48 protein-coding genes, 2 tRNA genes and 3 rRNA genes (1 of these 53 only partly in view) are annotated in these 57,671 nt (G+C 35.5%); 11 read left to right on the top strand and 42 right to left on the bottom strand.

Features of this window, described 5'->3' with window-relative positions:
- A protein-coding gene (locus U9966_RS01895; RefSeq protein WP_306347230.1) for a sodium-dependent transporter crosses the window boundary here: on the top strand, positions 1–146 show its end. 1,216 nt of this gene lie to the left of the window's left edge; 146 of the gene's 1,362 nt are visible here — the last part of the coding sequence; its start codon lies beyond the left edge, outside the window; it ends in the stop codon at positions 144–146.
- Positions 147–239: 93 nt separating this feature from the next.
- Here U9966_RS01895 and U9966_RS01890 read toward each other — a convergent pair whose 3' ends face one another.
- Genes U9966_RS01890 through U9966_RS01880 form a run of 3 tightly spaced genes read right to left on the bottom strand, consistent with a single transcriptional unit; the run spans position 240 to position 2,173 of the window.
- Complete coding sequence (locus U9966_RS01890) at positions 240–644, bottom strand: phosphoribosyltransferase (RefSeq protein WP_211599145.1); 405 nt, start codon at positions 642–644, stop codon at positions 240–242.
- A gap of 22 nt (positions 645–666) precedes the next feature.
- The gene (gene pyrF / locus U9966_RS01885; protein ID WP_306347229.1) at positions 667–1,302 is read right to left on the bottom strand and encodes an orotidine-5'-phosphate decarboxylase; all 636 of its coding nucleotides are present in this window, start codon (positions 1,300–1,302) and stop codon (positions 667–669) included.
- Between the two features lies 1 nt (position 1,303).
- Positions 1,304–2,173: an amino acid--tRNA ligase-related protein gene (locus tag U9966_RS01880; protein ID WP_306347228.1), complete on the bottom strand. Its 870-nt coding sequence runs from the start codon at positions 2,171–2,173 to the stop codon at positions 1,304–1,306.
- A gap of 316 nt (positions 2,174–2,489) precedes the next feature.
- On the opposite strand from U9966_RS01880, the gene U9966_RS01875 reads away from it, so the two are divergent.
- A complete protein-coding gene (locus tag U9966_RS01875) occupies positions 2,490–3,530 on the top strand; it encodes a quinone-dependent dihydroorotate dehydrogenase (RefSeq protein ID WP_306347227.1) in 1,041 nt (346 codons plus the stop codon).
- Between the two features lie 51 nt (positions 3,531–3,581).
- On the opposite strand, the gene yidC is transcribed toward U9966_RS01875, so the two are convergent.
- From yidC to mnmG, 7 genes are all read right to left on the bottom strand, one after another.
- The gene (gene yidC, locus U9966_RS01870) at positions 3,582–5,210 is read right to left on the bottom strand and encodes a membrane protein insertase YidC (protein WP_306347226.1); all 1,629 of its coding nucleotides are present in this window, start codon (positions 5,208–5,210) and stop codon (positions 3,582–3,584) included.
- A gap of 151 nt (positions 5,211–5,361) precedes the next feature.
- Positions 5,362–5,640, bottom strand: coding sequence for a membrane protein insertion efficiency factor YidD (gene yidD / locus U9966_RS01865; protein ID WP_306347225.1), 279 nt, complete (start codon positions 5,638–5,640; stop codon positions 5,362–5,364).
- Positions 5,601–5,963 carry a ribonuclease P protein component gene (gene rnpA / locus U9966_RS01860; RefSeq protein ID WP_211599151.1) on the bottom strand — a complete coding sequence of 121 codons (363 nt, stop codon included), beginning with the start codon at positions 5,961–5,963 and terminating at the stop codon, positions 5,601–5,603. Before rnpA ends, yidD begins: the two co-directional genes overlap by 40 nt.
- Before the next feature lie 37 nt (positions 5,964–6,000).
- The gene (gene rpmH / locus U9966_RS01855; RefSeq protein WP_090923035.1) at positions 6,001–6,135 is read right to left on the bottom strand and encodes a 50S ribosomal protein L34; all 135 of its coding nucleotides are present in this window, start codon (positions 6,133–6,135) and stop codon (positions 6,001–6,003) included.
- A 131-nt stretch (positions 6,136–6,266) separates the two neighbouring features.
- Positions 6,267–7,466, bottom strand: coding sequence for a ribosomal protein uL16 3-hydroxylase (locus U9966_RS01850; protein WP_306347224.1), 1,200 nt, complete (start codon positions 7,464–7,466; stop codon positions 6,267–6,269).
- A 78-nt stretch (positions 7,467–7,544) separates the two neighbouring features.
- A complete protein-coding gene (rsmG, locus tag U9966_RS01845; protein ID WP_306347223.1) occupies positions 7,545–8,159 on the bottom strand; it encodes a 16S rRNA (guanine(527)-N(7))-methyltransferase RsmG in 615 nt (204 codons plus the stop codon).
- Positions 8,159–10,051, bottom strand: coding sequence for a tRNA uridine-5-carboxymethylaminomethyl(34) synthesis enzyme MnmG (mnmG, locus tag U9966_RS01840; protein WP_306347222.1), 1,893 nt, complete (start codon positions 10,049–10,051; stop codon positions 8,159–8,161). Before mnmG ends, rsmG begins: the two co-directional genes overlap by 1 nt.
- 679 nt (positions 10,052–10,730) lie before the next feature.
- Here mnmG and U9966_RS01835 point away from each other — a divergent pair.
- Positions 10,731–11,186 carry a hypothetical protein gene (locus U9966_RS01835; RefSeq protein WP_306347221.1) on the top strand — a complete coding sequence of 152 codons (456 nt, stop codon included), beginning with the start codon at positions 10,731–10,733 and terminating at the stop codon, positions 11,184–11,186.
- A 1-nt stretch (position 11,187) separates the two neighbouring features.
- On the opposite strand, the gene dxs is transcribed toward U9966_RS01835, so the two are convergent.
- Both dxs and suhB read right to left on the bottom strand, forming a co-directional pair.
- A complete protein-coding gene (dxs, locus tag U9966_RS01830; protein WP_306347220.1) occupies positions 11,188–13,035 on the bottom strand; it encodes a 1-deoxy-D-xylulose-5-phosphate synthase in 1,848 nt (615 codons plus the stop codon).
- A gap of 81 nt (positions 13,036–13,116) precedes the next feature.
- Positions 13,117–13,926, bottom strand: coding sequence for an inositol-1-monophosphatase (gene suhB, locus U9966_RS01825; RefSeq protein WP_306347219.1), 810 nt, complete (start codon positions 13,924–13,926; stop codon positions 13,117–13,119).
- Between the two features lie 209 nt (positions 13,927–14,135).
- On the opposite strand from suhB, the gene U9966_RS01820 reads away from it, so the two are divergent.
- Positions 14,136–16,043: an LTA synthase family protein gene (locus tag U9966_RS01820; protein ID WP_306347218.1), complete on the top strand. Its 1,908-nt coding sequence runs from the start codon at positions 14,136–14,138 to the stop codon at positions 16,041–16,043.
- Between the two features lie 59 nt (positions 16,044–16,102).
- Here U9966_RS01820 and U9966_RS01815 read toward each other — a convergent pair whose 3' ends face one another.
- The 10 genes from U9966_RS01815 to ilvC all read right to left on the bottom strand — a co-directional run bounded on the left by U9966_RS01815 (position 16,103) and on the right by ilvC (position 28,716).
- On the bottom strand, positions 16,103–17,134 hold the full coding sequence (locus U9966_RS01815) for a peptidoglycan-binding domain-containing protein (protein ID WP_306347217.1): 1,032 nt from the start codon (positions 17,132–17,134) through the stop codon (positions 16,103–16,105).
- 337 nt (positions 17,135–17,471) lie between these two features.
- A complete protein-coding gene (gene pepE, locus U9966_RS01810) occupies positions 17,472–18,203 on the bottom strand; it encodes a dipeptidase PepE (RefSeq protein ID WP_306347216.1) in 732 nt (243 codons plus the stop codon).
- A 10-nt stretch (positions 18,204–18,213) separates the two neighbouring features.
- Positions 18,214–19,593 (bottom strand): C4-dicarboxylate transporter DcuC, encoded by a 1,380-nt coding sequence (gene dcuC, locus U9966_RS01805; protein WP_306347215.1) that lies wholly within the window; start codon positions 19,591–19,593, stop codon positions 18,214–18,216.
- A gap of 185 nt (positions 19,594–19,778) precedes the next feature.
- A complete protein-coding gene (locus tag U9966_RS01800; protein ID WP_306347214.1) occupies positions 19,779–20,786 on the bottom strand; it encodes a nickel/cobalt transporter in 1,008 nt (335 codons plus the stop codon).
- On the bottom strand, positions 20,774–21,406 hold the full coding sequence (locus U9966_RS01795; RefSeq protein WP_306347213.1) for a DUF1007 family protein: 633 nt from the start codon (positions 21,404–21,406) through the stop codon (positions 20,774–20,776). Before U9966_RS01795 ends, U9966_RS01800 begins: the two co-directional genes overlap by 13 nt.
- Positions 21,407–21,535: 129 nt before the next feature.
- Positions 21,536–23,377 carry a dihydroxy-acid dehydratase gene (gene ilvD / locus U9966_RS01790; RefSeq protein WP_306347212.1) on the bottom strand — a complete coding sequence of 614 codons (1,842 nt, stop codon included), beginning with the start codon at positions 23,375–23,377 and terminating at the stop codon, positions 21,536–21,538.
- A gap of 107 nt (positions 23,378–23,484) precedes the next feature.
- Positions 23,485–23,703 carry an acetolactate synthase 2 small subunit gene (gene ilvM / locus U9966_RS01785; RefSeq protein WP_211599164.1) on the bottom strand — a complete coding sequence of 73 codons (219 nt, stop codon included), beginning with the start codon at positions 23,701–23,703 and terminating at the stop codon, positions 23,485–23,487.
- Between the two features lie 20 nt (positions 23,704–23,723).
- Positions 23,724–25,391, bottom strand: a complete 1,668-nt coding sequence (ilvG, locus tag U9966_RS01780) for an acetolactate synthase 2 catalytic subunit (RefSeq protein ID WP_306347211.1) — start codon at positions 25,389–25,391, stop codon at positions 23,724–23,726.
- 282 nt (positions 25,392–25,673) lie between these two features.
- A complete protein-coding gene (gene ilvA / locus U9966_RS01775; RefSeq protein ID WP_306347210.1) occupies positions 25,674–27,200 on the bottom strand; it encodes a threonine ammonia-lyase, biosynthetic in 1,527 nt (508 codons plus the stop codon).
- Positions 27,201–27,234: 34 nt separating this feature from the next.
- Complete coding sequence (ilvC, locus tag U9966_RS01770; RefSeq protein ID WP_306347209.1) at positions 27,235–28,716, bottom strand: ketol-acid reductoisomerase; 1,482 nt, start codon at positions 28,714–28,716, stop codon at positions 27,235–27,237.
- A 162-nt stretch (positions 28,717–28,878) separates the two neighbouring features.
- On the opposite strand from ilvC, the gene murI reads away from it, so the two are divergent.
- The 6 genes from murI to rrf all read left to right on the top strand — a co-directional run bounded on the left by murI (position 28,879) and on the right by rrf (position 35,277).
- Positions 28,879–29,664 (top strand): glutamate racemase, encoded by a 786-nt coding sequence (murI, locus tag U9966_RS01765; RefSeq protein WP_306347208.1) that lies wholly within the window; start codon positions 28,879–28,881, stop codon positions 29,662–29,664.
- Between the two features lie 314 nt (positions 29,665–29,978).
- Positions 29,979–31,519: ribosomal RNA gene (locus U9966_RS01760) — 16S ribosomal RNA — on the top strand.
- Between the two features lie 73 nt (positions 31,520–31,592).
- A tRNA-Ile gene (locus U9966_RS01755) sits at positions 31,593–31,669 on the top strand.
- Between the two features lie 36 nt (positions 31,670–31,705).
- Positions 31,706–31,781 (top strand) — tRNA-Ala (locus U9966_RS01750).
- Positions 31,782–32,102: 321 nt separating this feature from the next.
- Positions 32,103–35,011, top strand: a 23S ribosomal RNA gene (locus tag U9966_RS01745).
- Between the two features lie 150 nt (positions 35,012–35,161).
- A 5S ribosomal RNA gene (gene rrf, locus U9966_RS01740) occupies positions 35,162–35,277 on the top strand.
- The 16S, 23S and 5S rRNA genes sit together here with 2 tRNA genes alongside, the layout of an rRNA operon.
- A gap of 244 nt (positions 35,278–35,521) precedes the next feature.
- Here the strand turns inward: rrf and nagA are convergent.
- From nagA to U9966_RS01700, 8 genes are all read right to left on the bottom strand, one after another.
- Positions 35,522–36,637 carry an N-acetylglucosamine-6-phosphate deacetylase gene (gene nagA / locus U9966_RS01735; RefSeq protein ID WP_306347559.1) on the bottom strand — a complete coding sequence of 372 codons (1,116 nt, stop codon included), beginning with the start codon at positions 36,635–36,637 and terminating at the stop codon, positions 35,522–35,524.
- 18 nt (positions 36,638–36,655) lie between these two features.
- Positions 36,656–37,084: a PTS galactosamine/N-acetylgalactosamine transporter subunit IIA gene (gene agaF, locus U9966_RS01730; RefSeq protein ID WP_211599198.1), complete on the bottom strand. Its 429-nt coding sequence runs from the start codon at positions 37,082–37,084 to the stop codon at positions 36,656–36,658.
- 98 nt (positions 37,085–37,182) lie between these two features.
- A complete protein-coding gene (locus U9966_RS01725) occupies positions 37,183–38,097 on the bottom strand; it encodes a PTS system mannose/fructose/sorbose family transporter subunit IID (protein ID WP_306347558.1) in 915 nt (304 codons plus the stop codon).
- 1 nt (position 38,098) lies between these two features.
- A complete protein-coding gene (agaW, locus tag U9966_RS01720; protein ID WP_090921365.1) occupies positions 38,099–38,890 on the bottom strand; it encodes a PTS N-acetylgalactosamine transporter subunit IIC in 792 nt (263 codons plus the stop codon).
- A 37-nt stretch (positions 38,891–38,927) separates the two neighbouring features.
- Complete coding sequence (gene agaV, locus U9966_RS01715; protein ID WP_090921364.1) at positions 38,928–39,401, bottom strand: PTS N-acetylgalactosamine transporter subunit IIB; 474 nt, start codon at positions 39,399–39,401, stop codon at positions 38,928–38,930.
- A gap of 23 nt (positions 39,402–39,424) precedes the next feature.
- Positions 39,425–40,612, bottom strand: coding sequence for an SIS domain-containing protein (locus U9966_RS01710; RefSeq protein WP_306347557.1), 1,188 nt, complete (start codon positions 40,610–40,612; stop codon positions 39,425–39,427).
- Positions 40,613–40,626: 14 nt separating this feature from the next.
- A complete protein-coding gene (locus U9966_RS01705; RefSeq protein ID WP_306347556.1) occupies positions 40,627–41,907 on the bottom strand; it encodes a class II D-tagatose-bisphosphate aldolase, non-catalytic subunit in 1,281 nt (426 codons plus the stop codon).
- Positions 41,894–42,679 carry a DeoR/GlpR family DNA-binding transcription regulator gene (locus tag U9966_RS01700; RefSeq protein ID WP_306347555.1) on the bottom strand — a complete coding sequence of 262 codons (786 nt, stop codon included), beginning with the start codon at positions 42,677–42,679 and terminating at the stop codon, positions 41,894–41,896. Before U9966_RS01700 ends, U9966_RS01705 begins: the two co-directional genes overlap by 14 nt.
- A gap of 175 nt (positions 42,680–42,854) precedes the next feature.
- Between U9966_RS01700 and U9966_RS01695 the strand changes: the two genes are divergently transcribed.
- Positions 42,855–43,394: a D-glycero-alpha-D-manno-heptose-1,7-bisphosphate 7-phosphatase gene (locus tag U9966_RS01695; protein WP_306347554.1), complete on the top strand. Its 540-nt coding sequence runs from the start codon at positions 42,855–42,857 to the stop codon at positions 43,392–43,394.
- A 25-nt stretch (positions 43,395–43,419) separates the two neighbouring features.
- Here U9966_RS01695 and nrdG read toward each other — a convergent pair whose 3' ends face one another.
- From nrdG to map, 12 genes are all read right to left on the bottom strand, one after another.
- Positions 43,420–43,893, bottom strand: a complete 474-nt coding sequence (nrdG, locus tag U9966_RS01690; protein WP_306347553.1) for an anaerobic ribonucleoside-triphosphate reductase-activating protein — start codon at positions 43,891–43,893, stop codon at positions 43,420–43,422.
- A 50-nt stretch (positions 43,894–43,943) separates the two neighbouring features.
- Positions 43,944–46,070, bottom strand: coding sequence for an anaerobic ribonucleoside-triphosphate reductase (nrdD, locus tag U9966_RS01685; protein WP_306347552.1), 2,127 nt, complete (start codon positions 46,068–46,070; stop codon positions 43,944–43,946).
- A 304-nt stretch (positions 46,071–46,374) separates the two neighbouring features.
- Positions 46,375–47,526, bottom strand: coding sequence for a lactaldehyde reductase (gene fucO, locus U9966_RS01680; protein ID WP_211599190.1), 1,152 nt, complete (start codon positions 47,524–47,526; stop codon positions 46,375–46,377).
- 91 nt (positions 47,527–47,617) lie between these two features.
- Positions 47,618–48,667, bottom strand: a complete 1,050-nt coding sequence (locus U9966_RS01675; RefSeq protein ID WP_306347551.1) for an ABC transporter substrate-binding protein — start codon at positions 48,665–48,667, stop codon at positions 47,618–47,620.
- Between the two features lie 114 nt (positions 48,668–48,781).
- Positions 48,782–49,762, bottom strand: coding sequence for an ABC transporter permease (locus U9966_RS01670; RefSeq protein ID WP_090919942.1), 981 nt, complete (start codon positions 49,760–49,762; stop codon positions 48,782–48,784).
- 15 nt (positions 49,763–49,777) lie between these two features.
- Positions 49,778–51,277, bottom strand: a complete 1,500-nt coding sequence (locus tag U9966_RS01665; protein WP_306347550.1) for a sugar ABC transporter ATP-binding protein — start codon at positions 51,275–51,277, stop codon at positions 49,778–49,780.
- A gap of 17 nt (positions 51,278–51,294) precedes the next feature.
- Positions 51,295–51,942: an L-fuculose-phosphate aldolase gene (gene fucA, locus U9966_RS01660; RefSeq protein ID WP_090919937.1), complete on the bottom strand. Its 648-nt coding sequence runs from the start codon at positions 51,940–51,942 to the stop codon at positions 51,295–51,297.
- A 17-nt stretch (positions 51,943–51,959) separates the two neighbouring features.
- On the bottom strand, positions 51,960–52,394 hold the full coding sequence (gene fucU, locus U9966_RS01655) for an L-fucose mutarotase (protein ID WP_115316296.1): 435 nt from the start codon (positions 52,392–52,394) through the stop codon (positions 51,960–51,962).
- A gap of 62 nt (positions 52,395–52,456) precedes the next feature.
- Positions 52,457–53,917 carry an L-fuculokinase gene (gene fucK / locus U9966_RS01650; RefSeq protein ID WP_306347549.1) on the bottom strand — a complete coding sequence of 487 codons (1,461 nt, stop codon included), beginning with the start codon at positions 53,915–53,917 and terminating at the stop codon, positions 52,457–52,459.
- Between the two features lie 100 nt (positions 53,918–54,017).
- Entirely contained in the window at positions 54,018–55,784 is a 1,767-nt protein-coding gene (gene fucI / locus U9966_RS01645) for an L-fucose isomerase (RefSeq protein WP_306347548.1), read from the bottom strand.
- A 194-nt stretch (positions 55,785–55,978) separates the two neighbouring features.
- Positions 55,979–56,728 (bottom strand): DeoR/GlpR family DNA-binding transcription regulator, encoded by a 750-nt coding sequence (locus tag U9966_RS01640; RefSeq protein ID WP_306347547.1) that lies wholly within the window; start codon positions 56,726–56,728, stop codon positions 55,979–55,981.
- Between the two features lie 133 nt (positions 56,729–56,861).
- Positions 56,862–57,662 (bottom strand): type I methionyl aminopeptidase, encoded by an 801-nt coding sequence (gene map, locus U9966_RS01635; protein WP_306347546.1) that lies wholly within the window; start codon positions 57,660–57,662, stop codon positions 56,862–56,864.
- Between the last annotated feature and the right edge of the window lie 9 nt (positions 57,663–57,671).

The raw sequence follows: 57,671 nt of genomic DNA, 5'->3' as shown, positions 1-57,671 counted from the left end.
GTAGTGCAATATTCGTAGGTTATGTATTAAAAGATGATGCTAAAAAAGAGCTTAATGCAGGTGAAACCTTTACTAAACTTTGGTTTAATTATGTAAAATTCGTTATTCCTGTCATTATTTTAGTTATTTTCTTTAATTCATTATAATTAAGTAAAATAAACCATTAATTTTATAGCGGTAAGATGTTGATCAAAATTTGCAAAAAATAATCAACATCTTACCGCTTGTTTTAAATAAATTTAATCATTTTGCCAAAATAAAGGATCTAAATGTAATACTGATTGTATCCAATCTGGCATTTTTCCTCTAGCAAATAATACTACTCCCTGTAGTTTTTCAAAACCTTGTGCCGTAACATCTGCAAGTATTTTATCTTTGGCTTCAAACATTGAACCTCCTGTCGTAAATACATCATCGACCAATAAAAATGTTTTATTCTCTGGTGTAATATATTTTTCTAAGGCTTTTTGTAATGCTACCCCTCCACGAGGAATACCATACACTCCTCCAAAACTGAATTTACGTGAAATTAAAAAAGCAAGAGTATCTAAATCTGTTTCTCTGAGTGCATCACATTCTATTTTAAAATCTGAAAAACCACCTGAGTGCATTTGAAAACGTTGTTGAATAAAAAGATTGTTCATTTTTTCCTCTTTAAATAAGTTGTTACTTACAAAATTGATAAAATTTTTCAGTCTGTTGCATAATATTTTGTGCATTTATAATTGGACGACCAACCACTATATAATCACAGCCTTGTGCTAATGCTTGTTGTGGTGTAACACAATTTTGATGATCATCAGAATAATCAAAACGTACACCAGGTGTCACAAGGGTAATATCATTACCAAATTGTTGACGTAGTTCTGTTAACATAAAACTTGGCGTAATAAATCCGTGAATACCACAATTTAAATTTCTTTCTACTTTTTTTAAGAAAGTTTTTATATCTCCAATATCACTAGTAAGAGAGATAACAGAAAGAGGTTGGCACTGATTATCACAACTTTCTACCACTGCTTTTAATCCATCATTGCTTGATGTTCCCCATACTGTAATCATTTCAAGATTTGTAAAAATATTTATGTACCCCGTAATTGCACGAGCCATTGTGCTTGGAATATCATACAATTTAAAATCCAAAAATAATGGAATATCTTGAACAATGGTTTTAATCCTTTCTTGCCCCATAGTAAAAGGAATATGTCCGAGTTTTACGTGCGAAATCATCGCACTTGATTGCGATAACACCTGCGATGCCTTTATAGCATCACAAGTATCAAGAGAAAGTATCAATTTCATATTAGATAATGTTACAAGTTTTTAATGCGTGCATCATTCGTGTGACACCAATACCGCCACCGCAACGCTCAAAGAAATTTAAACTCAAGTAATCTTCTAATTCTGTAAGTACACGCTCTTTTCCAAATTTAGTGAAGAGTAAATTAGCGTATTCTCCATCAGAGATAGTATGGAAAGCATTTCTCATTTCATCAGCATTTATTGCACGTTCTGCTGAGCCTATGGTTTCTTGACCACAAATAATTGCATCAATTTTTCGTGCTTTACCTTTATCTTCATAATTTCTCATATTCCAGAACGGGCTTGTATAGTTAGGAAAGTCGCAAAGCAAAGTAACATTACCATATTCTTGATAAATTTTTGCTTCTTCTTCATTACCTATTTCTTTTACACCATATTTTGTTGCTGCCTCCACATAATCAATTTCTGAAACTTCATTAAAATTATCAACTAAACCTAGATGAGTAACTAATTCTTTTTCTAATTTTGCTAATGCTTCTAATCCACCGTGTGTTTCAAACTCAAACATTGGAAATATAGTACGGTGACGACCTAAAATTGGATTTTTCTCTGCACGATAAGACGTTGAAAGACAGAAATATCCTTCTACATCAGGCTTAGTTAATAATTCATATTCCAACCACATTTGTCCTGTTTGAGGTAATGGCCACACTTCACCTTCAAAAATATAGGTGCTAACTGTCGTTGGATCTTCACAAGCTGCTAAAATAGATAAACGAGATTGAGTCGGCACTTCAATAAATCCTTTTTTGACAAAGAAACTACGCATTAACTCTACCGTTTTACTATAATCTTCTGAATTGATTAAATCATTAGCATAAACACCTGTGGTAAAAGTTTTGTTGGTCATATTTTTACTCCTTAATATGATTGTGATTAAAATTTTGGCAAAAAAAAAACCACCTAAAAATAGGTGGTTTTAAAAGAAATAATACTGAATATTAAAAAAGGCTTTCCTAAGCTAATTTGCTTATTTTTTCGTTTTTTTATCAAAGATTTTAAAATCATTTTATTAATCTCTTTAGTTAATATTCAAAATTTAGCGATATAGTATAGATAAAATTCTCTATGTCAATTTATTTTTTATAAATAATTTAAAAAAATAAAACCTTGGCATAATTTTAAAAGTATGCTAATTTTTGCAATATAAAAACAAAGGTGTTTTTATGTATAAAAAAATTATCCGTCCTATTATCTTTCTCTTTGATCCTGAAACTGCCCATTTTATTATTTTTTCATTTCTTAAATTTATTTATAACATTCCTTTTTTCTCCTTTTTAATTCGAAAAATATCTATTTTAGAAAATCCTAAACTTGAGAAAAAAATATTAGGTTTAACTTTTAAAAATCCTGTGGGATTAGCCGCAGGATTAGATAAAAATGCAACTTTATATAACGAATTAGCAGACTTTGGATTTGGCTTTATAGAAATAGGTACAGTAACGCCAAAAGCACAATCAGGTAACCCTAAAAAACGTTTATTTAGACTACTTGATGATCAAGGAATTATAAACCGAATGGGGTTTAATAATGATGGGTTAGAGGCTGTAATAACTCAACTTAAAAAGAATAAACATAACGTTATTATTGGAGGTAATATTGGAAAAAACACAGCAACAGAACCTGAAAATTATACCCAAGATTATGTTGTTTGTTTCAAAAATCTGCATCCTTATGTTGATTATTTTACATTAAATATAAGTTGCCCTAATGTGTCTAGTCATAAAAAATTAGCAGATATTCATTATTTAAAAGAATTAATTTTGATTTTGCAAAAAATTAATTACCAATTTGAAATACAACGTCCTATTTTATTAAAAATATCTCCTGATTTAAGTAAACAGCAATTAGATGAAATAATTAAATTGATTTTAGAAACTAATATTGCTGGAGTTGTTGCAACCAATACTTCTATTAATAGAGATAATTTAAAAACCAAAATATCAGAATTAGAAAATATTGGTGATGGAGGGTTAAGTGGACAGCCTATTAAAGATCGTAGTACACAAATTATTCAATATTTAGCTAAAAAATCAAATAAAGGCTTTGTTATTATTGGTGTTGGGGGTATTCATAGTGAGCAAGACGCTTTGGAAAAATTACAAGCTGGAGCTGATCTTATCCAAATTTATACTGGTTTTATTTACGAAGGTATTGGATTAGTTAAACGTATTAACCAAGCTATTTTAAATAATAAAAAAGACTGATTTATATAAACCAGTCTTTTTATAGATACTTTTTTAAGCCATATTTAATTTCTATTTCTTACGAGAATGTAATCCTTTTTTCTCTAAATTACGATAAATTAACCATTGTTGGAAAATCGTAATTGAGTTTGATGTGATCCAGTAAAGAACCAATCCTGAAGGGAAGAATAAAAAGAACCCTGTAAATATAATTGGCATAAACATCATCACTTTTTGCTGCATTGGATCTGCAACTGGAGTTGGTGACATTTTTTGTAATAAGAACATTGATGCTCCCATTAACAACGGCATAATATAGTATGGGTCTTGTGCTGATAAATCTTGAATCCAACCAAAGAAGGGTGCATGACGTAATTCTACCGCTTCCATAAATGTCCAATATAATGCAATGAAAATAGGCATTTGAATTAGAATAGGTAAACAACCACCCATTGGGTTTACTTTTTCCTCTTTGTAGAGCTTCATTGTTTCTTGGCTCATTCTTTGACGATCATCACCAAAGCGTTCACGCATTTCTTGTAATCTTGGTTGTAGCATACGCATTTTCGCCATTGACGTATATTGTGCTTTAGTCAATGGATAAAGTATTGTTTTCACTACGATAGTTACACAGATAATGGCAATACCCCAGTTAATCACCAACTGTTGAATATGCGTTAATAACCAAAATAAAGGTTTTGCTATAAACCACGCCCAGCCATAATCTACGGTTAAATCAAAATGTTCCGCTGCTTGTGCCATCTCTTCTTGATTTTTAGGACCTGTCCATAAGTGGCTTTTAATCGTTTCTTTTGAATTTGGTGCAATAGCAGTGATTGGTCCTCTATAACCAATAGATGCTGTACCATCATTATTTACTCGAGAATAAATATTATTTTGAGCTTGTTGATTAGGGATCCACGCTGATACAAAATAGTGCTGTAACATTGCTGCCCAACCTGCTTTAGTATCTACAGAAAGATTTTTTTCTGCCATTTTATCAAAAGCATACTTTTCATAATTTACTTCAGAAGAAGAGTAGGCTCCTCCCATATAGGTTGGCATAGTTAAATTGCCAGAACTATCTTGTAAAGTATGTTTAATTTGTCCATAGGGTTGTACTTCTAATGCTTGTGCAGATTTATTATCTATTACAAAATCAACAGCTACATTATAGCTACCACGTTTTAAAATAAATTCTTTAGTATAAAGTACACCGTCTTTTTCAAAAGTTAAAGGAACAGTTAATGAATTTTGACCTTCTGCTAATACAAATTTATCCGCTGTTACTTGATATTGTGGACGACTAGAATTACTATCAATACCATTTTTTCCAACCAAACCACTTTGTGCAATATAAACAGTTTTGGCATTATTTTCTAATAATTTAAATGGTGCTTTACTATCTAATTGAGCATTATGTTTTAATAAATCAGACTCAACAACATCGCCCCCTAAAGTATCAATCACTAAACGTAATACATCACTTTCAACAACAATAGTTTTACCTGTTGTTTTTTGTTGATTAATCATTTCAGTTTCAGATGATACTGGCACATCTCCTGATTGCTGAGGAGCTGTTACTTTGGCTTGCTCTTTAGCTAATTGAGCTGCTGGATTATGATCTGTTTGCCATTGTGTAAAAATTAAAAATGACACCAGAAAAAAACCTATAACGAGTAAACTACGATTTGAATTCATTTTGGTTTCTCTGTAATTGTTTAAAAATAAGGGAAATACCCTCTACTAAAGGGAAGTATTTTATAATAGGTTGCCTTTTAATCCAACCATTTTTACTTATAAGCGGTCAGATATTCGTTAAAATTTGCAAATTTTACAAATAAGTAATCACTCACTTACTCTTTTTGTCTATTTTAGGAGGAACAGGATCATCCCCACCTTGATGTAATGGATGACATTTTGTAATACGTTTTAATGTTAACCAGCTACCTTTTATTGCTCCGTGAGTTTGAATAGCTTCTAATCCATATTGAGAACAAGTTGGATTAAAACGACAACGAGGTAGTAACATAGGACTTATAAAATAACGATAAAATTTTATAAGTAGGATAAAAATAGTAGCTAAAAAACTTACTTTTCTTTGTTTGCTAGATGAATGTGGCGTTTCCATAATTTATCCAAAGTAACAAAAAGAGTTTGGTTATCTAGTTTTCCTATGCCACCTTTGGCAATAAAAACAAAATCTGATAAAGGTAATTGATGTTGATTTAAACGAAAGCTCTCACGTACGATACGTTTTATTCTATTACGATCGTGAGCACGTTTTAAATGCTTTTTAGCAACAGTTAAACCTAAACGAGGAACATCAACAGAATTTTGACGTGCAAGAATGGTAATTTGAGGAGTAGAAGCTCGCTTAGGATCTTCAAATACTGCCTTAAACTGAACGGGAGCTAACAAACGTAGCTCCCGAGAAAATTTTAGCTTATTCACTATTTTAGTTTATTACTAAAAAGTATATCACTGCAAATTATGCAGATAAGCTTTTACGACCTTTAGCACGACGACGAGCTAAAACTTGGCGACCGTTTTTAGTAGCCATACGAGTACGGAAACCATGTGAACGAGCACGCTTTAATCGAGAAGGTTGAAAAGTACGTTTCATTATTGTCTACCTAGTTAAAATTATTAAACTATAAAAAAGAGTGGCGATCTTACCCATTTATTTTTAATAAATCAAGATCTATCTATAAAGTAATCGTTTAAATTTGCAAATATTTATAAATAAGTAACCGCTTACTCATTTTCTATCAATAAAACCCAGCCATTATCTAGCCAATCACACAAACTATCTAATAATAATTCTAATTCACTTTGATTTTGTGTTTTAGATGCAAGTTTATTCCAAGAAATACTATCTCCATTTGCTATTCTAATAAGTAAATCCATTTCAGCTTGATTTAATTCATCAATCCATTCGCCATTTATATAAATTTTTAATGGATTTTCTGTATAAATAATTTTTACATTTGCATCTTGTATTAGCCAACCACCATCTTCTAAAACAGTTTGAAGCTCATCTGGATAAAAATCTTCATTAACTTCAAATTTATCATAACGACGAGAACTTACTGCAGTGGCTACACTATCTAAAAATAACTGATCAAATTGAGTTGAATTTAATAATAAATTAACAAATTGTGATTTTAAATTTGCTACCATTTTCATATCTAATTTTGCATTAGGTTGATATTCTGCAGATAAACGAAATGGAATATTAAACTGTGAATAATCTGCTTCATTACATTTTAATGAATGGCTTATTTTATCTAATAAATCATTTGCACTAGGAAAACGTAAACCAAAAGAAAACGTTAAGCTCTCATCTTCTGCAACACCATAATGTGCCATACGAGAAGGAACATACAATACGTCACCAGCTTGCATTACTTCATCTAAGACCAATTCTCCCATATCATCAAAAATACGAATAGGTTGATTAGGATTAAATTCAGTACTTGGATCACACCATTTTCCTAATTGCCAGCGACGGGATCCATAACCTTGAACTAAAAATACATCATATTCATCATAATGTTTTCCTACAGATCCTCCTTTTGGTGCATAAGAAACCATAATATCATCACGCTGCCACTGAGGAATAAAACCGAAAGCTTGCCATAATACACCTAATTCAGGTGACCATTGTTCTAAATTTTGAACTAAAACAGACCACTGTTCAGGTAAATTTTCAAAATCAGTTTTAGTTAAAGGGCTAGTTTTTACTTGCCATTCTAGTTGTTCATTATTTTTATAAGTTTTTACTAAACGAGCAACTACATCCTCTTCTTGAGATAAATCTATAATATCATCAGGAGTAAATAATCCTATAATCTGAGGTAATCCATTACGTATGATAAGCGGTTTCTTTTGCCAATAATTTTGCAAAAAGATTTCAGGGGTAATTTCTTCTGGTAAGCAAAATGGAATGTTCATAATTTACTCCTTATGAAAAAAAGATAGTAAAAATTATAGACTTATTATTTCAATTTTGTAAGTTATTTTTGTATAGTTTTACTTAAATATCAATAAACAACGTTCAGCATTTAAACTTGGTACAGTTAAAGGAATAATTTCTATTTGTTTAATTTTATCTTCAATTTCAGTGACTTCTTCCTGCTTATAAATCCCTTTTAACGCATAAAATTGACCTGTTTCACTCGGTAAATGCTCACACCAATGCACCATATCACTTAAGGATGCAAAAGCACGGCTTAGCACGCCATCAAAGCCTTGCTCTGGTTGATATTCTTCCACACGAGATTGTATAGGGGTCACATTTTTAATGCCAAGCTGTAATAAAACTTGCTCAATAAAACGAATGCGTTTACCCAGCGAATCTAGTAATACAAATTCTTTATCCGGATTGATGATCGCAAGGGGAAGACCCGGTAATCCTGGTCCTGTACCCACATCAATAAAACGAGAGCCTTCAAGGTGTGGGCTAACCACTAAACTATCTAAAATATGCTTAATCCACATTTCATCAGGATCACGTACTGATGTTAAATTATAAGCCTTATTCCATTTATCTAATAAAGCCACAAATTTAAAAAGTTTTTCTTTTTGATCTGTTGAAATTTCAAAGTTAAGTTCATTCAACAAAGCTTCTGCTTTTTCAAAATTCATTACAAATCACCCCGCTTAAGCATTCCTTGTTTTTTTAATGATACCAATAAAATAGAAATAGCCGCAGGTGTTACCCCTGAAATACGAGACGCTTGTCCTATTGAAACAGGTTTATGTTCCACTAATTTGGTACGTACTTCATTCGATAAACTTTCTACTTTGCTATAATCAAAATCTGCTGGAATTTCTGTGTGTTCGTGGCGTTTTTGTTTCTCAATTTCTGCTAATTGATGCTCAATATAACCTTGATATTTAATCGAAATTTCCACTTGTTCCGCCGCTTGTTTATCTTCAATAGCAGGGGCAAAAGCATCTAATTGGGTTAAATTCTGATAGTTCACTTCTGGACGACGTAATAGATCTTCGCCACTGGCTTCTCGAGTTAAAGGTGTTTTAACCAATTCATTTACTGCTTGTAAATATTGTGATTTTGGGTGAATCCAAATCTGTTTTAAACGCTCACGCTCTTTTTCAATATTTTCCATTTTTTGATTAAATCTCGCCCAACGAACCTCATCAATCAAGCCAAATTTATGAGCAATCGGCGTCAAGCGGATATCGGCATTGTCTTCACGCAACAATAAACGGTATTCCGCACGAGAAGTAAATAAACGATACGGTTCTTTTGTCCCTAAGGTACATAAATCATCAACCAATACGCCCATATAAGCCTGATCACGGGTTGGATACCAGCTTTCCTTACCTTTCACCTGTAAAGAGGCGTTAATCCCTGCTAGCATTCCCTGAGCGGCTGCTTCTTCGTAACCTGTCGTACCGTTAATTTGCCCTGCAAAGAACAAACCTGCAATCGCTTTGGTCTCTAAGGTTGGTTTTAAATCACGAGGATCGAAATAATCATACTCAATCGCATAACCTGGTCGCATAATACGTGCATTTTCCAAGCCTTTCATTGAATTGACTAATTTTTGTTGTACATCGAAAGGCAAACTGGTTGAAATACCGTTAGGGTAAATTTCAGTTGTGGTCAAACCTTCTGGTTCTAAGTAGATCTGATGACTATCACGCTCCGCAAAACGCATCACTTTATCTTCAATAGACGGGCAGTAACGTGGTCCAACACCTTCAATCACGCCAGCATAAAGTGGACTACGATCTAAACCTGCACGAATAATGTCGTGGGTCTGTGCGTTAGTGTGCGTGATATAACAAGAAATTTGTTGTGGGTGTTGATCCACATTGCCCATAAAAGACATTACAGGTAAATTTTGATCGCCTTTTTGCTCGGCTAATACGGAAAAATCTATGGTTCTCGCATCAATTCTTGGTGGCGTACCCGTTTTTAAGCGATCAATTCTTAAATTCAGATCATGCAAACGATCCGATAAACTATTTGACGCAGGATCGCCCGCACGACCACCCGCATAATTTTCCATTCCAATGTGGATCTTACCTTTCAAAAACGTTCCTGCCGTTAATACAACGGAACGAGATTTAAAAGTTAAGCCCATTTTCGTTACCGCACCGACTGCACGATCATTTTCAACTAAAATATCTACCACTTCTTGCTGGAAAATATCTAAATTTTCTTGATTTTCAAGGGCTGTTCTTACAGCTTGGCGATAAAGAACACGATCCGCCTGAGCACGAGTCGCACGTACCGCAGGCCCTTTACTACTATTCAAAATACGAAATTGAATGCCAGCAAGATCCGTTGCTTTTGCCATTAAACCACCCATTGCATCAATTTCTTTTACAAGGTGACCTTTACCAATTCCACCAATAGCTGGGTTACAAGACATTTGCCCTAATGTATCAATATTGTGTGTTAATAATAAAGTTTTTAATCCCATACGAGCAGGGGTAAGTGCCGCTTCAGTACCTGCGTGTCCCCCACCAATCACAATGACATCGTATATTTTCTGATAAATCATATTTTATATTTAACCTTTAAATTTATTATTTTTTAAATTCTTAATTTAGGGGATCATTCTACCTGAATTTTTGAGATCTTAAAAAAGCTATTTTACAAAAAATTTTTAAGGAAAAAGTGGTAATCTAATTAATATAAGATCTTTATATATAGATCTTTATTATTATAGTAATTAGTAACGCCTTTTTTTGTTGATAACAGAAAATAGAATAGATAGATCATAAAGTTAAGGGATCCTAAGATCTGTTTAAAAATAAAAAATTTATAGGATCTTTCTTGTGTATAACCTATATAGTTATACACAGGTAAAATGAATTTAAAAGTTATTAAATAATAGATCTATCTTTAAACACAGTTTATATACGTAGTTATCCACAGTTTAAGTGCCTAAAAAAGCATCTTTTAAATAAAACTACAGGAGGATTTAATAAGCAAAATGGATGCTATATACTCTCTTAATACACTGAATTAAATTATCTATAAAAAAATAATATATTATGTAACATTGATTATAGAACAATGGGCGTATATATTATATACAAACGGAGGGTTGCTAGTGATATTTCTAGTATCAATATAGCGGCAAGATCTTTTTGATTTTTTGCAAATATAGATGATAAAATTCAATAAATAAATAAATAAATAAAAAAATAAAAAAATAAAAAAAAAAGGATAGATTGATGAAAAAAATATTTTATATCATAGTATTACAACTGCTCTATTCCACACTATTAGTGGCTACACCACTACAATATGATAATTTACAAAAACCTATTATTAAAAAGTTACCTTTATATTTAGTTGATAATAATGAAAAAAAATATATTAAAATTTTTTATAATCCAATGCTAGCTATCAATCAAGAGCATACAGAAGAGATGAGAGAATTTGCAGAATATTTAAAAAAGCATCCTATTCCTTTTTTCCAAAAAGAACCTAATATGCAAGAGTTAAATAATGAGTGGTCTGAACAATGTATTAATATGGCTGGTATGTATCAAATGAAGAGTACAAATTTCAATGAGCCTAATGAGAAAGTAGTTGCTCTTCTGAAAAAATTACGACCAATGAAAAAAGAAGAACGAGCAATGTATTGTACTCGTCTTCTAATAGAATGGATTAAAAATCAAAAATAGCTTATAGATAATTATTAATAGATCTTTCAATTCCTTCAGGATCAAGCCCTAAATCTGCATAGCTTTCATCTTGGGTAGCTTGTGGAATAAACTCATCAGGAAGACCTAATATAACAAGCGGTACGATCTTTTGTATTTTTTGCAAATATTCATTCACCGCACTACCAGCCCCACCTTGAATAGCATTTTCTTCTAGGGTCACTAACAGCTCGTGAGAATTAGCTAACTCACCAATCATTGTTTTATCTAATGGTTTCACAAAACGCATATCAACAAGGGTATAGTTATACTTTTCTGCGACTGTTTTAGCACTTTCTAAATGAGTTCCAAAATTTAAAATAGCGACTTTTTTACCTTGTTTAATTAGATTTGCTTTACCTATTTCTAAACTTGTTAATTTTTGTAGTTCAACATCCTTTACATTACCACGCGGATAACGAATAGCCATTGGGGAATTGGATTGATAAGCGGTATAAAGCATTTGTCGCATTTCATTTTCATCACTTGGGGTCATTATGGTTATATTTGGAATACAACGCATAAAACTTAAATCAAATGCTCCTTGATGGGTTTGTCCATCTGCGCCAACAATGCCTGCACGATCGATTGCAAAAATAACAGGTAGATTTTGAATAGCGACATCGTGAATAACTTGATCGTAAGCACGTTGTAAAAAAGTAGAATAAATAGCAACTACTGGTTTATAACCTGCAATGGCTAAACCCGCTGCAAAAGTCACGGCGTGTTGTTCGGCTATGGCAACATCAAAATATTGTTTTGGAAAACGTTTTGAAAATTCCACCATTCCAGAACCTTCACGCATTGCAGGGGTAATACCAATTAATTTAGGATCATTTTGAGCTATTTCACATAACCAATCCCCAAAAAGATCTGAATAAGTTTTGGTTGTTTTGGATTGAGGTAATTCACCGTTGTTTGGATCAAATTTTGGCACACCGTGAAAACTAATAGGATCTTTTTCAGCAGGTTTATACCCTTTCCCTTTTTTGGTCATAATATGTAGTAACTGAGGACCTTTTCGGTTACGCATATTTTTAAGGGTATTAATAAGTTCTTCAATATCGTGTCCATCAATTGGACCAATATAATTAAATCCTAGTGTTTCAAAAATCGTACCCACAGGGGAAATAAAGCCTTTCATATGCTCTTCGGTTTTACGCACAAATTCTTTGATCGGTGGCAAACCTGAGAGAATTTTTTTACTGCTTTCACGGAAGGTGGTGTAAAGCTCGCCTGATAGAATACGAGCGAGATGATTATTTAACGCCCCAACATTTTCAGAAATCGACATTTCATTATCGTTTAAGATAACTAACATATCATTATGCAATGCCCCTGCGTGATTAAGTGCTTCAAATGCCATCCCCGCAGTCATTGCACCATCACCAATAACACAAATAGTTTTACGTCCTGCATTCTCTTTTTCAGCGGCAATGGCTAAGCCTAAGCCTGCACTGATTGAGGTGGAAGAGTGTCCAACACTCAACACATCATAAGGGCTTTCTTCACGCCACGGAAAAGGGTGTAAACCATTTTTTTGACGAATAGTGTGCATTTGCTCACGGCGACCAGTAAGAATTTTATGGGGATAGGCTTGATGACCCACGTCCCAAATCAGTTGATCAAAAGGGGTATTAAAAATGTAGTGTAATGCAACAGTTAGCTCAACTACCCCTAAACCAGAGGCTAAATGTCCACTTGTTTGGCTAACAGATTCAAGAAGATAGCTTCGTAATTCAGTACAAAGCTCTGGAAGTTTATCTTTTGAAAGCAAACGTAATTCATCAGGCGAATCTATTTGGCTTAAAAGGGGATAATTATTTTGCATAATATTATTCTTTATATTAAGCGGTATGATCTTTTAATTTTTTTGCAAATTTTTTAAATAATGTTACCGCTTATTTAAGGTTTATTTTTTTAAATCGTCTGTTAAAACAGATTTAATACTATTTAGAGTTTCTTTTACAACTCGTGAATTGCCAGCAATAATATTACCAGAGGTTAAATAATCTGTGCCACCGACAAAGTTAGTCACCAAGGCACCAGCTTCACGTACGATTAAATCACCAGCCGCACAATCCCAAGGTTTTAAACCAATTTCAAAATAACCATCAACACGAGCTGCAGCAACATAACATAAATCTAAAGCAGCGGATCCTGTTCGACGCAAATCAGCAACACCATTGTTCATTAATGCTTCAATCATATTTAGATGAGCTGATTTATGTTTAGGTGTTTTAAAAGGAAAACCTGTTGCTAGAACTGTACCAGTTAAGTCACTGTTATTATTTACACGTAAACGAAATTCATTTAATTTTGCCCCTTCACCACGTACACCAGTGAAAAGCTCATTACGGATAGGATCGTATACTACACCGACGGTTGTAACACCATTTTCTCTAATTGCGATAGAGACGGCAAAGTGAGGAAAACGATTTACAAAATTGGTGGTTCCATCTAATGGATCAATAATCCACTGAACATTACTATCTTTACCAACGAGTAAACCTGATTCTTCACCAATAATAGAATGGTCAGGATAAGATTGATGTATAGTTTCAATAATAGCCTGTTCAGCTGCTTTATCAACGGCTGTTACATAGTCATTTGTACCTTTTTGAGCAACTTCAGTATCTTTAGGCGATTGCTCATAGCCTTTTATAATAATATTTCCTGCTTTTCGTGCTGCACGAATAGCAATGTTTAACATAGGATTCATAATTCCACCAGATAGATTTTAAAGAACATTGTGTGGGTGCATTATAGAGAAAGTTATCCAAGAAATAAACTGTAATATAACTTAGTGCATAGGAATAATGATTTAGTTATACTATTTCAAGTTATTTTTATGTAAATGAGGAACTATAAGACGTGTTACTTATATTTTTAATAATTATTGGCTTATTTTTATATTTTTATAGTATCTGTATGCTAACAAGAGAAACGATGATCGCTCATTTTTTACCACAAGAAATTAAGAATACTGAAAACAATAAAAAAGCAATTCAACGAATGCGAGTACTAGGAGCGAGATTTGATATAAAAGTGGTTGCTTTAACATTATTATTGCCTTATTTATATTTATTGATTGCATCCTTATTTCATTCGACACTCACTGCTAATATTTTTTCAAGCATTATTTTTATTGTCAGTTTTATTTTTACTGCGATTATTATTGGAAATTATTACTATTTTAAAACTTACAACAACTATTATGATGTATTTGTTTTTGGATTAGTTGAGGACGATACTAAGGCAGTATTACAAAATATGTATGATGATTATCCAATGATCAAAATCATTTTGGGAATTACGATATCAAGTTTTATCGCAAGTTACTTTTCTTATTTTATGATTAGCTATATTCAATCTAATATGGAAATATCATTTTTACATATTATGAGTATTATTTTATTTATCACTATTTGCGTATTTCTTATTCGAGGCACAATTCATTCTAAACCACTCGGACGCATACACGCCCAAGTTTCTTCATTAAGTATTATCAATAAATTAGTACCCAATGGCATTATTTGTTTAAATTGGGCAGTCGAAGATAGGAAAAGAGATATATCTTTTGAGGCAGTTGATGAAAGTGAAGGCAAAGCGTTAATAAAAAATGCCTTAGGAAAAGAAACCTTAATATCTAAAACAGCAAAAAATGATTATCTTGAAGAGCATAAACCGAATGTTGTCTTTGCTCTAATGGAAAGTTTTGGTTCAAATATTTTGCAATATGATAATCCCCAAACCAATGATTTATTAGGCAATTTACGTCCTTATTTTGAAAATGAGATTGTATTTAAACGCTTTTTAGCAACGGCAAATGGTACAGCACCAACTTTAGCTCATTTATATTTTAACAGTCCAATACAAAATATTAGTCAGTCTATTGTTCAAAATATAAAATTAAAAGAAACTCCATTTTTAACTTATAAAAAGAAAGGTTATAAGACCATTTTTATTACTTCTGGAAATATGATGTGGCGTAATTTAGCCAATTATTTACCCTTACAAGGTGTTGATGAAATGTATGATCAAAATGATCTAATGGATACTTTTGCTAATGCCAGAGAAACACTTTCTTATTGGGGCATTGCCGATGAATATGCGTTTAAATTGGCTGAAAAATTACTAGATGAAAGCGATGAATCTTTATTTATCAGTATTTTAACAATCACAAACCACCCACCTTATGAGCCACCAAAACATTATCAAGCAAAACCTGTTGATAGTAATGTTTTAAAAGGAATGTTTGGTCGAGATGATCAAGAACGAGCAGCTTTATTAACGACTTATCAATATGCAGCGAATGAGTTAGGTAATTTTATTACTAATGTGAAAGCGAGTAAAAAAGGCGATAATACCATTATTTCAGCATCAGGCGATCATCATATGCGAGGGATTATAAATAATGATCTACCAGCACAGTTATTTTTGACTTATGCTGTACCTTTCTTTATTTCTATACCTAAACAATTAAAGGCTCATTTTAATATCAATTATAATCCTTTGATGATAGGTTCTCATAAAGATGTAATGCCAACACTTTATTCATTAAGTTTATCGGATACTGAATATTGGGCAACAGGCGTTAATTTGTTAGCCACAGATTATTTAACCGATAAATTTGCCTATAATTCAGAAGTTTTTGCTGATGAACAAGGTGCAATAGATCTTAAAAGTGAAGATTTTACACAATATAAATGGAATAGTGATAATATACTTTTATTGGATAGTACAGATATAGAGCATAATAAAATAGAAAAGATTACAACTTATCAAAAACTGTTATATTGGCAAAGTAATTATTTAGTAAAAGGTTATAAAAATTAATAAAAAAAATCCCTCAATTTGAGGGATTTATAAATTTTAAGTAAAAAAGAATAAATTTATTATAAACCTAAACTTTTCAAAGTAGCTAAAGTTAATTGACCAGTTGCAAGGTTGTGTGCTTTTTGGTATTTAACAACAGCTGAAAGTGTTTCGTGTCCTAAAACACCATCAACAGGACCTGATCTATAGCCTTGTCTATTTAATTCTGTTTGTAATTGACGAATTAAATCTGGTGTTGTATTAGTTTCACATAAAATTTCACGCCATTCTAATACAGGTTGAGCTGAAACAACTCTTTTCTCAACAGTTTTATATTCTGCAGGAACTTTTGTTTTAACTGTTTTTGCAGCTGTTTGAAGTTTTTTAACTGTAATAGTTTTGTATTTTGCTGGAATAACAATTTCTTTAGTTGTTGCAGGCGTTACTACTACACGTTTACTAACCATTTTATATTTAGCTGGAATAACTTTTCTTTCAACAGTTGCAGGAGTAGCTACTACACGCTTACTAACAACTTTGTATTTAGCTGGAACTTCAACTAAACACATAATTTCACCAGTAGTTTGGTCATGTTTAGATACTATTTTTCCATTTTTTGTTATTTTTGTATAAGGTGTTCCTAATCCAGTGATAGGATTAACGCCACGTTTCCACGTTGTATAAGCAGGTCTTACTAATATTTTTTCTTCTACTGTTTTATAAGTAGCTGGAACTTTTACTAATACCTCTTTTTCTGGAGATACTAATATTTTTTCTTCCACAGTTTTATAAGTAGCAGGAATTACTTGTAATTTAGTACTTTTTTCTGTTACTAATACTCTCTCTTCTACAGTTTTATAAGTAGCAGGAATGATTGCAATTGTTTCACTAGCAGCTTTTGCTAAAACTTTTTCTGTTTTAATATCATATTTTACAGGAGTAAGAACACGAGCATAACATTCACCTGGTTTTGCATTTGGTGGATATAGATTTGTATTCATACTTTGCGTTGGTAACTGAACATTTTTAACTGTATCAGCTACTTTATTAGAAGTAGAACAACCAGTTAAAACAACTCCAGCTGTTATAGATATGAGTAATATTTTTTTCATAAATAGCCCTTTTTAAATTAATATATTTGATCAAGAATAGAAAAATATTAATGATCAATTTAAATATCAGCATTTTTACTAATACAACCAAAAAAACAAATTGTTTATAACTTTATGAGTTAAAAGAAAAATTTTATAATTGTATTAAATAAATATTCTGCCGATATTACGATGTTACCCATTAATGTGGGTGATATCTAACCTAATGGTACTAAATTTTTTGTTTTTAATCAAGAATAGTACAATATCCTATGTAATTTTAATCAGGGCAACGACTAAATAAAAAATAGTTATTTTCAGTTGCCCTATATAATTTAACAAAATCAAAGAAAATAAATTATAAATTAACTTGCATAAAGCGAGTCATATCCATTTCAATAAAATTTTGTTTTTCTTGCCCAAATTTAAACCAAGTGTAAGGTTTATTATTTGGGGCATTGTAAGTTAATCCTTGTTCACTTAAATGTAACCAAGTGCCTTCAGGAATACCTATCACGGATTTATGTGGATTTTGAATACAAAATTCGGCAATACGTTCATCACGTGTTTCACCCATATGATTTTCAATACTTGCGTCAATGTAGTGAGCATTGATATGGAATGGTAAGAAATTCAATGATGGAGTGATGGCTGCATCTACAATACACATATCATTTGTAGTACACATATTTGGTGAGCAGATTACCGAACCTGCACTCCAACCCACATAAACAGCATTTTTATTTAATACTTTGTCACGAATAGGCTCAATTAAGCCATTATCGTGTAAGCATTTGTTTAAGTGCCACGTATTACCACCACTAACCATAATGGCATCGGCTTCATAAATAGCTTGCACAGGATCAGCAAACTCGTGAATACCTTTGATTTCTAAGCCTTCTAATTCAGCAAGGGAATCCTTAACACTTTGTACCCGTTCATCGTAAGTCAGACGAATAACAGCATAAGGAATAACCACCACTTTTTTTACTTTTTGCTCTTTAAAACAAGGAATAATAGCAGGTAAGGCATATTCAAGTAAAACTTTTGATTTTGGCAATTTTCCATTACTTAACATAAAAATATTCATTTTAGATCTCCTAGAAAGTCATAATACTAACAAGGGTTGAAATAATAATACCACCAAGCATTGGGATAGCAGTACGTTTTGCTAAAGCAAATGGAGACACATTAGCAACCCCTGCGATCGCCACCATATTTGGTGCAATAGGTGAAATATTACGGCTTAAACCTGCCACAAATTGCATTGGCAATAACATCATAACAGGAGCAATTCCCATTTTAGCTGCAATTCCCGGTACTAAGTTTGCAAAAGAGAAGAATGCCGCGTTACCTGAACCCATTAATACAGAAGTCACCATAATAATAGATACCATCACAATGGTCATTGCGACGGGTCCAAAGCCTGCTGTTTTAGCACTTTCAATAATAATATCAATTACACCAATAGTTTTAAGACCTTGAGCAAAAGTTTGACCTGCTACGATAAAGGTTACAACATTTGCAAACTGTTTACCCATTCCATCAAAGAATATTTGTACAGAGTTAACCACTTTTTTCGCATTGCCGAGTGTAAAGTATTCAAATAATAATGCGATAACAATAGAAACTAACATTGCAGTGGTGACGTCCATTTTTATGCTACTAATAGTTAATTTATTAAACATAAAAATAAGGACTAAAGGAATGATTGGTAATATTGCGTAAGAAGTAGGGGCTTTTTCTAAATCTTGTTGTGTTTTTTCATCAACTTGAACATCTTCTATATTATCGTTATGTTGATAATTTTCAGCTTTATCAAAATATTTTTGAACAACAATATGTAAAAATGCAATAACAGCTAAAGCTGCAGCAGCCACTAAAATTTGGTAATTAACTACATATTCAACCACATCAATACCAATTAATTCAGCAGCAAAGTTTACATTCCCTTGAGCAGGTCCCATTTCTACCGCAACTGCAGTTGCAATAGGGGCGCAAGCAGTGAGAGGGCTTAAGCCAACACCACGCATTAATGGATAAAGCGTTACCATTAAAAGCACACCTAATCCTGATGCACTGGTGATGAAGATAGATAAAAATTCACCTACAAAAAAGCAGAGAGCCATAAATAAATAAGGCATATGTCTCACTCTTTCAAGCGGTTTTGTTAATACTCTAACCAAAGAAGCGGAAGCACCAATTTCGTGCATATAGAAAGCAAACCCAGCGATTGCCATAATTTTCAATCCTAATCCAGCACTTTGGGAAGAGAAGGTTATTTTAATAAAGTGGAAAATATCTAAAAACGTTGAGCCTGTTGATTTACCTTCAGGTAATGGAAGTCCTTTGCCTAATAGGATAGAAGCAAGCATTAGAATAATACCGCCAAAAATAAGTATTGCTTGGGCTTTGTAGCCTTTTAATACAAAGTAAGCAACAACAGACGTAACAGCTAGAGCAACAATAATTTCTAACATAATATTAGTCTCCATAAATTTAAAATTTAAAATTTAAATTTTCTAAATTCCTTGAAAAGTAAATAAAAATTATCCTTATTTGTTTTTATTATAAACATATTTATGTCTATTTCCTCACAAAAAATATCAAATTAAAGCATAATAAACATTATCTTATATTATTTGTTTCTAAGGTGTTAATGATGTTATCTAAATATTTTATTATTGATAAAAGTATCTAAAAAACTGCTATGTAACAATGTAATACCTAAAATTATAATAGAAACTGCAGCAATAATTTTTAATCCAATTATCACTTTTTTACCTGTTTGTATGGATATATACCACTTACTTAAATAAATGGCTTTATTGCGAGCAAACAATACAATAAGTGCAAATAAAGTTAAGGTAAGCCCTGTACCAAAAGCCATTGCTAATGCAGAAATAATTCCCCAATAGTACAAATCTAGGGTATAAGAAAAAAACAGTACTAAAATTGCACCTGAACAAGGACGACTGGCAATGCTTAAAATAATCATTAATTGTGCTTTCCAATCTTTTGCCTTTGCTAATTGATTTGCATTAGGTAAATGCTGATGACCACAACCACAATTTTCAGTATGTTGATGAGGTTGTGAAGCAATTATTGATAATTTTTGAGTTTTAAGCGGTACGATTTTTGTTATTTTTTGCAAATTAAATGTAACTGGTTTTTTATCTGTATCGTATTGTTTCTTTAATGTTACCAATGTCGTTTTCAACCAATATAATCCAAATAAAATCATTACAATAAAACTACCTCGTTCAAAGAGTTTTACAGTATCGTTAAAGTAATGACGAGAGAGCGTGAAAATTACTACAACAATGGATACCAACATAATTGCTACAATACCTTGAGCAAAAGATGAAAGTAATGTGAGACGTATTGCTTGAGTAAGTTTTGTTTTTTCAAAAGAAAGATAACTACTTAAAATAAATTTACCGTGTCCCGGTCCTAATGAGTGAAAAACACCATATAAAAAACTCATATAAATCAATATCCAACCTGCTTGTGGATTATTTTTTATTTGAAGAAGAGTATGTGATATTTCTTGATTAAAAACCTTTTGCCATTTTAAAATTTTAAACAATAAATAAGGATATATTTCATAAATTGCAAAAATAATTAAAAATCCAATCGCTAGTAACCCAAGTTTGAACATTATTTTTTGCATACAATGGCAACCTCTTGAGCAAATTGAGCTCCTAATGATAAGTTTTCATCAGGGTTATCACTTTTATCTAAATTGGAAGCATATTCTTTAAGATCCGCATTTATTTGAGGTTCTTTTAATTCTAATTTACAAAGGCGATCAACATCACTCAGTAACAAGGCATTACTATCTTCATAATTCATTGAAATATAATAACTTGGTTCATAAGTAAACAGTTTAAAGCGTCTGTTTTTAACTTCTTGAGGGTTGGTTAAGTAAAATGTAATATGGAAAATAACTTGGTTATTTTTAATTTCAAAATAGGTATTTTTAGGTTTTGTTGTATATTTTATAGGCTGATTGTTTTCATCATACAAGTAACTAAAATAATGATTAGAAATAGCCGTATTTTGCATATCTTTGGTTATTTCTTTTCTTGTTTCAAGTTTATTTTCACTGACTTTCATTTCATAAATTAACGAGGAAGACGCCATTTCGTCAAGTGTCCATTCCATTTGAAAGCCAATGAGTTTTCCTTCTTCAATTAACACATTATTTTTCATATCAATCCACGAATGTGGGTGAGCAGAGCAGATAATAGAAATCAAAGAGAAAGTGAGTAAAATTAAGATTTTTTTCATTACATATTCCTATAAATTAAATCCTTATTAATATTATGGCTATTATAAAAATAAAAAGGAACTAAGCAACTTATTTTTTATAATCTACTTATTTCTAAGTTGTTTTATTCCTTTAATGAAAAATTTTTATTAGTCAGGTAATAAGGCTTTATTACGTACTGCTCCTTTATCTGCTGATGTGGCAAAATGTCCATAGACTTTCAATGCAAAAGAAACATCACGCTGACGATTTTTAGGTTTCCAACCTTTACGATCTTGTTCTATTCTACGTTGTTGCAATTCTTTATCAGAAACTTTTAACGTAATAGAACGGTTTGGAATATCAATTTCAATAATATCCCCATTTTTAACTAATCCAATTATACCACCAGAGGCAGCTTCAGGAGAGCAATGCCCAATAGATAAACCAGAAGTTCCACCTGAAAAGCGTCCATCAGTTAATAATGCACAGGCTTTTCCTAATCCCATTGATTTTAAATAACTGGTTGGATACAACATTTCTTGCATACCGGGACCACCTTTTGGTCCTTCATAACGAATAATAACGATGTGTCCTGCTTGTACTTTTTTACCTAAAATGGCTTCTACTGCTTCTTCTTGGCTTTCAAAAACAATGGCTTTTCCTGTAAATTTCCAGATAGATTCATCAACGCCAGCAGTTTTTACAATGCAACCATCTTGAGCAATATTACCGTAAAGGGTCGCTAATCCTCCTTCTTGGCTATAAGCAAATTCTTTAGAGCGGATACAACCATTTTGACGATCATCATCAACACTGTCCCAACGGCAATCTTGTGAAAATGCCTTAGTAGTACGAATACCAGCAGGACCTGAACGGTAAAATTTGTGTAGTGCTTCATCTTTATTAAGAATGATATCGTATTGATTTAATTGTTCTTTTAAGGTTAAATCTAATACTGTTTTTGTTTGATTATGTAATAAACCTGCTCTGTCTAATTCACCTAAAATTGCCATTACACCACCCGCTCGATGGACATCTTCCATATGGTATTTTTTTGTATTAGGGGCAACTTTAGAGAGACAAGGAACAATACGAGAAAGGCGATCAATATCACGCATAGTAAAATCAATTTCAGCTTCTTGCGCTGCGGCTAATAAATGGAGTACGGTATTGCTTGATCCTCCCATCGCAATATCTAAACACATTGCGTTTTCAAAGGCTTCACGAGTTGCAATAGTGCGAGGTAACATAAAAGTATTATCATTATTATAGTATTGGTTACACATTTCAACAATTTGGCTTCCAGCTTTTAAAAACAGTGATTTACGATCTTTATGAGTCGCTAAACAAGATCCGTTACCAGGTAAACTTAATCCTAATGCTTCTGTTAAACAGTTCATTGAATTGGCGGTAAACATACCAGAACAAGAGCCACAAGTTGGGCAGGCACTACGCTCAATAATATCGACATCAGAGTCAGAGACATTTTCATCGGCACTTTGAATCATCGCATCAACTAAATCTAATTTGATAATTTGATCAGATAATTTGGTTTTCCCTGCCTCCATTGGACCACCTGAAACAAAGATAGTCGGAATATTTAATCGCATTGCTGCCATTAACATTCCTGGGGTAATTTTATCGCAGTTTGAAATACAGACCATTGCGTCAGCACAATGGGCATTGACCATATATTCCACACTGTCTGCAATTAAATCACGAGAAGGTAGTGAATACAGCATTCCGTTATGCCCCATTGCAATACCATCATCAACAGCAATAGTATTAAATTCTTTTGCAACCCCACCTGCCTTTTCAATTTCTGTTGCAACTAATTGTCCCATATCTTTTAAATGAACGTGACCGGGTACAAATTGGGTAAAAGAATTGACTACCGCAATAATGGGTTTTCCGAAATCATTTTCTTTCATTCCTGTTGCTCGCCATAAAGCTCTTGCCCCTGCCATATTGCGACCTTGTGTACTGGTTGCTGAACGTAATTTAGGCATTTTTATATTTACTCCACATCTTATAATAAAAGGAAGCGGTAGGTTGTAATCAAAAATTTGCAAATTTTTGTATTTATCTAACCGCTTAAATCAAATAGTTTTTATGATTAGTTTAATTTTAGTACATCAGGTAATTTAATTAATTGATTTTTTAACAGATCAATGGCTCTTTCACTTTGTACAGTTACATCAAAGTTTATCACTTCTGATGTATTTTCAACATTTAAGGTAACAACTTCAAACCCTCGATGACGAATAACTCGTAATAAACGTTCAAGAGATTCTGGGCGTTTATTGACTTGGATAGTTAATGGATAGTGTTGCATTTTCACTCCTTTTTTTATTATTAATTATCAGATTCAATCATTTCTAAATTGCACTTATTTGGTGGTACGAGAGGCCATACATTTTCTCCATTAGGAATACAAATATGCAATAAATAGGCTTCTTTACTTTGTAACAAACGATCAATGGCATCGCTGACTTCACTGGCTTTTTCAATACTTTCACCTTTTATATCAAAAGCACTAGCTAAGGTCACAAAATCAGGATTATCATCTAAAATTGTTTCGCTATGACGAGCGTCAAAAAATAATGTTTGCCATTGACGAACCATACCTAAGCGTTGATTATCTAATAACACTATTTTGATAGGGGTATTTGCTCGCTTAATTGAACCTAATTCTTGCACATTCATCATAAATGAACCATCACCAGAAATTAAAATAACATCATCATTAGGGCGTGCTTTTTTAGCCCCAATAGCTGCGGGTAAGCCAAATCCCATCGTACCAAGTCCTGCAGAAGTAATGTAATTTTCAGGTGCATAATGCTGCATATGTTGAGCAGACCACATTTGATGTTGTCCTACATCTGTTACTACAATGGCATTGTTATTTTTTCTTTGAGATAAGGTATTTAATAAAGCCCAAGGATCGATATCCCTTTCTCCTTGATTATCTTGATATTGGAAATCATATTGTGATTTTAAACAAAGTACTTTATCACGCCATTGTTCAATTAAAAGAGGTTGTTTTGTGACAGATAATGTTAATTCATCAACAGCTTGAATTAAGTCACCTTTTAATTGAACATCAGCTTGACGTAGTTTATTTATTTCTGCTGCATCAATATCAATGTGAATAACTTTAGCTTCTGGAGCAAAGGTATCAAGTTTACCTGTAACTCGATCATCAAATCTCGCACCGCATACAATTAATAAATCACAATGATGAACCGCATAATTAGCGGCTTTAGTACCGTGCATTCCTAACATTCCCATATAAAGAGGATGATCAGGTGGTATGACGCCTAAACCTTTTAAAGTAGCAACAGAGGGAATATTTGCAAATTTTATAAAAGATCGTACCGCTTCAACCCCTTTTGCCATTCCAACACCTCCACCAACATAGAGTATTGGTTTTTTTGCTTGGTTAATTAACTGTTTTGCATAGGTTAAGTTTTCAACCTGTTGGTGTTTGGGTTCTTCTTTTTCCAAATAAAAGGCTTTTGCAGAGGTTTCTTCTATTTGAATATCTTTTGGAATATCAATCAAAACAGGACCAGGACGACCACTTTGAGCAATTTGAAAAGCCTCTGCTAATACTTGAGGTAATTCTTCGACATTTTGTACAATAAAGCTATGTTTAGTACAAGCAAGAGAAAGTCCTATTACATCAACTTCCTGAAAAGCATCTGTTCCCATTAATGATGATTCTACTTGCCCTGTAATAGCGACCATAGGAATAGAATCTAATAAGGCATCAGCTAATCCAGTAATTAAATTTGTTGCACCCGGTCCTGAGGTAGCAATACAAATGCCTACCTTATTTGATGAACGAGCGTAGCCAATAGCTGCCATCGCTGCACCTTGTTCATTACGGCAAAGTAGATGTTTTAAACCTGAATCATAAAGAGCATCATATACTGGCATTATTGCTCCACCAGGATAGCCAAATATGGTTGTCACTTGATGTGCTTTTAAACATTCTATTATTAAGTTTGCCCCATTCATTTTCCCACCTATTTCTGTATTTTAAATTAGTTATAAAAAAACCCTCGTTATGTTAACGAGGGTTTTTGCTAAAATTATATGTCTGTACTATCTATCTTATTTTTTTGCAAAACCACTCGCCCCATTGTGAAATAATCACGATGAGGACGATAATGTTAATGAAGCGATAGTTAGTTGACATATTAAATTCCAATTATTTTTTATTAAAAAAAGTTGTGTTCTTTATTTAGACACCTTATAAATAACATATTTTTTGTATAAATCAAACCCTTTTTTATATTTTTATCTTAAAAAATAGTGATAAGCTAAACTATTATTCACATTTTTATAGCGATACCCCAGCACATCCAAGTGTTTTTTAAATAGAACTTTATCATTTTCATCTAGTACAAAAGCAACTAATATATCACCATAATCTACACCGTGTGAACGATAGTGAAATAAAGAAATATCCCAATATGCACCAAGGGTTTGTAAAAAGCGTAACAATGACCCTTTTTGTTCGGGAAATTCGAAAGAATATAACGTTTCTGATTTTAAATTGGGACTGTGTCCCCCAATCATATAACGAATATGTGTTTTAGCGGTATCATCTTCAGATAAATTTGCAACATCATACCCGCCTTTACGTAGGTTTTTTATGATTGTATTCGTTTCTGTTTCATTTTTTACTCTAATTCCAACAAAAATACAGGCATTATTATCATCGTCGTGACGATAATTAAACTCTGTTACTCGGTGATCACCCAATAAGTGACAAAAACGTAAAAAACTGCCTTTTTTCTCTGGAATAGTAACTGCTAATAAAGCTTCTTGTTTTTCACCAAGTTCACAGCGTTCAGAGACATAACGTAAAGTATGAAAATTTAAGTTTGCACCAGAAAGAATACAAGTAAGAGTTTCATCTTGAATGTTATTTTGAGTAACATATTTTTTTAATCCTGCTAATGAAACAGCACCTGAAGGTTCTGGCACAGCACGAACATTTTCAAAAATATCTTTCATTGCAGTACAGATTTCATCAGAGCTGACTAAGATAACATCATCTAGATGTTTTTGGCAAAGGCGAAAGGTTTCATCTCCAATACGTTTTACTGCAACACCATCAGCAAATAAGCCAATATTTTCTAAATCTATAGGTTTACCTGCCTTTAGTGCACTATAAAGACTAGCAGAATCTTGTGATTCCACGCCAATTACTTTTACTTCTGGTAACATTTTCTTTATAAAAACAGCAATCCCCGCAGCAATCCCGCCTCCACCAACGGGAACAAAAATACGATCAATATCGGCATTTTGTTGTAATAGTTCTAATCCAATAGTTCCCTGTCCTGCAATAACTTTTTGATGATCAAAAGGAGGGATAAAAGTCATATTCATTTCTTTAGAAAGTTGAATGGCTTTTGCTTTTGCTTCGTCAAAGTTAGCCCCGTGTAGCAGAACTTCACCACCAAAGCCTTTTACAGCATCAATTTTAATGGCTGGTGTGCTTTCTGGCATAACAATAATAGATCGAATATTTTGATATTTCGCAGAAAAAGCAACACCTTGAGCGTGATTACCTGCTGAAGCGGCAACCACACCTGCTTTTTTTTGTGCATCAGATAATGAAGAAATCATTGCGTGAGCACCTCGTAACTTAAAACTGTGCACGGCTTGACGATCTTCTCGTTTGATAAAAATACGATTATTCAAGCGTTCAGATATTTTTTCCATTTTTTGTAAAGGGGTAACCTGAACTAAATCATAAATATTAGAACGCAATACTGCTCTTACATAATCGGTACTTGAAAATAAGGGTGATGTCATTTTATCTCCAATATATTATAATTTGTTATATTGTTTAGTTATTGGATGCAATACGTTGCATATCAGTCATATAACTACGTAATTCTTTACCAATAAATTCAATTGGATGTTGGCGAATAGCATCATTTACTGCATTCAATGTTATATTATCAATTTCTATTTCTGGTGTAGCTTCACCTAAGTCACCTTTTACTAAAGTTGGTATAATATATTGTTCAAATAGAGGAACTGCAGCATTAGCAAATAAATAGTTACCATATTCAGCCGTATCAGAAATAACAACATTCATCTCATACAAACGTTTACGAGCAACCGTATTCGCAATTAATGGTAATTCGTGTAACGATTCATAATAAGCAGACTCTTCATAAATACCTGTTGCAACCATAGTATCAAAAGCTAATTCAACACCCGCTTTAATCATTGCTACCATAAGAATGCCATTATCAAAGTATTCTTGTTCAGTAATCTGAATGTTACTGCCATCAGGTGCATTTTCAAAGGCTGTTTTTCCTGTTTCTTCACGCCACTTTAATAAATTAGCATCATTATTTTGCCAATCTTGCATCATTGCTGCTGAAAATTCACCACTAATAATATCATCCATATGTTTTTCAAACAGAGGTGCAAAATGTTGCTTAATATGTTGTGATAAGGTGAAAGCACGTAATTTTGCTGAGTTAGAAAGGCGATCCATCATTAAAGTAATACCGCCTTGTTTTAAGGCTTCAGTAATGACTTCCCAACCATATTGAATTAATTTACCCGCATAGGCAGGATTTTTACCTTCAGCAACTAATTTGTTATAACAAACAATAGAACCTGCTTGTAACATTCCACAAAGAATAGTTTGTTCACCCATTAAGTCTGATTTTACTTCAGCTACAAATGAAGATTCTAATACGCCTGCCTTATGACCACCAGTTGCTACTGCCCAAGCTTTGGCAATTTCAAATCCTTCTTCTTTAGGGTCATTTTCTGGATGAACCGCAATTAATGTCGGCACACCAAAACCTCTTTTATATTCCTCACGAACTTCTGTCCCTGGACATTTTGGTGCGACCATCACAACAGTAATATCATCACGAATTTTTTCACCCACTTCTACAATATTCATACCGTGTGAATAACCAAGAGAAGCACCTTGTTTCATTAGTGGCATAATATCTGCAATTACACTGGAGTGCTGTTTATCAGGTGTTAAGTTAATGACTAAATCAGCTGTAGGAATCAATTGCTCATAAGTACCAACCTGAAATTTATGTTCAGTTGCTCGTTGAAAAGATAAACGTTTTTCATCAATAGCGGCTTGGCGTAAGGCATAACTAATATCTAAACCAGAATCACGCATATTTAACCCTTGGTTTAAACCTTGAGCTCCACAGCCAATAATGACAATTTTTTTACCCTTTAAAACATTTACACCATTTGCAAACTCATCACGCTCCATAAAACGACAGTGACCTAATTGATCTAACTGTTGACGTAAATTTAATGTATTAAAATAGTTACTCATATCATTCTCCTGTTTGTTTTATTGTTGTAAGTGTTGTGTTATAAAAACTTTAAATTTAATTAAAGCATATTATTTTATTGAATGAAAGCTATACACTCAATTTGAATGCAATAAAATAAAAGAGTAGTATTACGTGCAACAACCTCTTTTTATAAAAATAATATGAAACCAACAATTTTAATTTATGATTCAGGAATGGGAGGATTGACCATTTATGATGAAATTCAAAAAAAACTACCGAATGCTCACTATATATATTGTTTTGATAATGCTTACTTTCCTTATTCTGAAAAAACAGAAATAGAATTAATACAAAGAGCAGAAAAAATAGTGCAAAAAGTGATAGATAAGTTACCGCTTGATTTGATAGTCGTGGCTTGTAATACAGCGAGTACAGTGGTGTTACCAATATTAAGAGAAAAATTTGATATAGATGTAGTAGGGACTGTACCAGCGATAAAACCAGCAGCACAGATTTCACAAACAAAAGTAATAGGCTTGCTTGCTACGAAGGGGACAATTAATCGATCTTATGTTCAAGATCTTATTGATAAGTATGCAAAAGGATGTGTGATAGAAAAAATTGGTTCAACAGATCTTGTAGAATTAGCTGAAGAAAAAATGAAAACAAATAATGTTGATATAAATGAATTACAAAAAATCATAATGCCTTGGCAGGGAAATTTAGAATTAGATACGGTTATATTGGGTTGTACGCATTTTCCTGTGGTAAAAAAAGAGTTGCAACAACTTCTTCCAAATGTAAAAAACTTTGTCGATTCAGGAAAAGCTATTGCAAACAGAGTAGAATTTTTATTAAAAAGTAAAAAAATAGAGAATAAAAAGGCTTTTGATAATATATCTTATTGTACTCAAGTCACAAAAAGTAAAAAAAATCACGAAATGATAATGATAAAAAAAGGATTTAAGCGGTTAGATCTTTTATAAAATTTACAAAAAACATTCAAATTGAATTAAAAATAATCGATTAAAAGGTTTTTTAAAATTTTTTCCAAAAAGTACTTGCGTCACCTTTAAAAATCTCTATAATACGCCACACACAACGACGCACTGTTGTGAAACGAAGTTTTAACTGGTGCGTCGTTGTTTTTTGCTCTTTAACAATTTATCAGACAATCTGTGTGGGCACTTGTTGATTGACTTATTTGAAAAAAATATTTGAAATAAAGAAGTCTTAATAAGTGTCACTGAAAATTTATTTAATAAAAATTCTATGTCAGTTTATTGAGCGATTAAACTTTTAATTGAAGAGTTTGATCATGGCTCAGATTGAACGCTGGCGGCAGGCTTAACACATGCAAGTCGAACGGTAACAGGAGAAAGCTTGCTTTCTTGCTGACGAGTGGCGGACGGGTGAGTAATGCTTGGGAATCTGCCTTGTGGAGGGGGATAACTACGGGAAACTGTAGCTAATACCGCGTAATATCGAAAGATTAAAGTATGGGATCTTCGGACCATATACCACGAGATGAGCCCAAGTGAGATTAGGTAGTTGGTGAGGTAAAGGCTCACCAAGCTGACGATCTCTAGCTGGTTTGAGAGGATGACCAGCCACACTGGAACTGAGACACGGTCCAGACTCCTACGGGAGGCAGCAGTGGGGAATATTGCACAATGGGGGAAACCCTGATGCAGCCATGCCGCGTGAATGAAGAAGGCTTTCGGGTTGTAAAGTTCTTTCAGCGATGAGGAAGGGTTTGTATCTAATAGGTGCAAACATTGACGTTAGTCGCAGAAGAAGCACCGGCTAACTCCGTGCCAGCAGCCGCGGTAATACGGAGGGTGCGAGCGTTAATCGGAATAACTGGGCGTAAAGGGCACGCAGGCGGTTGTCTAAGTCAGATGTGAAAGCCCCGAGCTTAACTTGGGAATTGCATTTGAGACTGGGCGACTAGAGTCCTCTAGGGAGGGGTAGAATTCCACGTGTAGCGGTGAAATGCGTAGAGATGTGGAGGAATACCGAAGGCGAAGGCAGCCCCTTGGAGAGAGACTGACGCTGAGGTGCGAAAGCGTGGGTAGCAAACAGGATTAGATACCCTGGTAGTCCACGCTGTAAACGATGTCAATTTGGGGGTTGGGCTTTAAGCCTGGCGCCCGTAGCTAACGCGATAAATTGACCGCCTGGGGAGTACGGCCGCAAGGTTAAAACTCAAATGAATTGACGGGGGCCCGCACAAGCGGTGGAGCATGTGGTTTAATTCGATGCAACGCGAAGAACCTTACCTACTCTTGACATCCATAGAAGAGACTAGAGATAGTCTTGTGCCTTCGGGAACTATGAGACAGGTGCTGCATGGCTGTCGTCAGCTCGTGTTGTGAAATGTTGGGTTAAGTCCCGCAACGAGCGCAACCCTTATCCTTTGTTGCTAGCAGGTAATGCTGAGAACTCAAAGGAGACTGCCAGTGATAAACTGGAGGAAGGTGGGGACGACGTCAAGTCATCATGGCCCTTACGAGTAGGGCTACACACGTGCTACAATGGCGTATACAGAGGGCGGCGAACCTGCGAAGGTAAGCGAATCTCAGAAAGTACGTCTAAGTCCGGATTGGAGTCTGCAACTCGACTCCATGAAGTCGGAATCGCTAGTAATCGCGAATCAGAATGTCGCGGTGAATACGTTCCCGGGCCTTGTACACACCGCCCGTCACACCATGGGAGTGGGTTGTACCAGAAGTAGATAGCTTAACCTTAGGGAGGGCGTTTACCACGGTATGATTCATGACTGGGGTGAAGTCGTAACAAGGTAACCGTAGGGGAACCTGCGGTTGGATCACCTCCTTACCTGAATAAGCGACAATGAGTGCTCACACAGATTGTTTGATAGAAATAATAAGAGACAAAAGACATCATTTCTGGGTCTGTAGCTCAGGTGGTTAGAGCGCACCCCTGATAAGGGTGAGGTCGGTGGTTCAAGTCCACTCAGACCCACCACTCATTGAGTGTGGTTAGAAATGATAGTGATGTGTTGGGGATATAGCTCAGCTGGGAGAGCGCCTGCCTTGCACGCAGGAGGTCAGCGGTTCGATCCCGCTTATCTCCACCAATTCATCATTGCTAAGTGAATTTGTAAATATATTTATAAGTTAATTTAGCAATGATGAAGCACGTTAAGTGTTTTGTTATATTTGTTCTTTAAAAAATTGGAAACAAGCTGAAAACTGAAGACTTTCAAGTTCAGAAGACAGAGTACGGAAGACAGATGACAGGAATTAAAACTGTAATTTGTTAAAGTGGCTGTTTTTTGAGAAGAAGTCTGAGTAAGAAACTAAAAAATAGTATGTTGAACAAAAGCAACATACGAACTTGAGTTGTTTAATGTAACAATGTTGGGTTTTCTTTATTTTAAGAATACTTGAGGTTGTATGGTTAAGTGACTAAGCGTACACGGTGGATGCCTTGGCAATCAGAGGCGAAGAAGGACGTGCTAATCTGCGATAAGCTTGGAAGAGTTGATAAGAAACGTGATAATTCCAAGATTTCCGAATGGGGAAACCCAATAGGTGAAGAACCTATTATCAATGACTGAATACATAGGTCATTGAAGCGAACCGGGAGAACTGAAACATCTAAGTACCCCGAGGAAAAGAAATCAACCGAGATTCTGTGAGTAGCGGCGAGCGAAAGTGGAAGAGCCAGTTAGTTTTAGCATTTGTATTAAGAGAATGAGTTGGGAAACTCAATCATAGAGGGTGATAATCCCGTATCTGAAAATGCAATTGTGGAACTAAGCTAACGATAAGTAGGGCGGGACACGTGATATCCTGTTTGAAGATGGGGGGACCATCCTCCAAGGCTAAATACTCCTGATTGACCGATAGTGAACTAGTACTGTGAAGGAAAGGTAAAAAGAACCCCTGCGAGGGGAGTGAAATAGAACCTGAAACCGTGTACGTACAAGCAGTAGGAGCAACTTCGTGTTGTGACTGCGTACCTTTTGTATAATGGGTCAGCGACTTATATTTTGTAGCAAGGTTAACCGAATAGGGGAGCCGTAGGGAAACCGAGTCTTAACTGGGCGTTTAGTTGCAAGGTATAGACCCGAAACCCGGTGATCTAGCCATGGGCAGGTTGAAGGTTGGGTAACACTAACTGGAGGACCGAACCGACTAATGTTGAAAAATTAGCGGATGACTTGTGGCTGGGGGTGAAAGGCCAATCAAACCGGGAGATAGCTGGTTCTCCCCGAAATCTATTTAGGTAGAGCCTTGAGCGGACACCTTTGGGGGTAGAGCACTGTTTCGGCTAGGGGGCCATCCCGGCTTACCAACCCGATGCAAACTCCGAATACCAAAGAGTGATACTCAGGAGACACACGGCGGGTGCTAACGTTCGTCGTGAAGAGGGAAACAACCCAGACCGCCAGCTAAGGTCCCAAAGTCTATATTAAGTGGGAAACGAAGTGGGAAGGCTTAGACAGCTAGGATGTTGGCTTAGAAGCAGCCACCATTTAAAGAAAGCGTAATAGCTCACTAGTCGAGTCGGCCTGCGCGGAAGATGTAACGGGGCTCAAATATAGCACCGAAGCTGCGGCATTGAATAGTTAATTCTATTCATTGGGTAGGGGAGCGTTCTGTAAGCGGATGAAGGTGAATCGAGAGGTTTGCTGGACGTATCAGAAGTGCGAATGCTGACATAAGTAACGATAAAACGAGTGAAAAACTCGTTCGCCGGAAGATCAAGGTTTCCTGTCCAACGTTAATCGGGGCAGGGTGAGTCGACCCCTAAGGCAAGGCTGAAAAGCGTAGTCGATGGGAAACGGGTTAATATTCCCGTACTTGTAATAACTGCGATGTGGGGACGGAGAAGGTTAGGTTATCAGGGTATTGGATATCCCTGTTTAAGCCGGTAGGTGGGAATTCTAGGCAAATCCGGAATTCTGTATAACACCGAGAAGTGATGACGAGGCTCTAAGGAGCTGAAGTAACTGATACCACGCTTCCAGGAAAAGCCACTAAGCATAGGTTATTATAAATCGTACTGTAAACCGACACAGGTGATCAGGTAGAGAATACTCAGGCGCTTGAGAGAACTCGGGTGAAGGAACTAGGCAAAATAGCACCGTAACTTCGGGAGAAGGTGCGCCGGCGTAGATTGTAGCCCTTTACGGGTGAAGGTTGAACCGGTCGAAGATACCAGCTGGCTGCAACTGTTTATTAAAAACACAGCACTCTGCAAACACGAAAGTGGACGTATAGGGTGTGATGCCTGCCCGGTGCTGGAAGGTTAATTGATGATGTAATCGAAAGAGAAGCTTCTGATAGAAGCCCCAGTAAACGGCGGCCGTAACTATAACGGTCCTAAGGTAGCGAAATTCCTTGTCGGGTAAGTTCCGACCTGCACGAATGGCATAATGATGGCCAGGCTGTCTCCACCCGAGACTCAGTGAAATTGAAATCGCCGTGAAGATGCGGTGTACCCGCGGCTAGACGGAAAGACCCCGTGAACCTTTACTATAGCTTGACACTGAACCTTGAATTTTAATGTGTAGGATAGGTGGGAGACTTAGAAGCAGTAACGCCAGTTATTGTGGAGTCAACCTTGAAATACCACCCTTTAACGTTTGATGTTCTAACGAAGCACCCGAAACGGGTGTTCGGACAGTGTCTGGTGGGTAGTTTGACTGGGGCGGTCTCCTCCCAAAGAGTAACGGAGGAGTACGAAGGTTTGCTAATCACGGTCGGACATCGTGAGGTTAGTACAATGGTATAAGCAAGCTTGACTGCGAGACGGACATGTCGAGCAGGTACGAAAGTAGGTCATAGTGATCCGGTGGTTCTGAATGGAAGGGCCATCGCTCAACGGATAAAAGGTACTCCGGGGATAACAGGCTGATACCGCCCAAGAGTTCATATCGACGGCGGTGTTTGGCACCTCGATGTCGGCTCATCACATCCTGGGGCTGAAGTAGGTCCCAAGGGTATGGCTGTTCGCCATTTAAAGTGGTACGCGAGCTGGGTTTAGAACGTCGTGAGACAGTTCGGTCCCTATCTGCCGTGGGCGTTGGAGAATTGAAAGGGGCTGCTCCTAGTACGAGAGGACCGGAGTGGACGCATCACTGGTGTTCCAGTTGTTTCGCCAGAAGCATTGCTGGGTAGCTACATGCGGAATAGATAAGTGCTGAAAGCATCTAAGCACGAAACTAGCCTTGAGATGAGTTCTCCCAATCTATAAGATTGTAAGGGTTGTTTGAGACTAAGACGTAGATAGGCAGGGTGTGTAAGCGTTGTGAGACGTTGAGCTAACCTGTACTAATTGCCCGAGAGACTTAACCATACAACACTCAAGTGTTTTTGTTTCAGAAGACAGAGGACGGAAGACAGAAGACTGTAAGGTTGGAGTTTGAAGTTTAAGAAAGTTAAAGTAGAAGCTTGTTTTTAATTTAAAGAATGAAGAAAAGATTAGATATAAATATCGACAGATTTTCCTGATGGCCATAGTGCAACGGAACCACCTGATTCCATACCGAACTCAGAAGTGAAAAGTTGTAACGCCGATGGTAGTGTAGGGTCTCCCTATGTGAGAGTAGGACACCATCAGGGTTTTATAAGAAGAAAGAGCCGTAGCTAGAAATAGTTACGGCTTTTTTGTATTTAAAAGACAATGAAAATGGGGTATAAAGGACGAAAATGGATAGAAATTGAGGCTTGATTTTAAATCAATTTTTGACTATTTTTGGAGATAGGATTCAAGGACAACCCTGAACCCTATTTTTAGAACTTACACAGTTTGTGGGATAGTGTCGTGTAAGTCTCATTTTGCAAATATGTTTAAATATCTGACCGCTTAGTTTGATAATTCTTGTAAACTTAATTCATCATCTAAGTACAAAATATCACGCATTTCTCGATTAATAATAGTGGCTAAATCTTCTCGACCAATATGTTTAGCTGGAGTAGTTATTGCCATTGTTAAAACATCAACTACACTTGCTTGCATAAATTTTAGTGCGTTTTTCACATTTTCTTCCATTGTGACGTGTGCACCTGCGAGTGAACCATTTTCATTCACTAATTTATTACCTTGTACAAACACTTTTTGTCCCATTAGATCAAAAGATTCAATGCCTTCTACACCGATCGTGTGCATACTGTCAGTCACAAGGTGTAAACGATCTTTTCCAAGCAATTTATAAGCCGTTTTTAATGAGAATGGATCACTGTGAACACCATCCACGATCACGCCACAATATAAGCCTAATGTGCACGCTGTACCAATTACGGCGGGCTCTCTGCCTTGAAGTGGTGGCATTGCATTATATAAATGGGTTACCCCACTCAAACCCATACTATATGCTCGCAACATATCTTCTTTTTGTGCCATTGTATGACCTGCATTTACTTTGAAACCGTGATCAATAAGGTGTTTGATGAAATCAGCAGGAACTTGCTCTGGCGCCACTGTCACCAAGCTGTTTCCTAACCCTTCTTTTGCATAACGCTCGTAATCTTCTTGAGTTGGTTTACGGATATAAGCGGGTTGGTGCGTCCCTTTTTTCTCTAAGCTGATAAAAGGACCTTCAAAATGTCCACCGATTAAGCCGTGTAAATTTTGTTTAATCCCTTCTTGAATAGCGGTTAAACCTTGCTCTAATTTTTCAGGGGTGTCTGTGATAAAAGTGGGTAATATAGCCACTGTACCAAATTTACGGTGTGCTGCTATAATTGTTTTTAAACCTTCAATATTTGGCTCATCATTAAATAGTACGCCACCGCCACCATTTGCTTGTAATTCAACATAACCAGGTGTAAGAATTCCACCTTTTAGTTGAATGATTTTAGCATCTTGAGGAACGTTTTCATTAGGTATAACAGCAATAGTGCGATCACCTTCCACCGCCAAACTATGCCCATATAATAAGTTGTTGCCATCAAATATGGCTGCATTTTGATAGTAAATCATTATTTTTCCATCCGTTAGTTAAATACCGTCATCATCAGTTTGATTATTTTGATTGTTGCTCATTTGTAGTGCAAAACTTGTTATTCCTTGGCGAGCACTATCAATAAGCGTGTTGATACTATCACTTAAATTATCATAATCATCCCTTTCTAGGCAAGCTTCAATTAACATTTGTGCTGTTGTGCCAGTCACAACTTCACAATTTTTTCGTTGAGCAGCAATCATTGAAGCTTGTCTGAATGGTGTTCCCCCTAGAATATCTGTGAAGAAAATTAATTTTTCACAATTTAATTCTTCAACGGCTTGCTTGAGTAATACACCAAAATCACAACTTCCATCAAAATCTACTGCTTTATAATCTTCTTGCTCACCTGCAACTAATTCTAATGTTGAAGTAATCCCTGTTGCAAAATGCCCGTGTCCACAAACAATAATACCGATTGTCATATTCTGCTCCCGTAATAAAAAGTTTATTTTGTTTAAAATTGAAAAAGGGGAAAAAGATTCTCATCATTTACCCCTTTTTTATTACTTACTCGCTAAGATTAACTCATACGTGTTGCTAACACTGCTGGGTCGATAATATCAACACCGAACATCATTTTCACTAACACTGGAATTAAGGTACAAACTAGACCAAAGATTACAGTAAACATTACTAAGCGTAATGCACTATCCCCTTTCTTAATACGCCATAAAATCATTAGTGTCCATAATAATGGTAATAATTTAGGCATAATTGGATCAATTAAGTCACCTTGTAAAGTATATATATAAGGTTTTTCAACCCCTGGTACATGGCGAATCATTTGTAATCCAGCTTCTAAGCGAACATAACTTGCTGTCATCGCACCGATTACAGTTAACCCCACAATGGACGCTGCGTGACCGAGTCGTTTGGTTTGCTCTTTCAGGTTAGCAATCGCTGAAACCCCCATTTTATAACCATAGCTCGCTAAACCAAAACGTAAACCGAAGTGTACAAGGTTAAACGCAACTAAGAAGAAAATAGGACCTAACCAAGAGCCGTTAAGTGAGAAAGAAGCACCCACACCACCACAAATAGAAAGCAAGGTTAGCCAGAATACCGCATCACCGATACCACCACCTGGACCCATTGTTGAGATTTTAATTGCACGAATCGTTGAAACACGTTCTTTTGATTCTTCCATTGCAAGTACAAGACCAGAAATAAATGTTACTAAGAATGGGTGAGTATTAAAGAACTCAAGGTGCATTCCCATTGATTTTTTCAAGTCTTCTTCATTTTTATGAATTTTGCGTAAACTTGGTAAAATAGTATATAACCAACCATTTGCTTGCATACGCTCATAGTTAAAACTTGCTTGTAAGAATAGTGAACGCCAAGCCATTTTAGAAATATCTTTATTAGTAATGACTTTTTGTTTAGTTTGATCTTCATAAACATCTGGATCAACAGTTTTATTCATATCTGTCATCTTAAATTCCCTCTTCTTCAGTTTCAGTTGAATGACTACCTTCTGCTGGTGCATCTCCACGGATAAAGAATTCGATTAACGCGAATACTAAACCAATTAGTGCAATTGCAAGCAATGGCTGTTTGAAGTATGCTGACAATAAGAAACCTAAGATGAAATAAGCAACATATTGTTTTTTAAGCATAATATTCAATAAAATACCAAAACCGATAGCTGGCATTAAACCACCTGCAAAACCTAAACCATCAGTTACCCATTTAGGAATTAATTTAACAAAACCTTGTGCTGCTTCTGCTCCAAAATAAATTACTGCAAACGCAATAATTGAGTAGAAGAAGAATAGGATTGTCATACCTAAATAGTTAAGGTTTGCAATACCCGCAAAGTTAAGATTTTTTGCATAACGATCCGCGACACTCATTAACGGTGAATAAACGGTAAACAATAAAGTGATACAGATTTGTACAAAGATAGCAAATGGTACAGCAACTAAAATTGCTTGTTCTGCTGTTTGCCCTGTTACAAGAGCAAATGCAGTACCGATAATACCGCCAAGTACTACGTTAGGTGGCTGAGCTCCTGCAAGAGGAACAAGTCCCATCCACATTAATTCAAAGGTTGCACCAGCAACTAAACCTGCTTCTGGTTTACCTAGAATTAAACCCACAATTGGACCTGTAATAATTGGACGGTGGATATGTGTAAGTACGTTAAATAAATCGATACCCGCAATACCTGCAAAAATCGCTATCAGTAAAGCTTGCATCAAACTGACGTCAGTAACAACTTCCATAGCATTCTCCTAATTAAAAGTTAAGATTAAGTTAAAATTAAAGTAATGACAAAATGTCTTTTTTAGCATCGGCAGGAATACCTTGAATAGTACAAGGAATACCCTTTTCCACCAGTGCCTTAAAGCAACGAATATCGTCTTCTGTCACACTAATGGTTTTATCGATTTGTTTTTTGCCTTCAGCAAAGTGAAGATTACCCACATTTACTGCAGTAATTGGAACACCTCCCTCTACTAAGGCTAATACTGTTTGTGGTGTACGACAAACAAGAAATATTTTTTGTTTTGGTGATGCTTTATGAATCACATCAATAGTCTTTTGAACACTAAAGTAACGAGATTGCACACCATCAGCTAACACCATATCCATTAAATTTTGTTGCACTTTATCTTCTGCAAGAATATCATCTGCAACAAGTACTAAATTAGCCCCTAACCAGCTTGTCCAAGTCATTCCAACTTGTCCGTGAACAAGACGGTTATCAATTCGAGTTGCTAAAATATTTGGCATTATCGACCTCCTTTTTTTATTTATTATTTGAATTCGTACAATGTAACACCTTGAACCACTCGATTTACCTCTCCAGTTGGGCAAGGATTATCTGGTGAAATATCAAAGGTAACACTTAATGTTAAGCCGATAATTTGAGATACTAATACACCAAGTGGTGCAAGTAATACATCATCAGCATCAACCAAATTATCTGGTAAAACAATCAATTCAAGCGGTGAGTTGTGACCAAATTTTTGCAATAATTGATCTGCAATACGTTGTGTTGCAATTACTATCACTTGCTTACATTTGTTGTCTGAAAGCAATTCAATTGCAATATCACGGTCAAAACGTGAGGTGTATTCATTATTACTAACAAAAACACAAGCTGTAGTGGTTTCATCAACAATAGATTTAGGACCGTGTCTAAAGCCAAGAGAAGTTTCAGAAAGGGTGACAACTTTTCCACCTGTCATTTCTAAAGCTTTTAATGCAGACTCTTTTGCTGCACCAAATAAGGTATTAGATCCTAAATAAACTAAACGTTCTGAAGTTGGAATTTTTTGCAAAAAGTCTGAAGAAAGTAACCGCTTACACCAGTCTTCTGCACAATCTGCTACCAAATTTAAATCAGCTAACGGACGACCTGCAGCACGGTTGACTAATTGGAATGTAAATAACAACATTGTTGAGAAACTTGATGTCATTACAAAACTTTTATCGTGGGTTTCTGGTGGCATTAAACAAACGTGGTTGTGGCTATCATTACGTTTTGCTAATTCACCATTTGGGTTACAAGTCACGTTTATTTGATGCACTTTCGGTGCAAGTTGCGATACTTTATCTGCGGTATCTACACTTTCTGCACTATTGCCTGAACGACCAAATGCAAAAACAATCCCTTCACTTTCTGAATCAAAATAATAGTTAGGACGACTTACAATATCCGTAGTAGGTACAGAGCGAACTCGTGCTTTGGCAAATTGCTGAATAGCATCTGCTAATACATCACCCACATAAGCTGACGTTCCCGCACCGCAGAATGTTATGTAAGCGGTAGGATTGTTTAAGGTTTTTGCAATAAGTTGATATAACGCAGGATCTTGCTGATCTAATAAGTCCTTGATTTGTCGCCAACAATTTGGTTGTTGAGCCACCTCGTCGATGGTGTATTGAGCACCATCGAGTTTTAATTCATATAAATTGCTATTTAATGTTTTATAATCCATTGTTCTTAGCTCCCTTAAATTTTAGCTGCTTCATAGTATGGCAAGAGTGCCAACTGAATATGAAAATGTACTAAATCTTCAAAGTTTCCTTTAATTTTACCTTCACGTACGGCATCAAATTCCGCAGGCATATATTGTTTTAATAAACCTAATGGAATGGTTTTTCCCGCAAAGGCAGTTTTCATTTCACTGATAACTTGTTGTAATTTTGATTCTGGTAAGTAGTAACGGCAACGATCTGATAAGCTGTATGCACGAGCGATACGTTGTTCTTGTTCATTACCTAAATAATATTTTTTCCAATATTTTGGTTTTTCCATCATTATTTCTTCAAGGGTTGCTTTAAATGAAGATACCCCTAATTGCATATCTTGTGCGATATGATCAAGAGCAAAATAAGCCTCACGTAGAGCAAAAGTTAACGCTGGTCCTACTTTTAAAATTGCAAAGTGATCACGCACTAAATGTTGGAAAGCAAGCGGTTTTTGGTAATCTGTGGAGTGGGCTTCAAAGGTTGCATTAGGGAATTCATTTGCCAGAGCTGATAATTTGTCCGCTTTTTCAGGTGTATAATCCACTACACTATGATGATCAAATTCAACCCCTGGTTGCACTACTAAGCCAACTATTCTTGACCATACATCGCCTAAACCGTGTTTTTCAAAAATGGCTTTATGAACTTGATAAGTGGTGCGAGCTGCTTCTGGTGTAGTTGGTGTAACCACATCTAAATCTTCTTGAGCACCACCTGGAACTGGCACTTCAGTACCAATAATATAGACAATATCGTGTGGTTGATTGGTGGCTTTTGCGGTATCTTCTGCAATTTTGCATAAACGAGCCGCACGCTCTGCCACAATTTCATCAGTTAAAGGAACAGGATCGTCAGAACAAGACATACTGCAATCTAAGTGAATTTTTTGATAGCCCGCACTCACATAATGGCGAATCAATTCTTCTGAATGATTCATCGCTGTTACGCTATCTTGATCTTGCCACGCATTAGGGCCTAAATGATCGCCACCTAACACTAATTTGTCCGCTGATAAACCGTTATCGATCAATAGTTTTTTTACATAAGCGACAAATTCAACAGGCTTCATTCCTGTGTAGCCACCAAATTGATCAACTTGGTTTGATGTGGACTCCACCAACAATAAATCATCATATTGTGCTGCTAGTTTTGCAGCAGCAATAATCACATCAGGATTTGCACTACAAACTGAAACCACACCACCTTTACCTGTGGCTTTGTGGTCGTTGATACGTTGTTGAATTGGATTAACATTCATCATTTTCTACCTCAAAAAGTTGTACATTATTTTGTTTCAGAATAGTACGAAATTCTTCGGAGACCCCTTTTTCTGTTACTATTCCAGTAATATCTTCGAAATTCATAATAGATGCAAAAGCTCGTCTATTAAATTTAGATAGATCCGCTAATACATACACTTCTTTGGATTGTTGTGCCATTAAACGCGTTAATTGAGCATTAGCTGTATCTGTTGTTGAGAAACCTGCCTCTAAATCAATTCCATCGGTGCCAATAAAAGCTTTTGTAAAATGACATTTATTTAGCATATCGCAAGCTACAGTTCCTTCAAAAGCCATAATGCTAGAATTTAATCTACCGCCGAGGGAGTAGACATTAGTCTGCTTATGCTGAGACAAAATTGCTAAAGATGAAATTCCATTTACCATTACTGTCATTGGTGTATCTGGCAATGCGTTAACTAATGCTAAAGTTGTTGAACCAGAATCGATCACAATAGAATCAACTTCTGGATTAATAAGTTGTGTTGCTGCAAATTCTCCGATTCTTTTTTTTGCTTGTGCATTTACCGTCGTGCGTTTTTCTATACTAGTAGAAAGAAAAGATTTTTGGTTAACAATCGCACCACCATGTTGTTTACTTAAATATCCATCAGCATCTAATTGTTTAAGATCACGGTGAATCGTCATAACCGAAACATCAAATAGCTCCGCAAGTTGTATCGGAGAAGATATAATGCCTTGTCGTAAACGACTAAGAATTTCAGCTCTACGTTGTACAGGTGATTTTTTCATTTTTATGCCATTATGTAATTCATATTAAAATGTCTTAAAAAAACTGATATGCTTGTTTCTTTATTTTATGGTCGCAATATAAATAAAAAAAACACAATTTTCAACAAAAAATATCACATTTTGTGGTATACTTCACAAAAATTATGTTATTTAATGTTATTAAGTGAGATTTATTATGAAATTAATTATTTTGGATCGTGATGGTGTTATTAATAAAGAGCTAAAATGGGTAGAAAATCCTGATGAATTTGAATTTATTGATGGAGCAATTGAAGCAATAGCAAACTTCAAAAAAGCAGGCTACATCACAGCGATTGCTACCAATCAATCACATATTGATCGTGGACGTTTTACTGTCGCTGATTTAGATGCCATTCACGATAAAATGCTGAAAGAATTACGTGCGAATGGGGGCGATATTGATAAAATCGTTTATTGTCCGAGTTTTGACAATAACGATCCTCGCCGTAAACCCAATCCGGGAATGCTATTAGAATTGTTAGCTCATTTTAATGTTGAGCCAAATGAAGCGGTGTTTATTGGCGATTATGAACGAGATATGCAAGCAGGTTATGATGCGGGTTGTCGTTTAATTTTAGTAGAAAATAAACACGGAGAAGGTGAATATCACAATATGCCCGATCATTTAAAAGAAAAAACGACTTTTGTTAAATCACTATTAGAAGCTAGTGAAGTAATTGAAAATTGGGATTAGTTTGAATTTTAAGACAATTTATTATTTAATGACTATCATTAAAACGATAAATAACTTGATTAGCTGATCCTCGCCAAATTAGGCTAGGATCGGCTTGATCTTGAATAAATTTACCATCAATCAACACATCAATATAGGGTAACATTTGACGTTGATAATCATCTAACTCTGCTAATTGATAGCCTGTCCAAACCCAAATATCCTTACCTTTACATTCAGTTTTAATTCGTTTTACCAAAGGTAATAAGGTTTCAATATTTCGTGGATGTAAGGGGTCGCCACCTGAAAGGGTTAAGCCTTGTCGTTTAATCCGAGTATCATTGAGATCGTTGATAATTTGCTGTGCCATTGTCTCATCAAACAAAATGCCAGCATCAAAAGACCAGCTTTTTTGGTTGTAACACCCTTTGCAATAGTGCGTGCAACCACTAACAAAAAGGGTACATCTTGTCCCCTCTCCATTTACCACATCAATGGGATAATATTGTAAATAATTCATTTTTTACTTAATATTTTTCTTAAAACAAGCGGTCAAATTTTGGATAAAACTTACAAATGTTTCACTCGACGTTTAACTTCTTCTTGCTTTCCTGCATTAAATGGGCGTGCATCAGGGCTACCCAAATAACCACAAACTCGGCGAGTGACCGAAACTTTATTACTATCGTGGTTACCACATTTAGGACAAGTAAAACCTTTGCTGGTACACTCAAATTCGCCACTAAATCCACATTCATAACATTCATCGATTGGCGTATTCGTGCCGTAGTAAGGCACTCGGTCGTAGCTGTAATCCCACACATCTTCTAATGCTTTTAGATTATGCTGAATATTTGGGTATTCGCCATAACAAATAAAACCACCACTTGCGAGAGCAGGATAAGGCATTTCAAAATCTAATTTATCGTATGGATTGACTTTTTTCTCAACATCTAAATGATAGCTGTTGGTATAGTAGCCTTTGTCCGTTACGCCTTTAATAATGCCAAATTGTTTTACGTCTAAACGACAGAAGCGGTCACATAAATTTTCACTTGGTGTGGAATATAAACTAAATGCATAGCCCGTTTCTTCTTTCCACTGTTTGGTCGCATTACTTAAATATTCCACGATTTTTAAGCCTTTTTGACGTAATCTTTCATCGTCATAAATATGGGTATCGCCATACAATGCGTTGATGGTCTCAAAAATGCCGATATAGCCCAAAGAAATGGATGCTCTGCCATTTTTAAATAATTGGGCGACGTTATCTTCCGCTTTCAAACGTACGCCACACGCCCCTTCCATATATAAAATTGGGGCAACACGCGCTTTGGTATTTTCAAGACGAGCAATGCGAGTCATTAGTGCTTTTTTGGCAATATTTAATCGCTTATCAAGTAGCTCAAAAAACGTAGTTTCATTCCGTTTAGACTCTAACGCAATACGAGGTAAGTTAATGCTAACCACACCTAAATTATTGCGTCCATCGTGAATTTGCTCGCCATTTTCCGTATATTCATTTAAGAAACTGCGACACCCCATTGGGGCTTTAAATGAACCGGTGATTTCAATGAGTTTGTCATAATTGAGAATATCAGGGTACATTCGTTTAGAGGCACATTCTAAGGCGAGTTTTTTGATATCATAATTTGGATCGCCATTTTCAAGGTTTAAACCACGTTTTAAGGTAAAAACTAATTTAGGAAAAATCGGTGTTTTATGATTTGTACCTAAGCCACGAATACGATTTTTCAAAATAGATTTTTGAATTAAACGAGCTTGCCAGCTTGTTCCTAACCCAAAACCTAAAGTGACAAAAGGCGTCTGACCATTTGCGGTGTGTAGTGTATTGATTTCATATTCAAGGGACTGAAATGCGTCAAAACACTCTTTTTCAATCAGGCTATCAGCATAGCCTTGTGGATTAGGAATTTGCCATTCTTGGGCAATTTTCAAGAGTTTCTGATAGCTTTTTTCCACATAAGGGGCAAGCACTTCATCAATACGATTGATGGTTGTTCCACCGTAAATGTGGCTCGCTACTTGGGCAATGATTTGGGCGGTAATCGCCGTTGCCGTCCCGATTGAACGAGGCGTATCAATTTCAGAATTACCCATTTTAAAGCCATTTTCTAGCATTCCTTTTAGATCAACCAGCATACAGTTGAACATTGGGAAAAATGGCGAGTAATCTAAATCGTGGTAGTGAATTTCGCCACTATTGTGAGCATTGACCACATCACGAGGCAAAATATAACGTTGTGCATAATGCTTAGCCACGATACCCGCTAATAAATCACGTTGGGTTGGAATAATTTTTGCATCTTTGTTGGCATTTTCATTGAGTACTGCAATGTTGGTTTGATCGATTAGCCCTTCAATTTCTTTCATTAAAAAGGAGCATTTTTCACGAGCGATATCTCTATCGTGACGATATTCAATATAGGTACGAGCAACCTGAGGATAACAACTTTGCATTAGATGATCTTCAACAATACTTTGAATACTATTGATATCAATCCCTTGCTGATAATCATTGATAATTTTACTGCTAATTTGCTGGCTAATGCTTAAACAATAATGTTCATCATCAATACCCACAGATCTGGTTGCATTTTTTATTGCTGTAATAATACGTGTGATATCAAATTCTGTCAGAGAGCCATCTCGTTTTGTAACTAAAAATTTACCCATTTTTACCTCAATGCACAAACTTAAAGGGTTAATATATACTAACAACGATTATCATTTCAAGAGAGAGTAGTGATAATTTTCGTTTGTTTTTTTGATCAACTAATGGTGATCTTGATTAAATCTATAATATAAAGAAGTGTAAATAAATGTAAATGTTTACGTCTGAAAATTTATCTAAATAAGCGGTGACTTTATTTTATTTTTTTGCAAAAAGTCCTTCAAAACCTTAAATATAAGGATTTAAAGGACTTTTAAGTAGTCTTTTATATATTCCTACTGTGATATAATCACTTATAAAAGAATATTAGAATGCAATTTTGTACACTTCTAAAATTTCTTCTGCTGTACAATCTCTTGGATTTCCTCCTGTACATACATCGTTAAAGGCATCAACGGAAAGTGCAGGTAAATCTTCTTCTTTCACATCAATCATTGAAAGTTTTTCTGGGATACCTACATCTTTTGCCAGTTGTTTTACTGCTTCAACTGCCGCATTGCGATATTCAGCTTGCGACATTTCATCAACGCCTTTCACTCCCATTGCACGAGCAATTTCACGGTATTTTTCACCCGTGTAATCTTTGTTAAATTCCATTACATAAGGTAATAATACAGCGTTTGCAATACCGTGTGGTGTGTCGTAGTATGCTGAAAGTGGGTGTGCCATTGAGTGAACCACACCTAAACCTACATTAGAGAAGCCCATTCCAGCAACATATTGCCCTAATGCCATTCCTTCACGTCCTTCTGGTTCGCCATTTACAGAACCACGTAATGAACGAGAAATTAATTCAATCGCTTTTAAATGTAATGCGTCAGTTAACTCCCACGCTGCTTTGGTGATGTAACCTTCAATGGCGTGTGTTAATGCATCCATACCTGTTGCAGCGGTTAAGCCTTTTGGCATACTTGCCATCATATCAGGGTCAACAATTGCAACCGCTGGAATATCATTTACATCAACACAAACAAATTTACGTTTTTTAGCTTCATCTGTAATTACATAGTTAATGGTAACTTCTGCTGCTGTACCTGCTGTAGTTGCCACGGCAATCACTGGTACACATTTTTTCTTGGTTGGCGCAACACCTTCAAGGGAAAGCACATCGCTAAATTCAGGGTTATTGATGATAATTCCGATTGCTTTTGAGCTATCGATAGGCGAACCTCCACCAATTGCAATTAAATAATCTGCACCTGCTTGTTTAAATTTCTCAACTCCACGTTTGATAATATCAACACTTGGGTTTGCTTTTACTTCATCAAAAATTTCATACGCAAGACCTGCTTCATCTAACAGAGAGGTTACTTTACTTGCGACGTTAAATTTAATGAGATCTTTGTCTGTTACAACAAGTGCTTTTTTGAAACCACGAGCCTTTGCTTCTACGACAATATTTTGGATTGCACCTTTACCGTGATAGCTGGTCTCATTTAAAATCATACGATTTGCCATAATAACTCCTAAAAATATAAAATATTTTATAATTTTAAAAATAAGCTAAAACCCACTTTCGTGAATTTTAGCTTTCTTTTATAAGGTAATCTTACTCATATAAACAAGGTTTGATATCTGCATCATCCATATTTGTAGAGTTATACCATTTAGCACCAGTATCTACATCTTTCACTGCTTTGCCGTGAGATGCATCATAAGCTAATTTAACTGCTTTATAACCAATTTGTACTGGATCTTGAGTGATTGAACCTGCAAATAGTCCAGCTCTTACGGCATCAAGTTGTTTTTTACCTGCATCAAAACCTACTGCAACGACTTTACCTTTACCAATTTTTTCTAGGCCTTCATTAGCAGTGATAATTGCATTTGCTGCAAATTCATTTGAACCATAAATTGCAATTAGATCTTCTTTTTCAAGAAGTGCTGAAGCAACAGCTGCTGCATCCACATCTTTAACTTCTGCTGGAATACCAATATCAACGATTACTTTCGCTTTATCATTCTCATTTCTAAGTGCATCATGTCCTTCAATTGAAACATTATTTTTGCCAACTAACTTAACTACTTCATCAACAAAACCTTTTGTTCTTGATTTAACAGACTCACCATTCCAATCTTGTGTTACAACACCAATTCTCACAGGCTCTTTCGCGGCTTTGATTTTTGGTTCGATAAGTTTAAATAATTCAGTTGCAGCTAACGCACCCGCAGCATAGTTATCTGTTGAAGCATTTGCTTTAATCGCGCCTTCTGGTGCATTAGGAACACCTGAGTCAAAACCAATGATAGGAATACCTTCATCTTGTGCCTCAGAAATAGCGCCTAATGACGCATTGGTATCAAGAGCAGCAAGACAGATAGCATCTGGTTTTCCTGCTATTGCAGTATTTAAATATTCTAATTGTTGCGCAATATTAGATTCTGTATCTGGACCTTGGAATGTTACTTCTATGCCTAATTCTTTTGCTGCTTTGTTAGAACCTAATTCAACAGCTTTCCAGAATTGATGTTGGAAACCTTTCGCAATCACATCAATATGTGTTTTTTTGGCATCATCTGCCATTGCATTTGTTGCTAAACCTGCAGCTAATACACAAGAAGTTAAAACACTCGCTAACATTTTTCTAGATTTAATCATTTTGATTTCCTCATTAATTAAGTTTTAGTTTATATATACTAGTTAGAAATTAGTAAATACCTTAGTTGATTTAAATATGTTCCCCCTCCTTTTCAAATATGTGAGTGATAAAAGTTATTTGTTACGTTTTCTATTGAGAATATCCATATATACAGCGAATACTAGAATTATACCTGTAATAAATAGCTGGTAATGAGATTGTACACCGATATATGGGAAACCTATTTTTAACACTGTCATAATAAATACACCAATAATGGTACCGAATATCGAACCGATACCACCAGCAAGTGATGTTCCTCCAATGACGACAGCTGCGATAGCATCAAGCTCAAATCCATTACCTGTATTTGGCTGAGCTGTGGTAAATACAGCAACATAAGCAATACCCGCAAGTGCTGCAAAGAAACCTGAAATTACATAAGCATAGATTTCATATTTTGCAATGTTGATACCTGAAAGTCTTGTTGCTTCTTTATTTGAGCCGATAGAGAGTATATATCTACCGATTTTGGTTTTATTTAGTATAATTGCCATAATAATACAAGCAACCGCAATCAATATAAATCCAGTCGGAAAGTGTTTTGGTAGAAATGAATCTTTAGCAGTAATCATAAAAAATTCTCGATACCAAGCTCCATCTGAGTGACCTTGTGGGAAAGAGATTGATCTTGTTTGTGATACAATCGATCCAAGCCCACGAGATAGCATCATTGTTCCTAGTGTGGCAATAAAGGAAGGTATCCCCAGTTTAGAAACCATCAATCCATTCACTAAACCAAATAGGATCCCAGTTAAGAGAATTGCAAAGATAACAAAGATCATTGGCAATCCTTGTTGCATCAATGTACCACCAATCAGGGCCGAGCAAATTGCAACAGTACCAATGGATAAATCAATTCCCCCTGTGGCAATAACAAAGGTCACCCCTATCGCCATAAAACCTACATAATAAGCAGATTTAGATACATTAGTAAATGTAGATATTTGCATAAACTTAGGTGTAATAAGAGCAAATACGATACAAATAACGATAAGTGCAATAAACACTACAGTTTGTTGGTTGGAAAAAACTTTTTTTAATTTAGTAAGCATTGTCTCTCTCCTTTTCTAGCGATTTGTCGCTGCTTGCATAATACGTTCTTGAGTGGCTTCGGATATGTCGAATGTGCCTGTCACTTTACCTTCACACATAACAATAACTCGATCACTCATACGAAGGACTTCTGGAAGTTCTGATGAAACCATAATAATTGACTTTCCTTGCTGAGCTAATTCTTCCATTAAATGATAGATTTCACTTTTAGCACCAATATCTATACCTCTTGTAGGTTCATCAAATATAAGAATATCGCAGTCTCTAACGAGCCATTTAGCGATAACAACCTTTTGTTGGTTACCACCAGAAAGCTTTTTAACTGGTTGTTCGACACTAGGTGTTTTTGTTTTTAGTTCATTTACGTATTTCTTTGATACTTCTCGAGATTTTTCAGTATCAATAAATAGTCCTTTCATAAATGAGTCAAGGTTGGCTATTACGGTATTCTCTTCTACTGGCTTATCAACGATAAGACCATATCTTTTTCTATCTTCTGATAGATAACCGATCCCTGCAGCCACCGCATCTTTAGGAGAATCTATCTGAACTTCTTTACCATTTATGTAAACTTTCCCAGAATCTTTTCTATCTGCACCGAATATAAGTCTTGCAACCTCAGTTCGTCCTGCTCCCATCAACCCTGCAAAGCTTAAAATTTCTCCTTTTCTCAATTCGAAACTTACATCTTTAACATACTTTCCACGATTCAGATTTTCACACTTCAATATAACTGGAGCATCAGGATCTACATTAGATTGTGCTTTAGGTTCTGCAAAAATGGTACGACCAACCATAAGCTTAATAATATCGTTTTTATCACACTCTTTGGTGACCAAAGTACCGACAAATTCACCATCTCGCATTACAGTTACCCGATCAGATATAATATTTATCTCATCCATTCGGTGAGAAATATATATCATACCCGTGCCTTTATCTCGCAAATCATTGATGACTTTAAATAACTCGTCTATCTCAGAGTCTGTGAGAGCGGCAGTTGGTTCATCAAAAATAATAACTTTCGCATTTTTTGATATAGCTTTTGCAATTTCTACCATTTGCTGCTTCCCAACAGTAAGGTTTTCTATTTTTTCGGCTGGGTCAATATCAATATTTAATATTTTAAATAGCTCTCTTGCTTTTCTATTCATCTCGGCATCATCGATGAAAAAACCATTCATTGATTCTTTACCAATAAACAGATTTTGAGCAACAGTTAAGTCATTCATCATATTAAGTTCTTGGTGAACGATAGCAATACCATCTTCTTCTGATTCAGACGGTCCTTTATATTCTACTTCCTTGCCCATATAGGTAACGGTACCAGAATCTCTACTATATATCCCTGTTAGGATTTTCATTAATGTAGATTTTCCAGCCCCATTTTCCCCCATAAGAGCAACAACTTCTCCAGCCTTCAAATCAATTTCAGCATTTTTCAATGCTACAACACCAGAAAAAGATTTGGAGATACCTTTCATTGCAAGTAGTGTTTCTTGTTGTTTTGACATAGCACACTCCAATTGAATTATTCTTCGATTCTTAAACCATAAGATTTGAATTTCTCTAACACGACTTCCATCTCTTCTTTTGGAAGGGTTGGAATAGGCTGATTAGTTGCTAACAATTTAAGATACCACTCTGCTAAAACTTCTACTTCGTGAGCTAGCCATAGTGCTTTGTCTAGATTTTTATCCGCACCAATAAAGCCGTGATGAGCCAGTAAAATTGCTTTACTTTCTTTGATACCCTCACCCACATATTCTGCTAATTTACGAGAACCAAAAGTTGCATAAGGTACGCAAGGAATATGATCTGTTCCGCCAACCGCAATCATATAGTGAATAGCTGGGATTTCTTTTTCTAAAATAGACACTGCGGCACAGTTTACGGCGTGATTATGGATTACAGCGTCGCAATCAGGACGGTTTTCATAAACCGCAAGGTGGAAATTCCATTCACTTGAAGGCAATTTCCCTTCTTCAAAATTGCGGTTTCCATCTACATAAACAATACTGTCTTCGGTTAATAATTCATAAGGTGTCCCCGTTGGTGTGATTAGCATACCATCTTTATAACGTACACTTACATTACCCGCTGTACCTTGGTTTAACCCCAAACGAGTCATTTCTAAACAGGTATCAATAATTTTTCTTGATAATTCTTTTCTGTTCATTTCTAATTTCCTCTAATTTAAATAATAGGTGTCACACCTTTTTTAATGATGATATTGCCATATTTTGCCGTTTCGCCACTGATAACAACGGCATAAGCAGTTTTGGCACGATCATAAAAGGCAAAGCGATCAATTCTTGTTAATTTTGGTGTAAATCCGACCGCTTGTTGGATTGCATTTAAGTAGTTTTTCTCAACCGTTGGATCGAGTGTATCGCCTTCCACTGCTTGCATCATTACTAACGGTGCATCAACATAAGCATCAAATTCAAAGAGTGGGCTAATGCCACTTAATAAGGTGCTAACGCTAATTCCATCGGCACGAATAACTTTATGATGAAGTGAATGAGCAGGAAAATGAGCATCAGATAAAACAAGTTCATCACCGTGTCCCATTTCTGCAAGTATTTTTAGCAACTCTGGTGAGATTGCTGGATGAATACCTTTTAACATACAATTTTCCTTAGTTTTCTTTTAATATGTGTTATTTTTTAATACTTTTTAAAAACAAATTTTTAAATCTCTTGTAACCATTTTTGATAGCTTTCACTATTTTGTGACGGATAAATACGTTGTTTATTTGGTTGCATTTGTTGTTGAGCTTGTTCGACATTTTCAAACACACCCACACCGGCAAAGGTAAACATTGCTGCCCCTAACACGGTGCTTTCTGCAACATCAACAATATCTAATGGCAACCCTAAAACATCGGCACGGATTTGATTCCATAATCGATTTTTAGAACCACCACCCACACAAATTAAACTTTCTGCTTCAAAGTGGCTGACTTTTTGTAATACTTCTAGACCATTTTTAAGTTGTAATGCCATATATTCCAACGCTGCACGATAAATCTGTCCACGTTGATTGTGCATTGATAAGCCAGTAATTCCACCTAAGCCCACAGGTTTATCTGTTGCCGCGAACGTGCCTGTAAAGCGAATACCATTTGAACCCACCGCGACTTTTTCGCCTTCGCCGATCATTGTTGGATAATATTTATCTGTTCCCACCACATCAGCAAAGAAGAGCTTACCGATCCATTCCATCACGCCAGATCCAACCCATTGCACAGCAGGGTTAAAGCAACGATCTTGTGCGTCAAATTCAGTGGTTAAACCTTGTGGCACAAATTCAATATGTGGCTCGGCTTTTTCGGTTCTTGCCATTAAAATTTCCCACGTACCAGAACTTAATACAGGCTGATTTAAACCTGCACCTGAACCAAATACCGCAAATTGCGTATCGTGTCCGCAAGAGATAACAGGCACTTCATTTAAACCAAATTTTTGAGCTAACTCTTTTGATAATATGCCGATTTTATCGCCAGCATTGACCATTGTTGGAAAATGAGTTTTGGTTAAACCTAAAACGGATAACACCTCACTATCCCAATCATTGCTTTCAAGATTAGTCATCATTGATGTACCCGCCATTGTGCGGTCAGTGGTAAATTTACCCGTTAAACGTTGGCTAAGCATTGAAGAAATAAACACCCATTTATCCATTTTTTGGAATACATCAGGTTTATTTTCTTTAAGCCATAATAATTTGAAAAGGGTATTAAAGCTGTATTGACCGATACCATTACGTTGATATAACTGCTCAACATTTAAGTATTTATCAAGGTTTGCCATCACAGGTAAGGTGCGTGGACATTTCCACGAAATAATCGGATAAAGTTGTTTGCCCTCTTTATCAAAAGGTGCACCGTCCACCCCAAAAGTAGTGACAGCAATCCCTTTAATATCCGATAAAGCGGTGTGATTTTTTTGTAAATTTGCAATTGTTTGTTCAGCACAAGTTTCTAACTTTTGCCAAATTTCTGCGAAATCCCAAATATGATATTGTGGGTTTTCAGGATCTGGTTGAGTGTTGTTTGCAATGTGATGAGAAGCCACAATTTTGCCTTTTTCATCAATCGCAATTGTGCGTAAATTAGTCGCGCCACAGTCAAAAATGAGTGCAATAGACATTCACGCCTCCCCTTTTAATAGAATTAAAATAAGATTTGAGTTGTAGTGCGACTAATCAATCACTAGTCGCACTTTGATTGTTACTGATTATTTATGCTTTCTATTTATATAATGCACCGAAGTTTGCACAAGCACGATAATCTTGACCTTCTTTATCTTGACCGAATGCACTCCATGCACTTGGACGGAAGATGTCTTTCTCATCAACGTTGTGCATACAAACTGGAATACGTAGCATTGATGCAAGGGTAATTAAATCTGCACCAACGTGTCCGTAAGTTGCCACACAGTGGTTTGCACCCCAGTTCGCCATTACAGAATACACATCAGTGAATGCCCCTTTACCTGTTAAGCGTGGTGTAAACCAAGTTGTTGGCCACGTTTCATTGGTACGTTTATTCAAGATATCGTGTACGTGTTCTGGTAAATCAACAGACCAACCTTCTGCAATTTGTAACACAGGACCGATACCTTTAACAATATTGATACGGTGCATAGTGAAAGGCATTCCACCTTTGGTTAAGTATTGAGATGAGTAACCGCCCCCACGGAAGTATTCGTGAACCGCTGGACACCATTTGGTATTTTCATAACAACGTTTAGCATCTTCTTCAGTCACTTCCCAGAATGGTTTGATTACTGGTTTTCCGTCTTTATCTGTGTGTTGTCCTGTTCCGTCCAAAGTTGCAGAACCTGAGTTTACTAAATGGATAAAGCCCACTTCTGGTTTAAAGCCGGTTGCTTTTTCGACTGATTCAGGCGACCAGTAAGTACGCACGTCAGCAAAAATTTGAGCTTGACCTGTTAAGCCATTACCCAACAACATTCCCACACCATTTAAGCTATCATTTTCTGTGGCAAGCAGATGTGGCGGACGTAAACCATTCCAGTCATAAGTCGTATTTAATACCGCTTCCATAAAGTCGCCGTTTGGAAGATGATCTGTCCAGTGACGTTGACCTTGGAAACCTGCTAACACGGCATTATGTCCTAATGCTTCTTCACCGAAGTTTAAGTCTGCTAAACGTGGATTACCTGCCATTAAATCACGCACAATAATTGTCATTTTAACCACTGTTGCCCAAAGTTCTTCACGTTCTTCAGGGGTACGTTGATTTTCAGGTGCGTTTACATCAATACCTTCTGGGCAATTTTCTTTTACCCATTTGAAGGCTAATTCAAATTCTTCTTTATCATAAATTTCACGATCGAGGCGGCGTTTGATTTCGGTCATATCCACATATTCATTACGCATACCTAAATATTCTTGGAAGAATGGTTGATTTACGATAGAACCTGCGATACCCATTGAAACCGCACCGATTGATAAGTAAGATTTACCACGAATGCTTGCAACAGTTAATGCAGCACGAGCAAAGCGTAATAATTTTTCTTCAACATCTGCTGGGATTGATGTGTCGTCTGCTTCGCAAACTTCTGTTCCATAAATAGAGAATGCTGGTAAGCCCATTTGGTTATGCCCAGCAAGAGACGCCGCTAAATAAACTGCCCCTGGACGTTCAGTACCATTGAAACCCCAAATCGCTTTTGGAAGGTGTGGATCCATATCAATGGTTTCAGAACCATAGCACCAACAAGGTGTAACCGTAATCGTTGCACCCACATTTTCACGTTTAAATTTCTCAGCACAAGCTGCGGCTTCGGTTACCCCACCAATACAAGTATCAGCGATCACACATTCTACTTTCTCGCCAGTTGTGTGATAAATTTTGCTCTCTAATAATTGTTTAACCGATTTCGCCATATTCATTGTTTGATCTTCAAGGGATTCACGTACTCCCATACGACGACCATCAATAGTTGGACGGATACCAATTTTTGGTAATGCAGATTTGTATGTTTTCATTTTTATTCTTCCTCTTTTTTTGATTAAGAAAAATACTTACTTTCTGAAAGTTATTTTCAAACAAAAAAAAGAAAAAGAATAATAATTTTATAATTTTGATGTTGGTTTTGTGATATGACTCACAAAAAATGCTGTTTTTGAAAGCTAAAAATGAATATTTTTTGACTGAAAATGACCGATTTATGGAAAGTCGGTCATTTTATTAAAGAAACATTGTGGGTTTTGCAACATTCATATAAATGATTATCAACACCTTCTGTGGTAAAAAGCATATCAATTTGAGAAAAATCTGAAAGTTGAATTAAATTGGTTTTTTGATATTTTGAATCATCTGCGAGTAAAAAAACTTGCTTAGAGACATTCATTAATTTCTGTTTTACCGACGCATTGAGTTCATTGGATTCCCAAATTTTTCCTTCACTATCAAAGCCTACACAAGAAATAAAGCTAATATCAATATGTAAACGTGACAATAAATGTTCCGATAATGGTCCGTAAAATGCATTATATTTACTTGAATAAACGCCACCTGTTGCGATGGTTTTAACATTTGGCTTGTTCACTAAAGCTGTCATATTATGCATTGAGTTTGTTACAACGGTACAAGGGATATCTGGCATTAACTGGGAAAAATGCCAACTTGAAGAGCTTGCATCCAACCCAATAACCATATCTTCAAATAAATATTCCATTGCATTTTGTGCAATAATTTTCTTTTTATCTAGGTTATAACGCTGTCTTGTTTGAAAAGAGTTGCCTGCATCTTTCACTTTTTTATTGATCGCTCCGCCGTGTACTCGATACAGTAGTCCTTTTTTTTCTAAAGCCGTTAAATCACGGCGAATGGTTTCTACAGAAACACCGTATTCTTTGGCTAAATTAATAACCTCAACTTTTCCAAGTCGGTTTACGTCTTCTAATATAAGATCTATTCGTTTTGTCATTTTGTGAATAATATAAAGAGAACATAATTGCCTATTATTATGTTCTCTTAATGTTTAAATAACAACCATTTTTAATTATATTAAAAAAAATTTACAAATTTTTATTAATATCTTACCGCTATAAAATTAAAAATTAACTATTGATCATTATTCGTGAGATTTTATCTAATTCTTCATCACGAATTGTCATTACTTCACAGCCGTTTTTAGTGACGACAATTTGGTGTTCATATTGTGCCGAATGACTGCGATCTTTCGTTTTTACCGTCCAGCCGTCTTTCATTAAACGTAGTTCTTTTTTACCTGCATTGATCATCGGTTCAATAGTAAACACCATTCCTTCTTGTAAAATCACACCACCATCGTCACCATAATAGTGTAAAACTTGTGGGTCACAATGGAATTCTACACCAATACCGTGCCCACAATATTCACGTACAACGGAAAAACCTTCTTTCTCTACATAAGTTTGGATTACTTTACCAATTTGATTTAAACGTATACCGGGTTTAACAATACGAATTGCTTTATATAAAGATTCTTGGGTTACTTCACAAAGACGCTTACTTTTCAGTGTTGGTTCACCAACAAAGTACATTTTTGAGTTATCACCAAAATAACCATCTTTAATTACGGTTACATCAATATTGACAATATCGCCTTTTTTCAATTTTTTATCATCACTTGGGATACCATGACAAATGACTTCGTTAATTGAAATACATACTGATTTTGGAAATCCGTGATAATTTAGGCACGCTGGAATTGCTTTTTGTTCATTTACAATATAATCGTGACAAATACGATCAAGTTCACCAGTGCTAATACCTTCTTTTACATAGGGTTCGATCATTACTAAAATATCAGAGGCGAGTTTACACGCGATACGTAATTTTTCAATTTCTGCTGCTGTTCTAATTGGAATATTGTTCATTAAATTTAC

Source organism: Pasteurella atlantica (genome assembly GCF_963693435.1).
Lineage (GTDB): Bacteria > Pseudomonadota > Gammaproteobacteria > Enterobacterales > Pasteurellaceae > Phocoenobacter > Phocoenobacter atlanticus.
Note: the sequence above shows the minus strand (reverse complement) of the source record. Positions and strands in the feature narration are given on the sequence as shown.

What these genes read in the sequence shown, in the direction of transcription:
- nrdG (WP_306347553.1), bottom strand. Translation starts at nt 43,893, where the DNA reads ATGAATTATTTACAATATTATCCCATTGATGTGGTAAATGGAGAGGGG.
- U9966_RS01670 (WP_090919942.1), bottom strand. Translation starts at nt 49,762, where the DNA reads ATGCTTACTAAATTAAAAAAAGTTTTTTCCAACCAACAAACTGTAGTG.
- U9966_RS01710 (WP_306347557.1), bottom strand. Translation starts at nt 40,612, where the DNA reads ATGGATTATAAAACATTAAATAGCAATTTATATGAATTAAAACTCGAT.
- pepE (WP_306347216.1), bottom strand. Translation starts at nt 18,203, where the DNA reads ATGAATATTTTTATGTTAAGTAATGGAAAATTGCCAAAATCAAAAGTT.
- murI (WP_306347208.1), top strand. Translation starts at nt 28,879, where the DNA reads ATGAAACCAACAATTTTAATTTATGATTCAGGAATGGGAGGATTGACC.
- dxs (WP_306347220.1), bottom strand. Translation starts at nt 13,035, where the DNA reads ATGCAAAATAATTATCCCCTTTTAAGCCAAATAGATTCGCCTGATGAA.
- nrdD (WP_306347552.1), bottom strand. Translation starts at nt 46,070, where the DNA reads ATGGGTAAATTTTTAGTTACAAAACGAGATGGCTCTCTGACAGAATTT.
- ilvG (WP_306347211.1), bottom strand. Translation starts at nt 25,391, where the DNA reads ATGAATGGGGCAAACTTAATAATAGAATGTTTAAAAGCACATCAAGTG.
- U9966_RS01700 (WP_306347555.1), bottom strand. Translation starts at nt 42,679, where the DNA reads ATGAAAAAATCACCTGTACAACGTAGAGCTGAAATTCTTAGTCGTTTA.
- pyrF (WP_306347229.1), bottom strand. Translation starts at nt 1,302, where the DNA reads ATGAAATTGATACTTTCTCTTGATACTTGTGATGCTATAAAGGCATCG.
- yidD (WP_306347225.1), bottom strand. Translation starts at nt 5,640, where the DNA reads ATGGAAACGCCACATTCATCTAGCAAACAAAGAAAAGTAAGTTTTTTA.
- U9966_RS01725 (WP_306347558.1), bottom strand. Translation starts at nt 38,097, where the DNA reads ATGACAGATATGAATAAAACTGTTGATCCAGATGTTTATGAAGATCAA.
- fucI (WP_306347548.1), bottom strand. Translation starts at nt 55,784, where the DNA reads ATGAAAACATACAAATCTGCATTACCAAAAATTGGTATCCGTCCAACT.
- U9966_RS01705 (WP_306347556.1), bottom strand. Translation starts at nt 41,907, where the DNA reads ATGATGAATGTTAATCCAATTCAACAACGTATCAACGACCACAAAGCC.
- nagA (WP_306347559.1), bottom strand. Translation starts at nt 36,637, where the DNA reads ATGATTTACTATCAAAATGCAGCCATATTTGATGGCAACAACTTATTA.
- U9966_RS01850 (WP_306347224.1), bottom strand. Translation starts at nt 7,466, where the DNA reads ATGAACATTCCATTTTGCTTACCAGAAGAAATTACCCCTGAAATCTTT.
- U9966_RS01815 (WP_306347217.1), bottom strand. Translation starts at nt 17,134, where the DNA reads ATGAAAAAAATATTACTCATATCTATAACAGCTGGAGTTGTTTTAACT.
- dcuC (WP_306347215.1), bottom strand. Translation starts at nt 19,593, where the DNA reads ATGTTAGAAATTATTGTTGCTCTAGCTGTTACGTCTGTTGTTGCTTAC.
- mnmG (WP_306347222.1), bottom strand. Translation starts at nt 10,051, where the DNA reads ATGATTTATCAGAAAATATACGATGTCATTGTGATTGGTGGGGGACAC.
- yidC (WP_306347226.1), bottom strand. Translation starts at nt 5,210, where the DNA reads ATGAATTCAAATCGTAGTTTACTCGTTATAGGTTTTTTTCTGGTGTCA.
- agaV (WP_090921364.1), bottom strand. Translation starts at nt 39,401, where the DNA reads ATGCCAAATATTTTAGCAACTCGAATTGATAACCGTCTTGTTCACGGA.
- agaW (WP_090921365.1), bottom strand. Translation starts at nt 38,890, where the DNA reads ATGGAAGTTGTTACTGACGTCAGTTTGATGCAAGCTTTACTGATAGCG.
- rpmH (WP_090923035.1), bottom strand. Translation starts at nt 6,135, where the DNA reads ATGAAACGTACTTTTCAACCTTCTCGATTAAAGCGTGCTCGTTCACAT.
- U9966_RS01665 (WP_306347550.1), bottom strand. Translation starts at nt 51,277, where the DNA reads ATGTCAAAACAACAAGAAACACTACTTGCAATGAAAGGTATCTCCAAA.
- fucA (WP_090919937.1), bottom strand. Translation starts at nt 51,942, where the DNA reads ATGAACAGAAAAGAATTATCAAGAAAAATTATTGATACCTGTTTAGAA.
- rsmG (WP_306347223.1), bottom strand. Translation starts at nt 8,159, where the DNA reads ATGAATTTTGAAAAAGCAGAAGCTTTGTTGAATGAACTTAACTTTGAA.
- U9966_RS01675 (WP_306347551.1), bottom strand. Translation starts at nt 48,667, where the DNA reads ATGATTAAATCTAGAAAAATGTTAGCGAGTGTTTTAACTTCTTGTGTA.
- U9966_RS01890 (WP_211599145.1), bottom strand. Translation starts at nt 644, where the DNA reads ATGAACAATCTTTTTATTCAACAACGTTTTCAAATGCACTCAGGTGGT.
- ilvC (WP_306347209.1), bottom strand. Translation starts at nt 28,716, where the DNA reads ATGAGTAACTATTTTAATACATTAAATTTACGTCAACAGTTAGATCAA.
- ilvM (WP_211599164.1), bottom strand. Translation starts at nt 23,703, where the DNA reads ATGCAACACTATCCATTAACTATCCAAGTCAATAAACGCCCAGAATCT.
- suhB (WP_306347219.1), bottom strand. Translation starts at nt 13,926, where the DNA reads ATGAATCCTATGTTAAACATTGCTATTCGTGCAGCACGAAAAGCAGGA.
- U9966_RS01835 (WP_306347221.1), top strand. Translation starts at nt 10,731, where the DNA reads ATGAAAAAAATATTTTATATCATAGTATTACAACTGCTCTATTCCACA.
- U9966_RS01695 (WP_306347554.1), top strand. Translation starts at nt 42,855, where the DNA reads ATGAAATTAATTATTTTGGATCGTGATGGTGTTATTAATAAAGAGCTA.
- fucO (WP_211599190.1), bottom strand. Translation starts at nt 47,526, where the DNA reads ATGGCAAATCGTATGATTTTAAATGAGACCAGCTATCACGGTAAAGGT.
- ilvA (WP_306347210.1), bottom strand. Translation starts at nt 27,200, where the DNA reads ATGACATCACCCTTATTTTCAAGTACCGATTATGTAAGAGCAGTATTG.
- U9966_RS01880 (WP_306347228.1), bottom strand. Translation starts at nt 2,173, where the DNA reads ATGACCAACAAAACTTTTACCACAGGTGTTTATGCTAATGATTTAATC.
- U9966_RS01875 (WP_306347227.1), top strand. Translation starts at nt 2,490, where the DNA reads ATGTATAAAAAAATTATCCGTCCTATTATCTTTCTCTTTGATCCTGAA.
- U9966_RS01800 (WP_306347214.1), bottom strand. Translation starts at nt 20,786, where the DNA reads ATGCAAAAAATAATGTTCAAACTTGGGTTACTAGCGATTGGATTTTTA.
- map (WP_306347546.1), bottom strand. Translation starts at nt 57,662, where the DNA reads ATGAACAATATTCCAATTAGAACAGCAGCAGAAATTGAAAAATTACGT.
- U9966_RS01820 (WP_306347218.1), top strand. Translation starts at nt 14,136, where the DNA reads ATGCTAACAAGAGAAACGATGATCGCTCATTTTTTACCACAAGAAATT.
- fucK (WP_306347549.1), bottom strand. Translation starts at nt 53,917, where the DNA reads ATGTCTATTGCACTCATTTTTGACTGTGGCGCGACTAATTTACGCACA.
- U9966_RS01640 (WP_306347547.1), bottom strand. Translation starts at nt 56,728, where the DNA reads ATGACAAAACGAATAGATCTTATATTAGAAGACGTAAACCGACTTGGA.
- fucU (WP_115316296.1), bottom strand. Translation starts at nt 52,394, where the DNA reads ATGTTAAAAGGTATTCATCCAGCAATCTCACCAGAGTTGCTAAAAATA.
- U9966_RS01795 (WP_306347213.1), bottom strand. Translation starts at nt 21,406, where the DNA reads ATGAAAAAAATCTTAATTTTACTCACTTTCTCTTTGATTTCTATTATC.
- ilvD (WP_306347212.1), bottom strand. Translation starts at nt 23,377, where the DNA reads ATGCCTAAATTACGTTCAGCAACCAGTACACAAGGTCGCAATATGGCA.
- agaF (WP_211599198.1), bottom strand. Translation starts at nt 37,084, where the DNA reads ATGACAATCGGTATTATTGTTTGTGGACACGGGCATTTTGCAACAGGG.